The 56,338-nt window shown below is 68.1% G+C and carries 52 protein-coding genes and 1 pseudogene (1 of these 53 cut by a window edge); 24 read left to right on the top strand and 29 right to left on the bottom strand.

The window, feature by feature from the left end; translation table 11 throughout:
* A protein-coding gene (locus tag ASF32_RS10020; protein ID WP_244477998.1) for a rhamnan synthesis F family protein crosses the window boundary here: on the top strand, positions 1-151 show its final stretch. 509 nt of this gene lie to the left of the window's left edge; the window shows 151 of its 660 coding nt (coding positions 510-660); its start codon lies off the left edge, out of view; it ends in the stop codon at positions 149-151.
* Between the two features lie 93 nt (positions 152-244).
* Here the strand turns inward: ASF32_RS10020 and ASF32_RS10015 are convergent, their stop codons facing one another.
* Positions 245-1,201, bottom strand: a complete 957-nt coding sequence (locus tag ASF32_RS10015) for a glycosyltransferase family 2 protein (RefSeq protein WP_056427247.1) — start codon at positions 1,199-1,201, stop codon at positions 245-247.
* A gap of 273 nt (positions 1,202-1,474) precedes the next feature.
* Here ASF32_RS10015 and ASF32_RS10010 point away from each other — a divergent pair, with 273 nt between their 5' ends.
* Together ASF32_RS10010 and ASF32_RS10005 are read left to right on the top strand one after the other, a co-directional pair.
* A complete protein-coding gene (locus ASF32_RS10010) occupies positions 1,475-1,672 on the top strand; it encodes a hypothetical protein (protein WP_056427242.1) in 198 nt (65 codons plus the stop codon).
* Positions 1,673-1,789: 117 nt separating this feature from the next.
* Positions 1,790-2,122, top strand: coding sequence for a hypothetical protein (locus ASF32_RS10005; protein ID WP_056427239.1), 333 nt, complete (start codon positions 1,790-1,792; stop codon positions 2,120-2,122).
* Positions 2,123-2,261: 139 nt separating this feature from the next.
* Here the strand turns inward: ASF32_RS10005 and ASF32_RS10000 are convergent, their stop codons facing one another.
* The 6 genes from ASF32_RS10000 to ASF32_RS09975 all read right to left on the bottom strand — a co-directional run bounded on the left by ASF32_RS10000 (position 2,262) and on the right by ASF32_RS09975 (position 10,850).
* Positions 2,262-5,240: a response regulator gene (locus tag ASF32_RS10000; RefSeq protein WP_056427236.1), complete on the bottom strand. Its 2,979-nt coding sequence runs from the start codon at positions 5,238-5,240 to the stop codon at positions 2,262-2,264.
* 68 nt (positions 5,241-5,308) lie between these two features.
* A complete protein-coding gene (locus ASF32_RS09995) occupies positions 5,309-6,697 on the bottom strand; it encodes a pentapeptide repeat-containing protein (protein ID WP_056427349.1) in 1,389 nt (462 codons plus the stop codon).
* Between the two features lie 4 nt (positions 6,698-6,701).
* Complete coding sequence (locus ASF32_RS09990) at positions 6,702-8,612, bottom strand: AI-2E family transporter (protein WP_056427234.1); 1,911 nt, start codon at positions 8,610-8,612, stop codon at positions 6,702-6,704.
* Positions 8,613-8,696: 84 nt separating this feature from the next.
* Positions 8,697-9,077 carry a response regulator gene (locus tag ASF32_RS09985; RefSeq protein WP_056427231.1) on the bottom strand — a complete coding sequence of 127 codons (381 nt, stop codon included), beginning with the start codon at positions 9,075-9,077 and terminating at the stop codon, positions 8,697-8,699.
* A gap of 419 nt (positions 9,078-9,496) precedes the next feature.
* Complete coding sequence (locus tag ASF32_RS09980; RefSeq protein ID WP_056427229.1) at positions 9,497-9,958, bottom strand: DUF4126 family protein; 462 nt, start codon at positions 9,956-9,958, stop codon at positions 9,497-9,499.
* Between the two features lie 154 nt (positions 9,959-10,112).
* The gene (locus ASF32_RS09975; RefSeq protein ID WP_244478007.1) at positions 10,113-10,850 is read right to left on the bottom strand and encodes a lytic transglycosylase domain-containing protein; all 738 of its coding nucleotides are present in this window, start codon (positions 10,848-10,850) and stop codon (positions 10,113-10,115) included.
* Positions 10,851-11,385: 535 nt separating this feature from the next.
* Here ASF32_RS09975 and ASF32_RS09970 point away from each other — a divergent pair.
* Entirely contained in the window at positions 11,386-13,602 is a 2,217-nt protein-coding gene (locus ASF32_RS09970) for a TonB-dependent siderophore receptor (protein ID WP_244483620.1), read from the top strand.
* A gap of 79 nt (positions 13,603-13,681) precedes the next feature.
* Here the strand turns inward: ASF32_RS09970 and ASF32_RS09965 are convergent, their stop codons facing one another.
* From ASF32_RS09965 to ASF32_RS09940, 6 genes are all read right to left on the bottom strand, one after another.
* Positions 13,682-16,003, bottom strand: coding sequence for a TonB-dependent receptor (locus tag ASF32_RS09965; protein ID WP_056427341.1), 2,322 nt, complete (start codon positions 16,001-16,003; stop codon positions 13,682-13,684).
* 62 nt (positions 16,004-16,065) lie between these two features.
* Positions 16,066-16,476 carry a hypothetical protein gene (locus ASF32_RS09960; RefSeq protein WP_056427223.1) on the bottom strand — a complete coding sequence of 137 codons (411 nt, stop codon included), beginning with the start codon at positions 16,474-16,476 and terminating at the stop codon, positions 16,066-16,068.
* A gap of 25 nt (positions 16,477-16,501) precedes the next feature.
* Positions 16,502-17,890 (bottom strand): PepSY domain-containing protein, encoded by a 1,389-nt coding sequence (locus tag ASF32_RS09955; RefSeq protein ID WP_056427220.1) that lies wholly within the window; start codon positions 17,888-17,890, stop codon positions 16,502-16,504.
* A gap of 42 nt (positions 17,891-17,932) precedes the next feature.
* A complete protein-coding gene (locus ASF32_RS09950; protein ID WP_056427217.1) occupies positions 17,933-18,295 on the bottom strand; it encodes a hypothetical protein in 363 nt (120 codons plus the stop codon).
* A gap of 152 nt (positions 18,296-18,447) precedes the next feature.
* Complete coding sequence (locus ASF32_RS09945) at positions 18,448-19,380, bottom strand: S41 family peptidase (RefSeq protein ID WP_244477996.1); 933 nt, start codon at positions 19,378-19,380, stop codon at positions 18,448-18,450.
* Between the two features lie 225 nt (positions 19,381-19,605).
* Positions 19,606-20,274 carry a GntR family transcriptional regulator gene (locus ASF32_RS09940; protein WP_056251031.1) on the bottom strand — a complete coding sequence of 223 codons (669 nt, stop codon included), beginning with the start codon at positions 20,272-20,274 and terminating at the stop codon, positions 19,606-19,608.
* Positions 20,275-20,573: 299 nt separating this feature from the next.
* On the opposite strand from ASF32_RS09940, the gene mdcA reads away from it, so the two are divergent.
* From mdcA to ASF32_RS09895, 9 genes are all read left to right on the top strand, one after another.
* A complete protein-coding gene (gene mdcA, locus ASF32_RS09935) occupies positions 20,574-22,220 on the top strand; it encodes a malonate decarboxylase subunit alpha (protein ID WP_056427207.1) in 1,647 nt (548 codons plus the stop codon).
* Positions 22,221-22,232: 12 nt separating this feature from the next.
* Positions 22,233-22,544, top strand: coding sequence for a malonate decarboxylase acyl carrier protein (mdcC, locus tag ASF32_RS09930; RefSeq protein ID WP_056427204.1), 312 nt, complete (start codon positions 22,233-22,235; stop codon positions 22,542-22,544).
* A complete protein-coding gene (locus tag ASF32_RS09925; protein WP_056427203.1) occupies positions 22,544-23,476 on the top strand; it encodes a biotin-independent malonate decarboxylase subunit beta in 933 nt (310 codons plus the stop codon). Before mdcC ends, ASF32_RS09925 begins: the two co-directional genes overlap by 1 nt.
* A complete protein-coding gene (gene mdcE / locus ASF32_RS09920) occupies positions 23,463-24,194 on the top strand; it encodes a biotin-independent malonate decarboxylase subunit gamma (RefSeq protein ID WP_056427200.1) in 732 nt (243 codons plus the stop codon). The genes ASF32_RS09925 and mdcE overlap by 14 nt, the downstream gene beginning before the upstream one ends.
* Entirely contained in the window at positions 24,187-24,858 is a 672-nt protein-coding gene (gene mdcG, locus ASF32_RS09915) for a malonate decarboxylase holo-[acyl-carrier-protein] synthase (protein WP_056427198.1), read from the top strand. Before mdcE ends, mdcG begins: the two co-directional genes overlap by 8 nt.
* Complete coding sequence (gene mdcB, locus ASF32_RS09910) at positions 24,855-25,718, top strand: triphosphoribosyl-dephospho-CoA synthase MdcB (protein ID WP_056427188.1); 864 nt, start codon at positions 24,855-24,857, stop codon at positions 25,716-25,718. The genes mdcG and mdcB overlap by 4 nt, the downstream gene beginning before the upstream one ends.
* Complete coding sequence (locus tag ASF32_RS09905; RefSeq protein WP_056427185.1) at positions 25,715-26,656, top strand: acyltransferase domain-containing protein; 942 nt, start codon at positions 25,715-25,717, stop codon at positions 26,654-26,656. The genes mdcB and ASF32_RS09905 overlap by 4 nt, the downstream gene beginning before the upstream one ends.
* Positions 26,657-27,235: 579 nt before the next feature.
* Positions 27,236-27,685 (top strand): GNAT family N-acetyltransferase, encoded by a 450-nt coding sequence (locus ASF32_RS09900; RefSeq protein ID WP_056427182.1) that lies wholly within the window; start codon positions 27,236-27,238, stop codon positions 27,683-27,685.
* Between the two features lie 79 nt (positions 27,686-27,764).
* Positions 27,765-28,058 (top strand): hypothetical protein, encoded by a 294-nt coding sequence (locus ASF32_RS09895; protein ID WP_056427179.1) that lies wholly within the window; start codon positions 27,765-27,767, stop codon positions 28,056-28,058.
* A gap of 18 nt (positions 28,059-28,076) precedes the next feature.
* Here ASF32_RS09895 and ASF32_RS09890 read toward each other — a convergent pair whose 3' ends face one another.
* The gene (locus ASF32_RS09890; RefSeq protein WP_056427177.1) at positions 28,077-29,273 is read right to left on the bottom strand and encodes a phosphatase domain-containing protein; all 1,197 of its coding nucleotides are present in this window, start codon (positions 29,271-29,273) and stop codon (positions 28,077-28,079) included.
* 87 nt (positions 29,274-29,360) lie between these two features.
* Entirely contained in the window at positions 29,361-30,350 is a 990-nt protein-coding gene (locus ASF32_RS09885; protein WP_056427174.1) for an Ldh family oxidoreductase, read from the bottom strand.
* A 259-nt stretch (positions 30,351-30,609) separates the two neighbouring features.
* On the opposite strand from ASF32_RS09885, the gene ASF32_RS09880 reads away from it, so the two are divergent.
* Entirely contained in the window at positions 30,610-30,909 is a 300-nt protein-coding gene (locus tag ASF32_RS09880; protein ID WP_056427171.1) for a hypothetical protein, read from the top strand.
* Positions 30,910-31,234: 325 nt separating this feature from the next.
* Complete coding sequence (locus ASF32_RS09875; RefSeq protein WP_056427167.1) at positions 31,235-32,323, top strand: tlde1 domain-containing protein; 1,089 nt, start codon at positions 31,235-31,237, stop codon at positions 32,321-32,323.
* A 17-nt stretch (positions 32,324-32,340) separates the two neighbouring features.
* On the opposite strand, the gene ASF32_RS09870 is transcribed toward ASF32_RS09875, so the two are convergent.
* On the bottom strand, positions 32,341-32,667 hold the full coding sequence (locus tag ASF32_RS09870) for a four-helix bundle copper-binding protein (protein ID WP_056427163.1): 327 nt from the start codon (positions 32,665-32,667) through the stop codon (positions 32,341-32,343).
* 439 nt (positions 32,668-33,106) lie between these two features.
* Between ASF32_RS09870 and ASF32_RS09865 the strand changes: the two genes are divergently transcribed.
* The gene (locus tag ASF32_RS09865) at positions 33,107-34,279 is read left to right on the top strand and encodes a zinc-dependent alcohol dehydrogenase (protein WP_056427160.1); all 1,173 of its coding nucleotides are present in this window, start codon (positions 33,107-33,109) and stop codon (positions 34,277-34,279) included.
* A gap of 64 nt (positions 34,280-34,343) precedes the next feature.
* On the opposite strand, the gene ASF32_RS09860 is transcribed toward ASF32_RS09865, so the two are convergent.
* Both ASF32_RS09860 and ASF32_RS09855 read right to left on the bottom strand, forming a co-directional pair.
* Complete coding sequence (locus tag ASF32_RS09860) at positions 34,344-35,624, bottom strand: D-serine ammonia-lyase (protein WP_056427157.1); 1,281 nt, start codon at positions 35,622-35,624, stop codon at positions 34,344-34,346.
* Between the two features lie 58 nt (positions 35,625-35,682).
* Positions 35,683-36,147: an Lrp/AsnC ligand binding domain-containing protein gene (locus ASF32_RS09855; RefSeq protein ID WP_056146793.1), complete on the bottom strand. Its 465-nt coding sequence runs from the start codon at positions 36,145-36,147 to the stop codon at positions 35,683-35,685.
* 160 nt (positions 36,148-36,307) lie between these two features.
* Between ASF32_RS09855 and ASF32_RS09850 the strand changes: the two genes are divergently transcribed.
* A complete protein-coding gene (locus ASF32_RS09850; RefSeq protein WP_056427154.1) occupies positions 36,308-37,318 on the top strand; it encodes a 1-aminocyclopropane-1-carboxylate deaminase in 1,011 nt (336 codons plus the stop codon).
* Between the two features lie 10 nt (positions 37,319-37,328).
* Here the strand turns inward: ASF32_RS09850 and ASF32_RS09845 are convergent, their stop codons facing one another.
* Positions 37,329-38,237 (bottom strand): LysR family transcriptional regulator, encoded by a 909-nt coding sequence (locus tag ASF32_RS09845; RefSeq protein ID WP_056427151.1) that lies wholly within the window; start codon positions 38,235-38,237, stop codon positions 37,329-37,331.
* 143 nt (positions 38,238-38,380) lie between these two features.
* Here ASF32_RS09845 and ASF32_RS09840 point away from each other — a divergent pair, with 143 nt between their 5' ends.
* From ASF32_RS09840 to ASF32_RS09820, 5 genes are all read left to right on the top strand, one after another.
* Positions 38,381-39,916 carry an ABC transporter substrate-binding protein gene (locus ASF32_RS09840; RefSeq protein WP_056427148.1) on the top strand — a complete coding sequence of 512 codons (1,536 nt, stop codon included), beginning with the start codon at positions 38,381-38,383 and terminating at the stop codon, positions 39,914-39,916.
* Positions 39,917-40,108: 192 nt separating this feature from the next.
* Entirely contained in the window at positions 40,109-41,023 is a 915-nt protein-coding gene (locus ASF32_RS09835) for an ABC transporter permease (protein ID WP_056427145.1), read from the top strand.
* Complete coding sequence (locus ASF32_RS09830; RefSeq protein ID WP_200919087.1) at positions 41,020-41,985, top strand: ABC transporter permease; 966 nt, start codon at positions 41,020-41,022, stop codon at positions 41,983-41,985. The genes ASF32_RS09835 and ASF32_RS09830 overlap by 4 nt, the downstream gene beginning before the upstream one ends.
* 100 nt (positions 41,986-42,085) lie before the next feature.
* Positions 42,086-43,507: a M20 family metallopeptidase gene (locus ASF32_RS09825; RefSeq protein WP_056427142.1), complete on the top strand. Its 1,422-nt coding sequence runs from the start codon at positions 42,086-42,088 to the stop codon at positions 43,505-43,507.
* Between the two features lie 2 nt (positions 43,508-43,509).
* Positions 43,510-45,120: an ABC transporter ATP-binding protein gene (locus tag ASF32_RS09820; protein WP_056427139.1), complete on the top strand. Its 1,611-nt coding sequence runs from the start codon at positions 43,510-43,512 to the stop codon at positions 45,118-45,120.
* 13 nt (positions 45,121-45,133) lie between these two features.
* Here the strand turns inward: ASF32_RS09820 and ASF32_RS09815 are convergent, their stop codons facing one another.
* Positions 45,134-45,508 carry a hypothetical protein gene (locus tag ASF32_RS09815; RefSeq protein ID WP_056427136.1) on the bottom strand — a complete coding sequence of 125 codons (375 nt, stop codon included), beginning with the start codon at positions 45,506-45,508 and terminating at the stop codon, positions 45,134-45,136.
* A gap of 58 nt (positions 45,509-45,566) precedes the next feature.
* On the bottom strand, positions 45,567-45,746 hold the full coding sequence (locus ASF32_RS09810; protein ID WP_056427336.1) for a hypothetical protein: 180 nt from the start codon (positions 45,744-45,746) through the stop codon (positions 45,567-45,569).
* 274 nt (positions 45,747-46,020) lie between these two features.
* Here ASF32_RS09810 and ASF32_RS09805 point away from each other — a divergent pair, with 274 nt between their 5' ends.
* On the top strand, positions 46,021-46,326 hold the full coding sequence (locus ASF32_RS09805; RefSeq protein ID WP_056427333.1) for a hypothetical protein: 306 nt from the start codon (positions 46,021-46,023) through the stop codon (positions 46,324-46,326).
* Positions 46,327-46,360: 34 nt separating this feature from the next.
* On the opposite strand, the gene ASF32_RS09800 is transcribed toward ASF32_RS09805, so the two are convergent.
* The 8 genes from ASF32_RS09800 to ASF32_RS09765 all read right to left on the bottom strand — a co-directional run bounded on the left by ASF32_RS09800 (position 46,361) and on the right by ASF32_RS09765 (position 55,363).
* Positions 46,361-47,002 (bottom strand): biliverdin-producing heme oxygenase, encoded by a 642-nt coding sequence (locus tag ASF32_RS09800; protein ID WP_082470170.1) that lies wholly within the window; start codon positions 47,000-47,002, stop codon positions 46,361-46,363.
* A complete protein-coding gene (locus ASF32_RS09795; protein ID WP_056427328.1) occupies positions 46,999-49,197 on the bottom strand; it encodes a histidine kinase dimerization/phosphoacceptor domain -containing protein in 2,199 nt (732 codons plus the stop codon). The genes ASF32_RS09800 and ASF32_RS09795 overlap by 4 nt, the downstream gene beginning before the upstream one ends.
* Before the next feature lie 402 nt (positions 49,198-49,599).
* A complete protein-coding gene (locus tag ASF32_RS09790) occupies positions 49,600-50,526 on the bottom strand; it encodes a histone deacetylase family protein (RefSeq protein ID WP_056427133.1) in 927 nt (308 codons plus the stop codon).
* Positions 50,527-50,593: 67 nt separating this feature from the next.
* Positions 50,594-51,394 carry a histidinol-phosphatase gene (gene hisN, locus ASF32_RS09785; RefSeq protein WP_056427130.1) on the bottom strand — a complete coding sequence of 267 codons (801 nt, stop codon included), beginning with the start codon at positions 51,392-51,394 and terminating at the stop codon, positions 50,594-50,596.
* Complete coding sequence (locus ASF32_RS09780; RefSeq protein ID WP_056427125.1) at positions 51,394-52,332, bottom strand: choline kinase family protein; 939 nt, start codon at positions 52,330-52,332, stop codon at positions 51,394-51,396. Before ASF32_RS09780 ends, hisN begins: the two co-directional genes overlap by 1 nt.
* Before the next feature lie 34 nt (positions 52,333-52,366).
* A complete protein-coding gene (locus ASF32_RS09775) occupies positions 52,367-53,317 on the bottom strand; it encodes a phosphotransferase (protein ID WP_056427123.1) in 951 nt (316 codons plus the stop codon).
* Positions 53,314-54,636 (bottom strand): Zn-dependent hydrolase, encoded by a 1,323-nt coding sequence (locus tag ASF32_RS09770; RefSeq protein ID WP_056427122.1) that lies wholly within the window; start codon positions 54,634-54,636, stop codon positions 53,314-53,316. The genes ASF32_RS09775 and ASF32_RS09770 overlap by 4 nt, the downstream gene beginning before the upstream one ends.
* Positions 54,611-55,363: a DeoR/GlpR family DNA-binding transcription regulator gene (locus ASF32_RS09765; RefSeq protein WP_056427119.1), complete on the bottom strand. Its 753-nt coding sequence runs from the start codon at positions 55,361-55,363 to the stop codon at positions 54,611-54,613. Before ASF32_RS09765 ends, ASF32_RS09770 begins: the two co-directional genes overlap by 26 nt.
* Before the next feature lie 709 nt (positions 55,364-56,072).
* Here ASF32_RS09765 and ASF32_RS25925 point away from each other — a divergent pair.
* Positions 56,073-56,338 (top strand): annotated as a pseudogene (locus ASF32_RS25925) (porin); the annotation flags it as partial.

The following is a 56,338-nucleotide window of genomic DNA, read 5'->3' as shown; positions in this document are numbered from 1 at the left end:
GCGGCATCTCCAGCTGCGCCCCGAGGATTTCGAGCCGGAGGAACGCCAACTCGACGCAACCCTCCACCATGCAATCGAGCGGTGCTTCACCATCTCCGCCTGGGCCGATGGCTTCAGCGTTCGTGGTCTCGACGGGCGAATTCTGAAATGATGCAGCGGCCGGAGTACGGTCCGATGCTTCCGGCGCTGGACACAGCCGGACATGCGGTGGCGAAACGCCCGTCGTCATGGCGGCCCGGAGGCCTTATTCGAGCCGTTTGAAAGCCTTCGCGCTGTTGTCCTGCCGAAGTGCCGACCTCGCGAGCGCGGCCTCCGGCGGCCCGAGTTTGGCACAGGCACCGTCGATCAGGCCGCGCCAGAGAGCTGTCCGAACCTCGCTGGAGAAGCGGTTTCGCCCGAGATACACCACGATGCGCAGGGGTAGGAGCAGCAGCGTCCTGGCCTTGTGGGCGGGAGGGACGTGGCTCATGCGCAGCATGGCCAGTTGGTTGCGCAGGAAGGTGTAGAGCCGTCGCGGCGGCTGGTCCGTCGGCGTGAGACCGAAAGGGAGCCGAATTCGTCCGCGGCCGAGTTCGTGGGCCATCGGAACATCGTCCGCGATCCAAATGGAGTAGCCGCGGTGGTTAGCCCGCATGCACCATTCCACATCGATGGCATCGATGAAGAAATCCGCTCGGAACGAACCGACGGCCCGCGCCACCTCGCAATTCACGAGGGAACCTGACGAAATCACGAATTGGACACGGGTCGCCTTCGTCTCGTCTCTGCCGCCCTCCTGTTCGGGCGGGGATCGCAACGGCTTGCCGCTCCAATCCGTCGGGCGAGGCCCGACGATGGCGGGCTTTTTTCCGGCCGTCGCCAGCCGTGCGTGCAGTGCGGCAAGCCGTGGGATCGCACCTGGCGGTGGCAGGCTGTCCTGATCGAGAAGCAGGAGGAAGGGTGCGCCTCGCTTGGTGGCGTGGTCGAGGAGTACGTTATACGCGACACCGAGGCCGAGATTGCTGCCGGGGCGCATCACCGACAGATCCGTCCCGTGTGCCGCCGCGCGGAGGGTTTCCTCGTCCTGCTGGGAGAATGCGGAATTCGCATAGATCACGATTTCCCGAACGTCGGGCGCGAGCACGCCGACGAGACGGAGAAGGTTCGCCTGGTCGGGATGATAGATGACGATCCCGGCTATCGTCTGCGTTTGCGCGGACAAGGTGGCTTCCCGTTGCGGTACGTAGAGGCGGGACTGCCATTCCGGTGAGCGCCGCGCAAGCTGCGGACGTCGCGTCGCGGGAAACGGTTCGTCCGGGCGAATGACGGAACCTGCCGCGAGCGAGCCCGTTATGGTTCAGCTAAGAGACTCTCCCTTCACCCGCCCGGCTCACGCCGCGGCGGGTTTTTCGTCGCAGGGTGACGGCGCAATCGATCCTCACCGCCGCTGCCGCGTTTCCCTGGTTCCAGCAACATCCGGGATGGGACACGAACCATGAGCGACGGTGCCACCGCAAGCGACAGCCCTTTCATCAAGGGGCGGAACGCCCGCCTCTACGGCAGGACACGCGAAAGCTGCCCCTATTCCGAGGGAAGCGACGATCACGCAGCTTGGATGCAGGCCTTCGACGAAGCCCCCGGCGGCGAAACCGAGACCGAAGCGGGAACCATCGATCCGCAGAACCCGACCTGACCGCTCGCCGTCCGGCCGGAAATGTCCGGCCGGCCTTCCCGTTTCGCTGTCGTCGTGCCCAGGTCTCGACGGGACAGCGATCGTGCGGTCTCGACCCTCCAAGCGCCGGAGTTCCGCATGAACGGACGAAGCCCGAAGGGCGGGTACGGCACCCGCGCCCTCTCTCGGCACATCCTGCCCGCTGCGGGAACGATGATCGGGGTCTGCACGACGCTGGTGGGATTGGTGAAGATCGCCGAGGCCCGGATCGGCCCGAGCCATGTGGACGAGGCCGTTTCGCTGACGGCGATCCTGTTTCTCGCCAGTGCGGCGGCTTCGTATCTCTCGATGCGCCTCGACGATGGCCGTCCCTTCGCTCTCCGGTTGGAGCGGATCGCCGATATCTGCTTCGTCATCGGCCTCATCGGCCTGTCCACGATCACGCTCCTCTTCGCCTACGAGTCGATCTGAACCGACGCGAACCGTCTCCCCGCCTGAGGATGACCGCCGATGTTCGACGGGGACCTCTGCCCGCGGATCGAGGCGTCGCCCGCTGCTTCAGAGCCGACGCCGAGGCCGGCCGCGGCGTCGGAGTTGAGCTCCACCCTTTTTATGAGGCCACGAGGGATCGCAGGGCGTCGGAGAGGTCGGACAGGCTGAGCTGGCCCTTCTGCAGCACTCGGTCGGCCTGGCCGGCGAGACGCCGGCGGTCGTCGGCGGTGACGTCCTTGGCGGTCAGCACCACGACGGGGATGTCGCGCCATTCCGGTTTCGCCCGCAGCGCGCGCAGGAAGCCGAACCCGTCCATCTCCGGCATCATCAGGTCGAGAAGGATCAGGCAGGGTTTCTTCACGGCCACCGCTTCCAGCCCGGCCCGGCCATGCTCGGCCGAGGCCACGCGCCAGCCCTCGCGGGTGAGCATCGCGGTCATCCGCTCGCGCACGTCTGCATCGTCGTCGACGACGAGCACAGGCCCATCGGATGCCCCTGCCTTGAAACGCTCCATCGCCTCCTTCAGGTGCCCCCATTCGATGGGCTTGTGCAGGTAGTCAGTGGCGCCGAGGGAAAAGGCGAGGCTCTGTTCGTCGAGAACCGTCACCATGATCACCGGCGTCGCCCCGAGATCGGGGTCGGCGCGCAGGGCCCGCAGCACCGACCAGCCGTCCATGCGCGGCATGGTTACGTCGAGGAGGATCACGCGGGGCCGCAGGCTGCGCGCCAGCTCCAGCCCCTCGCGGCCGTCGGCCGCGCTCGCGACCCGGAAGCCCTCCTTCTCGAGGAAGCGGGTGAGCAGGTCCCGCGTGGCGGGGTCGTCGTCGATGATCAGGACCCGGTCGCCAGTCTTCGGCGTGGCTGCCGGCTGCGCCGGGGAACCGTCGGGGGCCTCTTCCCGAGTCTCGGTGGCGGTCTCCCGGTATTGTGCGGGGATCCGGATGGTGAAGGTGGTTCCCTCCCCTTCCCGGCTCGCCACGTCGATCTGTCCGCCGAGCATGGTGGCGAAGGCCCGCGTGATGGCAAGGCCGAGGCCTGTCCCGCCGAAGCGGCGCGTCGTCGAGGCATCCGCCTGGGTGAAGCGCTCGAACAGCTTGGCTTGCTGCTCCGGGCTCATGCCGATGCCGGTATCCGTCACACGGAAGACCAGTGAGGTGGACCCGGCGATGCCTTCCTGCACGGCCGAGAGGGTGATCTGCCCGTTCTCGGTGAATTTCGCCGCGTTGCTGAGAAGGTTGATCAAGCACTGGCGCAGCTTGGTCTGGTCGGTATGGGCGATGCCGAGATCGTCCGCGAGATCGAGGACGAGGGTATTGCCCTTCTTGGCCACGAGGGCGTCCACGGTGGAGGCCACTTCCCGCACCATCTCGCCCACGGGAAAGGCTTCGGCATAGATCTCCATCCGCTCGGCTTCGATCTTCGAGAGGTCGAGGACGTCGTTGATCAGGCCGAGGAGATGACGGGCATTCGACTCGATCTTGCGCATGTCTGCGAGCAGGCTCTCCTGGCCGAGATCCTCCATCTCCTCCTGCAGCATCTCGGAATAGCCGATCACCGCCGAGAGCGGCGTGCGCAGTTCGTGGCTCATATTGGCCAGGAACTGGCTTTTCGCGCGGTTGGCTTCTTCCGCCGCTTCCTTGGCGGCTTCCAGCGCCTGCTCGGCCTCCTTGCGCGCAGTGATGTCAGTATGGGCGCCGACCCATTCGCGGACCGTCCCCGCCTCGTCGAGGATGGGGACGCCGCGCACGGCCATGTAGCGCCACACGCCGTCATGGCGGCGCAGGCGGTGCTCGATCTCGTAGAGGGTGACGTGGGTGACCGCATGATCCCAGGCGAGCTGCGTCTTCTCGCGGTCATCGGGGTGGATTGCCGCGAGGAAGCCGTGGCCGGCGGCCTCCTTTGGCGTCTGGCCGGTGAAGCGGGTCCATTCGGACGGCGCGACCGTGAAGCCGCCATCCGGCGGAGTCGCCCAGACGATGGAAGAGGTAGCCTCGGTGAGAGAGCGGAAGCGCTGCTCGCTCTGGCGCGTGCGCTCCTCCGTGAGCTTGCGCAGGGTCTCGTCGGTGACGACGAAACCGACGCCGTCCACCGTCCCGTCGGAGAGGCCCGCCGCGCCCGGCAGCGGATAGACGCTGATCTGGAGATGGCGGACGCCGCCCGGCGCACTCGGGGTCGGCACCGCGACGTCGATATCGGGCGTGATCAGGCCGTTGTCGCGCGCCGCCTCGAATTTCGGACGGAGCAAGTCTTCGAGTTCCGGGAGGGCGGCCCAGATCGGGCCGCCGAGGGACGCCTGGAATCCGCGCGCGTTCATCGTTTCCAAAGCGCGGTTCATGTGGCGGATCGACAGGGTGTGGTCGAGGAAGCCGAGGCCCACGGGGGCGTTGGCCAGAACTCCGTCGAGCAAAGCCGTCATGCGCTGGCTGTCACGGCGGCGCAGCAGGGCGATGCGGCCGAGGAGCGCCATCGCAGCCAGGGCCGAGGCCGCGCAGACGAGGGACAGGATCAGCCCGCGCCAGAATTCCGTCGTCTCGGAGCGGGCGAGGCTGTCGCGGGCATGGTCCTGGCCGACCCGGGTGGCTTCGCGGATGCCGTCCATCATGCGCTTGCCCTCCCCGGTCCGGACGAGGGTCACGGCCGCTTCGAAGCCGCTGGCATCCCGCGCTTCCACCACCCGGCGGGCGAAATCCCGTTCACCCGTGATGAGGGTCCGCAATTCCTGGCGCCGGGCGGTTCCGGGGTCGGCGGATTCCGATTCCAGCCGGTCGAGCTCGCCGATCTGTCCGTCGAGGGTGTCGAGCGCCCGTTTGTAGGGCGTGAGGTAGTTCGGCAGCCCCGTCAGGGTGTAGCCGCGCATGCCCGTCTCGAGGTCCTTCATGGTCGAGAGCAGGCGCTCGTTCAGCGTGATGATGTCGTGCTGGCGGGTGGCCTCCGTTCGGCTGCGCTCGGCGAACACGTAGTTGGCGAGGCCCGCGATGAGGGCGACCGCGAACAGGGCGAAGGCGACGGGTGAGCCGGGGATCCCCTTCAGGGCGGTGGGAACCGTCTTGGGGCTGCGCCAGCGCCAGAGGCGACGGGAGGAGGTCGGGGTGCTCATCGGGGCGGCTCGCGGTGATGTCGATGACGGATCGGTGGTGTGCGGGGGACGGCGCGTCCGGCGAATGCCTATCGTCGCAGCCGGTTGCCCAGCACGAAGCCGAACAGGCCCATCAGGATGATCCCGGCGGCGCCTTCGATCCCGACGAGGAGGTTGGTGAACCTCCCGACCGGCTTGACGCCGATCTCGGGAGGGTTCGCCGTCATCATGTTGAGGGCGCTGTAGCTGAGGAGGTCGAGGGGATTGTAGGTGGCGGCCCCGCTGCCGCCCTCGGGGATCAGCCCGCCGGCGATGCCGAACAGGGCGCCGAAGACGAAGATCAGGATCACGAAGGCACGGGCGATGCGCGAGAGGCTCTCCCCGTAATCACAGAGCCATTCCACGAACCGGTCGGCGACCCAGCGATAGCCCGATTGCAGGACGGGCTTCCAGGTTTGGGGCGCCCGGGTCCGTCGGGCCCAGGCCGCCCGCGCCTCGGCACCGGCATGGAGCCGGCCCATGCGCCGGCCGCGCTTGTAGGCCCAGCTCGCCTCGTCATGGCTGCCGATGCTCTTCATGTTGTGCTCGATGGCGAGATAGCTCGCTTGCGCGGCCTCGTATTCGCCCGCGATCTCCTCACCGACCGCGCCGCCGAGCTGATCCACCCGAAAGCGGACACCGGTAAGGAGCGCACCCGAGAACCGCGCATGGCGCAGACGGCACGACATCAAGTTGAGGCGCACGAGGTTGGTGTCGGACAGATCGGCCCCCGACAGGTCGGCCCCGTCGAGGGCGACGCCGGCGAGGCTTGCGCCGCGCAGGCGCGAGCCGGTGAGACGCGCCTTCTTGAGGCTCGCCCCGTCGAAATTGGCGAAGGTCAGGTTCATGTCGGAGAGGTTCGCCTCATCGAGGCGGCCGCCATCGAACCGGCTGTAATCGGCATCCGCTCCGGTGAAGTCGGCTCCCCAGAGGTCGGCGCGGGCGAAGGTCGCGCCGTCCAGCAGAGCACGCTGCATCCGGGCGAAGCGCATCGTCGCGCCCGTGAAGTTGGCGTCCTCCAGCATGGCGTCGGAGAAATGCGCTTCGCCGCCGACGATGCCGGTGAAATCCGCGCCGCTGCAATCGGCCTCGCTGAAATTCGCTTCCTCCAAGATGGCGCCCTCGAACCGGGCCGAGCGCGCCAGTGCCCCGACGAGGGAGGCGCCGGACAGGTTGGCGCCGGACAGGTCGGCCTCGACGAGATCGGCTCCGTCGAGATGCGCGCGGGACAGGCCGAGGCCGCGATGCCTGCCGTCCCACCATGGGGGAGCCGCTTCGCCGGTCGGGATGCGCGCCAGCAGATCCTCGCGCCCGGCCCGGAGGCCGGACAAGGCGAGCCGGTCCTCATCCGCGCGGAAAGGACACCCATCCGCCTCCGTGATACCGGCCAGAAGCCCATCGGTGGCGGCATGAGATTGGGCGGGGTCGCGAGCGGTCATGGCCTCAGCCGCGTCCCGCCCGCTCCGGCGCGGCATAGCGCAGGGCCGCGTCGAGGGCATCGTTGAGGGAGGTCACCAGCACGTCGGCGGAGGTGGTCCGGCGAAGGCGGTCGAGGGTCGAGGGATCGCGCTCGCGCCAGAACCCGACGAGCACCTTCACACCGGGAAGCTCCTTGCGGGCCTGGCGGACGGTGAGGCGGATCTGCGAGAGGCTGACCGGTTCGAGATAGGAGAAGCAGATCATCGCAATCTCGTCGGTGCGCTCCGGCCGCTTGTCGGCGCGCAGGTCGGCCAGCGAGGTCATCTGGGCGGCCAGACCATGGCGGCCGAGGATCTGGCTCAGCATCAGGGTCGCCGCCTCGTCGAAGGGACCGCGGCTCGAGACGCAGAGGATCGGGGTGGTGCCGCGCCAGTTCGCAGCGAGATCGTCCCGCGCCAGGACGATGCCGGCGCTGCTGCGATCCGGTCCGGCGGCGGCGATGGCCGCCGCCGCTTCGGCATTCGCGGCGGAGCCCGACCGCTTGATCGGCGCGAGCTTGAGCCGGTCGACCACGGTGCGGATCGCCGCGCCGACCTCGCTCTGGCGCGACCGGTCGAGGGCCCCGCGGGCGAGGTCGTCCTGCGCGAGGCGAAGGCCCGCCAGCACGACCTCGTCGTAATAGGTTACCAGCGCCCGCGCCTTCAGCACCTGCCGGCCCTGCTCGATCGCCTCGGCCGGGTCTCCGGCGAGCATGCGCTGGTAGAAGATTTCGGGCGGCGCCAAAGCGGGCTGGTCGCCGAGGATGACGTCGAGGAACCAGAGCCGGTCCACGTGGCGGCCGAGGACGACGAGACAGACCGTAATCGGCGTCGCGAGGACGAGGCCGATCGGTCCCCAAAGGAAGGTCCACACCGTGGCCGCCAGGATGACCGCCAGCGGCGAGAGGCCGGTGGAATGGCCGTAGAGCAGCGGTTCGACCACATGGCCGGCGATGGGCTCGACGATGAGGAACAGGAGCGCCGTGGCGATGACCATCGACCAGCCGGGATCCACCGCCGCCGCCAGGATCAGGGGCAGCAGGGCGCTGATGGCGCCACCGATATAGGGCACGAAGCGCAGGATCGCCGCCAGCACGCCGAACAGGATCGGACTCGGCACCCCGATGAACCAGAGGCCGGTGCCGATGACCGCGCCGAAGGCGATGTTGAGGGCGAGCTGCGCCAGGAAGAACCGGCTCAGCCGGCTGGTGGCGTCGTCGATGGCCGCCGTGGTGCGGCGCAGGTCGCCCGAGCCGGCGAGCCGGATGGCGCGGTTCCGCAGGTCTTCCCGCTGCAGCAGGATGAAGATCGTGAAAAGGAGGATCAGGCCTGCTGTGGCGAGGGGGTGCAGGATGGGCCCGACGAAGGCGCCGAGCGTCGTGGCGAGGGCGGCCTGCGGGGTCGCGACCACCACGTGGAGCGGGTTGGCGCGGCTGCCCGATCGGCCCGGAAGGTCTTCGTCCTTCGGGGCCGCGGGCTGCAGTTCCTCGCCGAGGTCCTGCACCATGTCGACGATGCGAGACAGGGTTCCGCTGCCCGAGGTCGCCTCCTTCACCGAGGCGATCTTCTCGCGGATGGTGATCTGGTAGCGCGGCAGGTCGGAGGCGAGCTGGCCCGCCTCGGTGGTGATGAGCAGCCCGACCCCGATGATCGCCGCGAAAGCCGCCACCACCACGAGGGGCGCCGCCGCGGCGCGCGGCACCATCGCCCGCCTCAGCACGCGCACGGCGGGCACCAGGACGAAGCTGAGGAGGATCGCCAGGACCACGGGTACGATGATGTCGCGGCCGAAATACAGCATCGACGCGATGGTGACGACCAGCAGGCACGAGGCCAGGATCGTGAACACCGGCATCGCCTGCCGCATCAGGCGCGCGGTGATGGGATCGTCACTCATGGAGGATGGGTCTTCTCGTCTCGACGCGTGTCAGTGGAAGCCCCGTCCCGACGGGACGCGCGAAGTCCTGGATCGTACCGTCGGTCAGGCCGGCGTTTCCGTGCCGCCCAAAGCCGCGCCGATCTGGGTGAGGAGCTTGGAGAAGTCGATGGGCTTGGGATGGTAATCGTCGCAGCCGGCCTGGATCGCCTTGTCTCGGTCGCCCAGCATGGCGTGGGCGGTGAGCGCGATGATCGGGATGTCCCGGGTGTCGCCGCTGGATTTCAGGGCGCGGGCCGCCGACCAGCCGTCGAGGATGGGCAGGTTCATATCGAGAAGGATCACGTCCGGCCGTCCGGCGCGGGCCTGCTGCACGCCGGCCTCGCCGTCATGGGCCAGGATGACGTCGTAGCCACGTCGCTTGAGACGGCGGGACAGGAAGTCCCAGATCTCTTCATGATCTTCCACCAGCAGGATCTTGGCCATCAACGGAACTCCGGCATCATCTCGACCCGACTCTTCGGGCCTGCGCTTGCGTGATCGTTCGTTCGGGAGGCCTGGATCCCTCTCGCACGACCACTCGTGTTGAAGACATCGGTCTCCGTGCCTGCCGGCCCGGCCACGACGTCCCTGCCCCCTTCGCCGCCGGCTGGAGCCGGATATGTCCGGCCGTGCGGCGGAGGGGTGCAAAGGCCATCGCCCTCTCCTCGCCCGGCCCCGGATGGTCGCTCCCCACGGCGGAGCGTCCTGGTGTCAGGCGTGACGATGAACTGCAACGCACCAATCGCGCTTCCGGTCCTCGATGCCGACAATTCTATCGTCCGTCACGGACGAGATACGAAGCGGCAAGGCGGGAAGAGATCGAATCCGTCGGCGGGGCCGGGAGGCGAAGCCCGGACGCGGTGCTAAATTGCGCTCGTGACGAGGATCGCGGCGATGACGGCGACGGCATCCTCGATGAAGGCGGCCGGCCGGTCCGAACCGAAGGAGGCGGCCATCCACGCCCTCGCCCGGGAGCCGACCAGTGTTCCGATGACGGCGCCCGCCGCGCCCGCCAGGGCTCCGGCGACGGGCTGTCCGAGACCCGTCCCGATCGCACCGCCGCAAAGGGCGCCGCTCGCGATCCGCGCGGCGAACTGCACGGGCACGGTGCGGCTCGGCGTGGCGGGAAGCGTGTCCGTGACGAACTCGGCGAGCGCGAGAAGGGTGAGGATGACGGCCGTCGAGCGGTAGCCGAGAAAGGCGAGCCAGTTCCCGTCGAGGGAGATCCAGCCGAGATGCGCCGCCCAGGCGACGGCCGCCGGCGCGGTCAAGGTCCGCAGACCCGCCACCATCCCGATCAATCCCGCGAGAACGATCCCGGCCATGGAGTTTTCCTGCTGCGACGCCATCGTCGAAGCCGGAAGATCGACCGGGCACGGGCCAAGTCAAGGTGGGCTTAGGGAAGCGGCGCCGCGCGTGTCCCCGATACGAGCGGCTGGACCGAACGAAAACGGGGCCCCGCAGGGCCCCGAATTTCCGTCACTCGCCGTCGATCTGGCGTCCGAGCTGGGCAATCGCCTTCTGGTAGACGGTGGCGGCGTTCCATCCCTGGATGGCCGCGAAGTTCGGCTCGCCCGGCTGGTAACCGGCTCCGGCCCTCCAGCCGTGGCCCTTGAGGAAGTTCGCGGTGGCGTTGAGCGCGTTGGGGGCGCTGTCGAGGCTTCCGCCGGTGCTGTAGGTCAGCACGTTCTTGGGCAGGAACTGGGTGTGACCGACCTCGCCATGGGCGGCGCCACGGGTCGAGGCGTTGAGGATGCCACGATCGACGAGGGTGAGGGCCGCGTAGAGCTGGTCGGTAAAGAAGTCCGAACGGCGGCAATCGTAGGCGAGGGTCGCCACGGCGGAGAGCGTATTGATATTGCCGCGAACGGCGCCGAAGCCCGTCTCCATGCCCCAGATCGCCAGGAGCGGGCCGGCCGGCACGCCGTAGCGCTGCTCGATCGAGGCGAACAACGCCGCGTTGGTCTGTTTCAGCTTGCGGCCGCGCGCGACGATGGTGGGGCCGCCGCGCTTGGCCAGGAACTGGTCGAGGGTCAGGCGGAAGCTCTTCTGGCCCCGGTCGGCAGAAATGGTGGCGCCGGAATAGGAGGTCTCCATCAGGGCGGCGAGGCTCGCGGCGCTGGCGCGTCCCTTCGCTTCCTGCGCGAACTGGGTCTTCCACGCCTCGAAACCGCTGGCCGTGTTGCCGCATTGGGCCGCCTGCGCCGTGCCGGCCATGCAGGCCAGGGCACCGAGGCCGGCGGCGATGATGGCTCCCTTGTAGCCGCGTCTGGTCATCCGAAACTCCTTCGTCGCGGCAGCTCTCAGGAGACCGCCAGCTTTGCCGATCGCCCTAAGCCGTTCCGCATGGGAAGGCTACAACCTTGCTGAGGTGTCGGGGCGCCCGGTCCCAGTTCCCGACAAGATGTGATCTTACGGTTACCACCCTGACCGTCCGCGAGTGCCCTGCCTGAGCTCGATCCGGCAGCGTTGCACAATCCGCCGACTCCGCGATGCGCTCGATTCCGCTCGCCTCCGAGGGGGATGCGATCGGACGCATATCGCCTTGCGCCGTCGATAAGCAGGCTATTATGCATGCAAGGCAAAGCAGTGGAAATTTACTGACGCATGAAATATCGGTTACTATGAAAAATATCACCTATTGATTCATCAATAAATTGCATAATTAGAAGAATTACAATGTTTCTACTGGATATTGTCAGAATATATCATTAGTAATACTTGTGATACCGGAGTGTTTCCGGAGCCGACAATGCAAGACCAAACAGGATGCCTGACAAACGCGGTGGGGCTCGACCGCCGAGCCGCCAACCGCTTGCAGTGGTTGCTGGCGGGCGGAGCCGCCCTCGTCCTCGCGGACACGGCCTGGGCCCAGAACGGCCCCGTGGTGCAGGCCGCGTCCCCGATGGCCGTGTCCCTCGATCAGATCACCGTCGACGGCGATGGCCGGAGGACCATCGGGTATCAGCCCCGGCGCACCAGTTTCGGGGCCGGGTCGGACACCTCGCTCCTCGACACGCCCGCCAACATCGCCGTGGTGCCCGCCACGGTCCTGCGCGACCAGGCCGTCCTCTCCCTCGACGAGGCCCTGCGGAATGTCAGCGGCACCGCCCAGGCCAACAGCCTCGGGGGCACGCAGGAAGGCGTGATCCGGCGCGGATTCGGGACCACGCGGGACAGCTCGATCCTGCGGGATGGCCGCCGTACGGTCCTGCAGCAGAACTTCAATTACGCCATCGAGCAGGTGGAGGTGCTGAAAGGGCCCGCCTCCCTGCTTTACGGCATCTCGGAGCCCGGAGGTCTCATCAACCTCGTCTCGAAGCGTCCCGAATTCACCCCGCACGGCGCCCTCGGCATCACCGGGACGAGCTTCGGCGGCGGTCTCGTCCAGGCCGACGTGACCGGGCCGATCGAAGGCACCAACCTGGCCTATCGGGTGGTCGGCGATTTCCAGGATTATCAATACTGGCGCAATTTCGGAGCGATCGAACGACAGGTCGTGGCACCATCACTCACCTGGAAGGGCGACGACACCAAGGTGACGGTGGCCTACGAGTTCTCGCATTATAATATTCCATTCGACCGCGGCACCATCTTCGATCCGCGCACCGGCCGTCCCCTGAAGGTCCCGCGCGACCGCCGCTTCGACGAACGCTTCAGCAGCGTCGACGCCACGAGCCATCTCGCCAGCCTCGACATCGAGCATCGCTTCAACGACGATTGGCGGCTGCATTTCGGCTATAGCTTCAGCCATCTCGGCTACGACGACAATCAGGTCCGCGCGGTCTCGTACAATGCCGAGAGGGGCATGCTGACCCGAAGGGCCGACTCGACCCAGGGCGGCGACTTCAACGCGCATGTGGCCCGCCTCGACCTGACCGGACGCGTCGACACGTTCGGCCTGCGGCACGACATCCTGGCCGGCGCGATGTACGAGCGGGTGGATTACTTCCGCAAGACTACCATTCGCGGAGCGAACCAGGGCGGCTTCAACGTCTTCGACCCGATCTATGATCGCCTCGGCCCGTCGAGCCAGGTTTCGCTCACGGGGAGTGACGTCCGCGACCGGCTCAACAACACCAGCCTCTATCTCCAGGACTCGTTCCACCTCACCGACCAGCTCATCCTGGTGGCCGGAATCAGCGCGCAGATCTACGATCAGCTCGCCTATGCCGGACGACCGTCCGTGGTCACCACCGACATCAACGGCGTGCAGCCGGTCCCGCGTGCCGGGATCGTCTACAAGCTGACGCCCGATCTCTCGCTCTATGGCAGCTTCAGCCGCTCGTTCCGACCCAACGTCACGGATCTGGAGACCAACGGCTCCCTCGCCCCCGAGGAAGGCGAGGCCTACGAGGTCGGTGTGAAGGCGGATCTCGGCCCCGGCCTCACCGTGACGGGAGCCATGTTCGACGTCGAGAAGGCCAATGTGCTGGTCACCCAGGTGGTGGACGGGGCACGGCTCGCCACCACCGCCGGTAAGGCCCGTTCGCGCGGGTTCGAACTCGACTTCGCAGGTCAGATCCTGCCCGATTGGGCGGTGATCGGCAGCTACGGCTTCACCCAGGCCCTCGTGACCGAGGATCCCATCCTCGCGGGCAAGGAGCTTCAGAACACGCCGCGCGTGACGGCCTCCGCCTTCCTCACCCACCAGTTCGGCGCGGTGACGCGGGAGGGCGAGCTCGGCTCCATGCGCCTCGGCCCCGGTTTCCTCGAGGCCGGCTTCGGTACCCGCTATATCGGCGAGCGGCCGGGCGATGCCGCCAACACCTTCACCATGCCCCACTACCTCAAATGCGATGCCTTCCTCGCCTATCGCACGGCGGTGAACGGTCGGGCGACAACGATCCAGCTCAACCTCAAGAACCTGTTCGACGAGACCTATTATACGTCATCGGCGGCCAGCAACCTGCTGGTGGCGGTGGGCGAGCCGTTCCAGGCCCTGGTGACGGCGCGCGTGACGTGGTGACAAGGGTCCGCTGAGGCGCTGACCCCGCGATCGTCCTGACAATGACGGGCCGGATGCCCTATCCGGCCCGTCGGCGTTTTCAGAAGGACAGCCTCATCCCGGCGACCACGTTGCGCGGCGCCCCGGCGAAGACCGAGCCCGTGGTGGCGGCGAGCACGCCCGCACCGTTCTGCAGGCCGCTCGTGGCGCTGAGGGAGTTCGCGAGGTTCTGGGCCGAGGAGACGTAGGTCTCGTCGAAGACGTTGCGGACTTCCGCATAGAGGCTGATGCGCTTGGCGTATCCGCCGGTGAGATCGGCCGCGTAATGCACGTTGGCGTTGACGAGGGTGTAGCCCGGCGCCTTCAACTGGTTGGCGTTGTCGAGGAAGAAGCCGTCCTGGACCACCGCTTCCACATAGGCACCGAGGCCGGCGAGCGGCCCTGTCGGCTGGTCGTAGCCGATACGGGCGAGGAGCTGGTGGGCGGGCACGCCCGGGATGGCGTTGCCGGCGCGGTCGAACCTTTCGGTGAAGGCTCCGGCGCTGAGTTGCTCGGTGTATGTCGTATAGATCTGGTCGTCGAACGTGTAGGCGGCGACCGCGCGCCATCCGGGTGAGAAGGCCCAGTCGGCCGCGAACTCGATGCCGCGATGCTCCGAGGCCGGGGCGTTGAACGTGTAGCTCAGGAGCCCGGCGCCGGGGGATTGCGAGACGAGCTCGTTGCGGAACAACTCGTAGAAACCGGTCAGGCTGAGGCGCAGATTCTCCGTCGGAGTCCAGTCGGCGCCGAGATCGAAGCCGAGATTCTCCTGGGTCTGGAGCTGGGTGTTGCTGCCCGGAAGGCCGGCGGGGGTGATGAACAGGTTGCTCGCCGCCGGCGTGGTGTATCCCGTGGCGGCCCGCCCCCGGAACGCCCAGGCGGCGTTCGGCCGGTAGACCAGGGCGAGTTCGGGCGCGACGTTGAGGAAGCTGCGGTCGGTCGTGGCCACCGTCGTCGTCCGTCCCGCCGCCGAATAGCCGTAGGCGAGGTTGCGCCCGGTGATGGTGGTGTTCTCCGCCGCGATGCCGAGGACACCCGTCCACTGATCCGAGAGCGCGACCTCCGTCCTTGCACGGCCACCGAGATTCGATTGCACCGCCTCCTGGTCGCCGATCAGCGCGCCGAGCGTCGGTCCGCCATAGGGGGCGCGGTTAAAGGTCGTAATGTGGTTGTCGATGGTGTTGTAGGCGAGCGCCACGTAGCCCACCGCCGGCAGGCCGAAGAGGTCGCCGCGCCGGGTCAGGTCGGTGAGGAAGTTCCAGGACGGATAGGAGCCCCGCGACGAGGTCGTGTAGAAGGGCTGGTTGAAGTTGCGCTCGTCGAAGCCGAGCTGTGTGCGCCACGTGGTCTGCGCGTCGATATCGTGTTCCCAGCGCGCCGCCACGATGGTGCGGCGGTCCTTGCGCCCGAAGGCGCCCTCGTCCGCCGTCACCGGCACGGTGGCGCCGAAGGCCCCGTTGATGCGCAGGTTCGTGAGCGTGCAGCCCGGGGCCGCGGTGGCCGCCACCGCGCAGCCGCGCTGGTAGGGGTTGATGCCGAACTGGTCGAGGGAGGAGCGGGCGGGCAGATCCGCGTTCACCTGGTTGTTGATCACCTTCAGGGTGAAGCGGTTGTCCGGGGTGGGCGTGTAGCTCGCCAGCAGGTTGATGGTCTGGGTGTCGTAGGAGGAATGGCCCTGGTAGCCATTGCCGCGCGCGTCGCTGGCGAACAGGCTGATCTCCACCGGACCACTGGCGCCGCCAACGGTGAAGTAATTGCTCAGATAGCCGAAGCTGCCCGCCTCGGTGCCGATCTCGTAGCCGTTGATCTCGCGGCCGGTGCGCGTCCGGAAGGCCAGCGCGCCGCCGGTGGCGTAATTGCCGAACAGGGCCGATTGCGGACCGCGGAACACGTCGATGCGGGAATAGGCGCGCGGATCGACGAGATCGAAGCGGGAGGCCCCGTCCGGCTGCGTCAGGATGAACCCGTCCTCCAGGACCACCATGTTCTTGGTGACGCCGGTGGAGCGGGCGTTGTTGCCCCGGATCGAGATGACGACGTCGCGCGCGCCGTTGCCCTGGCGCACGGTGACGCCCGGGCTGTTGACGAGGACCGAGCCGATATCGGTGGCGGGGCGATTGTCGATCGTCCCGCTGCGCCCGACCTGCGTCACCACCTGCCCCACGGGCTGTTCGATGACGCTGGGGGCCGAGCCCTGGGGCGAGGCGACGCCGAAGCCGCTCCGGCCTGGCTCTCCGACGACGGAGAGTTCCGGCAGCGTGACGCCGTCCTCGGCGGCTTGCGCCAGGGCGTCGGCATTCGCGAGCGGCAGGGCGGCGAGGGCGAGGAGGGCATGCCGGGCGCCGATGCGGCGGGCGGCATGAGGAAAACGGGAGGATGACATCGAGGGGAGCATTCCGGATCGCGGCAGAGGGGATGCGCCGTGGGGAGACGGCGCGCGCTGGATCAGGACGCGGTCGGCGGTGCGCGCGGCTGGCCGGCCGGGCGATGCGGACGGGCCGGCTCGGATGGCGGCGGGATCGGCCAGGCCAGCGCGTGCCATCCCTGGCGCCGCGCCACCGATGGCGCTTGGGGAACGAGTGGGCTCGACAGCCCGACCGCGCAGAGCGGGCAGGCCTTGCAGGCCGGCGCGGCGGGAGCCTGATCCCCGATGGCGGGGGAGCCCTCCGCATGACCGCAGATCGCCGAGAGCACGAGCGGGTCGACCGAGGTTCCCGCTACGGCGTGGTCCGCCATCATCCGCAAGCCGGCCAGCGGTGCGATCGCCTGTCCCCACAGGGCGAGCAGGATCAACCCGCTGCCGAGGCAGAGGCGCATGGCGCGCAGGGCGCGAAATTGGCGGATGAGGTCGGTCACGGGCGCGGTCCCCGCGTCGCTCGGATCAGGCCGCCGCCGGTCGCCGCGCTTGGCGCCGGAGGGCCTGGATGCCGAAGTCGAGCCCGATCATGGCGAGGATGGCGAGGCCGGTCAGTGGAAACAGCGCGCCCAGCCCGAGGACCAGGGCGGTGACCGTGGCGGCGATCCGGCGGTCGCGCGGCCAGGGCGGGACGCCGAGACCGCCCGCCGGCCGCCGCTTCCACCACATGGTTCCGGCTGTGACGCTGAGCAGCATCGTGGCGAGGCAGAAGGCGAGCATCGCCAACTGGTTCAGGCGGCCCCAATACTCGCCCTTGTGCAGGCCGATTCCGTACTGGATCGCCTGCCCGACGCTGCCGAGATCGGCGAAGGCCACGTCCACCAGAGGGGCGCCGGTATATTGGTCGAGGGAGATCAGCCGCTGGCGGTCGACGTCGCGCGGGTAGATCGCGGCGGCATAGATGCCGGTGGGTCCCTCGGGCAGCGCGACCTCGTAGCCGCGTGGCATGCCGAGGCCGTCGAGGATGGCCAGGGCCCGGTCGAGGCCGATGGCGGGCGCGTCCGCCGGTTGCGAGACCGGCATCGGCGCGTCCTCCATGGTCCAGCCCGCCTGGGTCAGCCGGTCCTTCATCGGCACGGCGGACACCGCCTTCCCCGCCCACAGGGCGCGCGGCTGGCCGAGCCCCGCCTCGTTCGACAGGGCGCGGACCTGTTGGCCCCACCAGACCGACCAGGGCAGGCCGGTGATCGCGAGGAAGAACAGGCCGGCGCCGGCCACGAGCCCGGTCACCGCGTGGAGGTCCCGCCACCAGACGCGCTTGGACGGCCTCGCCCGGACTGTCACGACACCACCCCCCTGCCCGCGCGGCCACCACAGATAGGTGCCGGTGACGACGAGGATGATCGCGAAGCCTGCCACCACCTCCACGATCCCGTTGGCGACCGTGCCGAAATAGCTGAGGCTGTGCAGGCGCCTCACCACCATCATCGGGTCGTTCTCGGTGTTCACGACGTCGAGGACATCGGCGTTGTAGGGGTTGAGGTAGACCTGAATCCGGCTGCCGCCCTCCCTCATGGTCACGAGGGTGGAGGCGGTCGCGGAGGCCGGGCCGGTGAAGGAGACCGGCACACCGCCCGGAACCGCTTCGGAGGCGGTGTAGACGAGGCGGCTCGCGCTCACGGGCGCCCGGTTCTGCGCCGCCACCTCGGTCCGGTGGGCGAAGAGCGTGGCGTTGATCTCGTCCTTGAACAGGTAGATCGCGCCGGTCGTCGAGAGCAGGACGAGGAAGGGCAGGCACAGCAGGCCGGCGTAAAAGTGCCAGCGCCAGACGGCGCGATAGATGCCGTCGCGGGATACGCGCATGGCGTCGGCCCCGCGAAATGCGTGGGTGCCGCCCTGGGACGATGGGGTCATCGGGAACAATCCGGGTCTGAGCGATCGAAACGGTCTGATCTCTCAGGCGGAAGGCGGACCTCGCGATCCGATGGATTGGTCGGGCGGTGCCCGCGCGGCGGGGACCACCACATCCGGACGTGGCGGAAGCGGGGTGGGGCGAGCCTGCCAGACCACCGTCGCGAAGGCCGTGTCCGGTCCCGGCGCCTGCGGTCCCGCATGGGCCGCCGTGCAGCACGCATGCGCGCAGGCCGGGCTCGCATCGGCGGGATCGCCCGGCGCGTCATGCCCGCAGAGGGCGCTTCCCCATCCCGCCGGGGCCGGTGGCGTCATCGTGCCGAGGAAGGCCTGGAGGCACAGGCCGTAGAGCGCGATCATGGCGATGATCGCGCGCAGGTCGACCGTCCCTGGCGAGAGCTTCCGCATGATGAGGCCTTACGGCACGGGTTCGCGCGCCGTCAACGTGGCGCGCGGATCGGTGGTGTCTCGGTGTGCGGTATGGCTGTGGGCGACGGAGCGGGTGATGTCTTTCCTTTCTGCTTTCCCGAAAGGACGAGCTGAAAGTGCACGTGCCGGCCCTACAACTTGCTGTCGCGCGTCGCCAAAGCCAGCGCCGCTTCTTGCGTGACCTCGGAGGTGGCCGCCACATTCGGGCTCACGCCGACACCGCCCCAGTTGCCGCCCGTTATCGGATTCGCTGCCCTGCCGGTCGGCACGACGACGAAGAAATCCGAGCCGAGCTCGTTGAGGCCACCCGGATTGGCGCCCCCGCGCGTTTTCTCACCGACGATGGTCGCGCGCTTCAGGGCCTGTAGATCGTAAGCGAACTCCTCGCCTGCCGAATATGTCTTGGGACCGACCAACACGTAGACCGGCTTGCCGAGGTAGCTCACGCGGGTGGGCGAACTCCAGAACGACTCCGTTCGGAAACTCGTCGTCCCGCGATTGCGCCAGATCAGATCATTGATGTGAACGCGCTGGCTTGGATCGAGAAAGAAGCTGACGAGGTAGGCGACGGAAGCCGGATGGCCGCCGCCATTGTCGCGCATGTCGACGATGAGCGCAGCGGTGTCCGATAGGTCCTGCATCGCCTTGTCGGCGGCCGGCTTGAAATCCCCGGGCGGAATGAAGCTGGCGAGGTGGATGTATCCGACATTGCCAGCCAACCGCTTCACCTGAAAGCCGGTCCCTCGCATGTCCAAAGGCTTGGGCCGGTTCGCGAAGGGATCGCCATGGATCACCCTCACGTGGTTGTCGCTGGTAAGCGACCGCAGGCGTTCGGTGAGTTGCGTGGCGAACTCGCCGGGATCGCTCGCCTTCGCATAGGCATGGGCATCCAGATCACGTTGGATTGCATCCGCGGCCTGCTTTCCCAGATCGGGGAATACGTATCCTTCTCTCAGCTCGGCGGCGATGCCGTTCACGACTTTCCTGACCGTGTCCTGGGCGAGGGGCGCACGCTTCAAGCTTTCCGTTGAGATATCGGCTTTGGAAATGGAGGGTGCCGCCATGTTCGCCAGTACAGTTGTGCAAAATACTGCTGCGACAACGGATCGACGACGGCGCATGGCTAAACCTCCAACTACTCCCGGCAACCATATTGTCCGCCTTGGACAATGGCCAGCGAGGTCGCCCGACTTCTCGTAAGGGTCGAAGGCCGCCGCTGGCCCGGAGCAAATTCCAAACCAAAGCACGACCGGCGGAACCTATCCCGTCCGCCGTCGCGATTGATCGCCTCACGCGCCGGCATGTTCGGCGATGTAATGGCCGATGGCGCTGGCGGCGTTGAGCATGTGGGCGCGCATCCGCCTCGCGGCGGCGTCGCCGTCGCCCTCGGCGATGGCGGCCAGGATCTCGCCGTGCTCGGCGCGGGAGGTCCTGATCCGCTCGCCATGGCGCAGCTGCGTGCGGCGAAACCCCGATAGGCGGGTGCGCAAGGCGAGCGCCTGTTCCAGCAGGAAGCCGTTATGGGTGGCGCCGTAGAGGGCCTCGTGGAAGCCGCGGTTCAGCGTGTCGTAGGCGTCCACATCGCCCACCTCCACCATCGCCTCCGACTGGGCATGCAGGTCCATGAGGTGGCTGCGCTCGAGCGGTGTCATCCGGTAGGTGGCGAGACGCACGCACATCGCCTCGAACTCGGCGGTGGCCTCGAACATGTCCATGATTCGCTCCGGCGTCATCCGGGTGACGACGACGCCCCGGCGCGGGCGCAACTCCACGAGCCCGTTGAAGGCGAGCTGGCGCAACGCCTCCCGCACCGGCGTCCGGGAGGCGCCGAAGCGGTCGGCGAGGTCCTGTTCGTCGAGGGCCGTGCCCGCGCTCAGGGTGCCGGCGGCGATCTCGTCGGTCAGGGCGTTGCGGATCAGGTCGGAGAGAAGCCCCCGCTCCTCGGCGATGCCGTCCATGATCGTCGTCCCCTCCCCGCTTGCGTTGCCGGACCGCCTTACGATGTCCCTCATCCCAGATGGGGCGGATCGTCAAGCGGGAGAGGGAGGATCCTAGCACGCCCGGAATGCCGAGGCCTCGTCTTATCGCCATCTCGTATTCTTTACCTCGCCGATAACCCATATCGGTATACCCAGAATTGACTTGGTCGCCAGACGGGGTACGCATGGCGCGATACGGGACGGTCCGCGACCTGTCGCTGGCCGCGCGTTCCCACGGTCTCCGCCGATGCGGGGCCGGATGACGAGAGGCGGATCGGATGGCCGATTGGCGGGTGCAGCGGAAGGCGAGGGACGCGCGGATCGAGCGCGGCCGCGCCCATGCCGAGGGCAAGGTCGTGTCCGCTTCGGCGGTGGTCGACCTGCTGGAGGCGGTGCTGCTGCCCGGCGACCGGGTCTGCCTCGAAGGCGACAACCAGAAACAGGCGGATTGTCTCGCAAGGGGCTTGAGCGCCTGCGACCCGGCGCGGGTCCACGACCTGCACATGGTCCAGTCCGGCATCGTGCTGCCCGAGCATCTCGACATTTTCGAGCAGGGCATCGCCCGGCGCCTGGACTATTCCTATTCCGGGCCGCAGGGCGCGCGCATCGCCCGGATGCTCTATGGCGGGCAGATCGCGCTCGGCGCGGTGCACACCTATCTCGAGCTTTTCGCACGCTACTTCATCGATCTCACACCCAACGTCGCCCTCATCGCGGGCGTCTCGGCGGATCGTGACGGCAACCTCTATACCGGCCCCAACACCGAGGACACGCCGACGGTGGTGGAGGCCACCGCCTTCAAGAACGGCGTCGTGATCGCGCAGGTGAACGCGATCGTCGACCGGGTGCCCCGTGTCGACATCCCCGGCGACCGGGTGGATTTCGTGGTCGAGGCCGACAGGCCGTTCTACGTGGAGCCGCTCTTCACCCGCGATCCGGCGGCGGTCACCGAAACGCAGATCCTGATGGCCATGATGGCGATCAAGGGGATCTACGCCGAATACGGCATCCGCCGCCTCAACCACGGCATCGGCTTCGGCACCGCCGCCATCGAATTGCTGCTGCCGACCTTCGCCGAGCGGCTCGGTCTCAAGGGCAAGATCGCCACCCACTGGGCACTCAACCCGCATCCGAGCCTGATCCCGGCGATCGAATCGGGCTGGGTCGAGCAGATCCACTGTTTCGGCTCGGAAGTCGGGATGGACCGCTACATCCGCGAGCGGCCGGACGTGTTCTTCACCGGCTCGGACGGAAGCCTGCGCTCCAACCGCGCCTTCTGCCAGACGGCGGGGCTCTATGCCTGCGATCTTTTCATCGGCTCGACCCTGCAGATCGACCTCCAGGGCAATTCCTCCACCGTCACCACCAACCGGGTGGCGGGGTTCGGCGGCGCGCCGAACATGGGTTCCGATCCCCATGGCAGGCGGCACCCCTCGGACCCCTGGATGAAGGCGGGCGAGGAGGCCGGCGGCACCGGCGATCCGGCGCTACGCCGGGGCCGCAAGCTCGTGGTGCAGCTGGTCGAGACCTTTGGCGACAAGCTGGTCCCGGCCTTCGTGGAGCGGCTCGACGCCCTCGAATTGGCGCGCAAGCTCGATCTCGAACTCGCTCCCGTCATGGTCTACGCCGACGACGTGACCCACATCGTCACGGAAGAGGGTATCGCCAACCTGCTCCTGTGCCGGACGCTCGACGAGCGCGAGCAGGCGATCCGCGGGGTCGCCGGCTACACCGATGTCGGGCGCGGCCGCGACAACGCCACGGTCGAGTCCCTGCGGGCGCGAAAAATCATCCGCCGGCCGGAGGATCTCGGCATCGATCCCCTGGACGCCGACCGCTCGCTCCTGGCGGCGCGGTCGATCAAGGACCTCGTGCACTGGTCGGGCGGCCTCTACGAGCCGCCGGCCAAGTTCCGGAACTGGTGAGGGAGCGCCCCCATGGAAAAGCTGACCTTCCGGCATCGGACGGCAAAGCCCCTGCCCGGCACCAAGGCCCAGGCGATCACCGGCGTGGTCGCCTCGGGCAACCTCGAAGTGCTGATGGAGCGCAGTCTCGCGCCCGACGAATGCACCGTCGAGATCGATACCGCGATCAACGGCTACGGACCGGTCTGGGAGGCGGTGGTCTCCGATTTCGTGGCGCGCCGACAGCCCGGCGGCCTGCGCATCACCATCAACGATGGCGGGGCACGGCCCGACACCGTGACCCTGCGCTTGCTCCAGGGCGCCCGGCTGATGGAGGCCGTGTGATGGCGATGAGCCCCGTCTCCCTCTCCGCCGATCCCCTCGACCAGAGCTGGTACGAGGCCAGCGCCCGCGCCCGCCTCGACGCCCTCGTCGATCCCGGCACGTTCGAGGAATTCCTCGGCCCCGAACAGCGGGTGATGAGCCCGCACCTGCCCGCCTTCGACCTGCCGCGCGCCTTCGACGACGGCATCGTGGTGGGACGCGGGAGGTTCGACGGTTCGCTCGTCCTCCTGGCCGCGCAGGAGGGCCGGTTCATGGGCGGGGCCTTCGGCGAGATCCATGGCGCGAAGCTCGTCGGCCTGCTGCGGGCGGCCCTCCAGGTGAAGCCGGCGGCGGTGTTGATCCTGTTCGATACCGGCGGCGTCCGGCTGCAGGAGGCCAATGCCGGCGAGACCGCCATCGCCGAGATCATGCGCGCCATCGCCGATCTGCGCCGGGCCGGCGTGCCAGTGATCGGGCTGATCGGCGGGCGCGCCGGCTGCTACGGCGGCGGCGGCCTCATCGCCGGCACCTGCTCGCGCCTCGTGGTCTCGGAGGGCGGGCGCATCAGCGTCTCCGGCCCGGAGGTGATCGAGACCAACAGGGGAGCCGAGGAGTTCGATTCCCGCGACCGGGCGCTGGTCTGGCGTACCATGGGCGGAAAGCACCGCCGCCTCATCGGCGGAGCGGACGCTTTCGCGGACGATACGATCCGAGCGTTTCGCGATGTGGCCCGCGAACAGATCGGCAAGGCGCCGGCCTTCGATCTCGCCACCCTGGAGGCCGAACAGGCTCGCCTCGAAGCCCGCCTCGACCGGTTCGGCGATGCGCGGGACGCCACCGAGATCTGGGGCCGCCTCGGGGTGAACGATCCGGCCGCCGTGCCGGGCTTGGACACGGACCGGTTCGACGCCCTTCTCGCCCGCCTGCCGGAGGCGCCCCATGACGCTCGCTGAAATCCTGGCCTCGCTGTTTCCCGAGGGGCATGGTGTCGAGGTCGTGGACGGCCTCATCGGCGGCGACGGGCCTTTCGGGGCAGGTCGTCTCGCGGTCGTCGGGATCGACGGCAACACCCCGCTCGGGATCGAGGGTGCCTGCATCCTCGCCGGGCGCGTCCTCGACGTGGTGCGCCGGGGCGGCGAGACGCCGATCCTCGTGGCCGTGGATTCCGACAGCCAGCGCATGAGCCGGCGCGACGAGCTGCTCGGCCTCAACGAATATCTCGCCCATCTGGCGAAGGCGCTGCTCCTCGCCGATGCCCGCGGCCACCCCACCATCGGCCTCGTCTATGGGCACACGGCGGCCGGGGCCTTCATCGCCACCGCCCTGGCGACACGGGTGCTCGCCGCCCTGCCCGGCGCCCATCCGAGCGTGATGGATCTGGCCTCGGTGGCCCGCGTCACGAAGCTTCCTCTCGACCGGCTGGAAGAGATGGCGACATCCACCTCCGTCTTCGCGCCCGGCCTCGACAACATGGTGAAGGCGGGGGCGGTCCATGCCGTGCTCGACCCCACGGCACCGCTCGGTCCCCAGATCGAATCCCTCATCGCCGGGAGTTCCACAACGGATGGCCGCGACGCCCTCGGCGCGGTGCGCGGCGGGCGGCTCATGGCCCGCGACATCGCCGGGCGGGTGGTGCGGGCGGCGACGGGCGACGCGGCCCCCCGTGACTGAGGACGAGGCGTCGGGTCTGGCCCGCCACGACCTCCTGCGCGTCGACCCGGAATCCTGGGCTCGCCTCCTCGCCGGGCGCGGGGATCTCGACGGCGTTCCCCATCTCGCCGAATGGGCCCGTCGCGGCTGGCCGGTCATCACCCGCCGCCGCGATCCCGGCGAGCCTGCGGATCACATCCCCGCCGGCCTGCCGCTGCCGCCTTCCGCCGGCAAGCGCCGGATCGGCCTCGCCTTGCCGATTGCCGCCGCGAGCCGGCTTGCACCGGTCACCCTGGATCGGGCGCGCGAGACCGCACCGCCGGCCTGGAGATCAGTCATCGACGATCTGGCCAACCTCGCCCGTAGATACGGCCTCGTGCCGACCGTGTTCGGAAGCCTGTCGTGGCAGGTGCTGACCGGTCTTCCCTATCTCGGGCCGGGCTCCGATCTCGACCTACTCTGGCCGGTCTCTGGCCGGGTCGATCCTCGCTTTCTGCAGGGCCTCGCACGGATCGAGGCGGCCGCGCCGATGCGCCTCGACGGCGAGATCGTCCTGCCCGACCGGGCCGGCATCAACTGGCGCGAACTGCTCGATGCTCCCATCGGCGGAACCGTCCTGTGCAAGGGGCGGGAAAGCCTGGCCCTGCGCCCCGCCGCGTCGTTCCTCCGGGAGGCGGCGTCATGATCGCCCGCGCCCGCTCTCCGGTCAGGGACGCCCGGATTCCGCTCAGCCCCGGCGACATCGCGGAACGCGCGGTCGAGTCCCTGCGCCTCGAAGTCGAGACCTATCCGAAGCCCGGCCTCGTCAGCCATATGGATCGCGGCAGCCATGCCGACATGGATGCCGGCACCTTTCGCGCCAGTGCCACGGCCCTCCTGCCCTACTTCGCCGAGTTGGCGGATGCCGGAGCCGTAGGGGCCGGCATGCCCACCCTGCGCCGGATCGGCATCGAGGCCGAAACCGCCATGCGGGAGGCGACGGGCGGGGTGAATACCCATCGTGGCGCCATCTTCGGCCTCGGCCTGCTTACCGCTGCCGCGGGCGCCCTCGCCCACACGGCCTGCCGCTTGCCGCCGGGAGCGCTCGGGCGCCACGTGAGCGAGCGCTACGGCGACGCGATCCTGGCCGGACCCGTCCTACTCCATGCGCCGGGAGCGGCGGCGCGGCGGCGCTACGGAATCGGCGGCGCGCCCGGCGAAGCTGCGGCCGGATTTCCGACCCTCTACGCCATTGGGCTGCCCGCCCTGCGCCGGGCGCGGCATCTCCGCCTCGGCGATGAGGAGGCGGCTCGCGTCGAGACCTGCTTCGCCCTGATCGCCCATCTCGAGGATACCAACCTGCTCCATCGCGGCGGCGAGGTGGGCTATGCCTTCGCTCGCGCCTCGGCCAGCGCCTTCCTCGCCGGGGGAGGCGTCGCGCGGGACGATTGGCGGGCACAAGCGGAGGCCGTCCACCGGGCCTTCGTCGCCCGAAACCTAAGCCCCGGCGGCAGCGCCGACCTCCTCGCCATGACCCTGTTCGTCGATGGACTGGAGGCGGCATGAGTCTCGCGGTCCTGCTCTCGGGCCAGGGCGGGCAGAATCCCGCCATGTTCGATCTCGTGGCCGATCATCCCGCCGCTCAGGACATCTTCGCGGCAGCGACGCCCCTCCTCGGCGCCGACCCGCGCGACCTCGCCCGGACGGGCGGCCCGGCCCTGCACGGTAACCGCACCGGTCAGATCCTGTGCTGCGTCGCCGCCCTCGCCGCCTGGAGCGTCCTACGGGAGAGGTATCCCGGTCGTGTGGTCCTCGCCGGCTACAGCATCGGCGATCTCGCTGCCTGGGGCTGCGCGGGGCGGTTCTCCCCCGCTTCGATCCTGCATCTGGCCGCCGCGCGCGCCGAGGCGATGGATGAGGCCAGCGGGCCGGGCTATGGGCTCGCGGGCCTTCGCGGACTGTCGCGCGCGCGGGTCACCGCCCTGGTCGAGGAGCATAGCTGCCATCTCGCCATCCTCAACGCCGCCGACAGCGTCGTCGCCGGCGGGGCGGTGGCCGATCTCGAATCGCTCTGTGCTCGGGCTCTCGCCTCGGGGGCGGCGCGGGCGGTGGTTCTGCCGGTCCATACACCCTCGCACACGCCGCTCCTGGCGGCGGCCAGCGCGCGGTTTCGCGCGGAGCTGGCGCGGGCCGAGATGCTGCCGCCGTCTCGTCTCGGCCCGTCGCTTCGCCTCCTCAGCGGTCTCGACGGTGCCCCGGTCTTCGACGCCGCCAAGGGCCTCGACAAGCTCGCTTCTGCGATCTCGCGGACCATCGACTGGGCGGCCTGTCTCGACGGCATCCGCGAGGCCGGGGCGCGGGCCGTCCTCGAGCTCGGCCCCGGCCATGCCCTGGCGACCATGGCGCGGGACGCCATGCCGGACGCGGCCGTCCATGCCGTCGCCGATTTCCGCTCCCTGTCCGGGCTCACGGACTGGCTCGCGGCGCAAGAAGGCGCGGGCTGACCCGCCCGGCTCTTTTTCGCATCGTTGCGCCATCATCCGTATGAACCTCAGGGCCCGCCGCTGCGTTGACGGTGGTCGGGGAGGCTTGGCCATGTCGAGATGGATCTACGGAGCCGGTATCCTGGGGGCCGCGCTCGCATCGGCGGGCCCCTGTGCCGCTCAGAACATGGCACTCACACCGCCCGCGCCGCCGCCGAACGCCAGCCCGAGTGAGCCCGTCCGACATCCCGAGCCTCCTGCGCGACCACAGCTCCATGCTTTCAGCGGCGAGCTTCCGAACCAGAGGACCGGCCCGATGCGCAACCGTGTGGTCCGCGACATCTGCATCGGCTGCGACCGCTGAATCGGCGGGGCAGGCAAGGGCCGGACATCATCCAGAAACAGAGCGGCGCGAAACGGATCTGCTGCGCTCCGACTGCCCCCAAGCGAGGCGTGGCGGATGGATGGAGCGGTGCGCCGATGGTGCGCCGCTCCGTCCGTCGTCATGACCGCGCGGACGGGTCGCGCGACGAGACGGGATGTCCCGAGTTTTCCGCCGGTGGTCTATGGATGTCCGAGTGACATCCACCGGAGACGCGTTTGGCTAGCCGCTATGGGCTCGAGATCCGGGCTGCAACCGCTGCCGACGCGGCTGGCCTTGCTGCTCTGTTCCAGGCATCGGGACAGTCCATTGCCGCAAGCGATCTGGCCGAGCGGCTGGATTCCCTGCGCCTCGGGAGCGGAACGGCCCTGATCGCCGTCGAATGGGGGCCGCCGAGCGGTCTCGTCGTCCTGCACTGGTATCGCTCGCTGACGGCGGCTCAGCCCGTCGCCCAGATCACTGGCCTCCTGGTCGGACCGGACGAGCGCCGGCGCGGGATCGGCCGCCTGCTGCTGAAGGCCGCGTCGCAGGCCGCCCGGATGGCGGGATGCGCGACCCTGGAACTCGCCGCCTCGGCCGATGAGGAAAGCCTGCGGGCATTCTGCGCCAGGACGGGGTTCGAGCCGGCCGGATCGCTCTTCACCCGGCCGCTGCGCAAGAAGGGCTGATGCCGGTTGCTCCGGGAACCGTGGGATTCACCGCGTCGTTGCTTCCAGTGATCACTTTGACCCGATCAAGGAGACCGGCATGACTCGGACTCTCATTCGCGCGGCGCTCGCCTCGGCATTGATCCTCGGCCTCACCGATGCCGCCCTGGCGCGCGGCGGCACCGGCGGTGGTGGCGATGGGCTCTCGCCTTATTCGGCATTGAGCGGCAACGACCGCTCGGCCGGCGTGAACAACGGCAATTACCGCGATCCCCGGCTCGATCCCTATCTGCAGACCTATGGCCGGCGCTACGTCGCCCCCCGCCCCTATGGCGGCGCGGGCGAATACGGCTATCGCCCGTCGCGCCGGGGCTATGACGGATACGGGTACTGACGGGGCGCGACCCCGCTCTCAGGCCGGAGCCTTACGGGCGGCGGCGGCGTCGTCGCCCGGCTCGATGACGATCGGCTCCACCGTCTCCGGCATGACCTGTGACCGGCATTCCGCCAGGATCGCATCCGCTCCCTCCTTGCCGATCAGGCCGAGCGAGAGGGCATGCTCGGCCATGATGGTGGTGTCCCCAGCCAGCACCAGGCTGCTGCCGGCCTCGAGGATCGCCTGTGACAGGCGCTCGATCTGCTCGGCCCGGGACGGATCGCGCGAGACGTTGCGGATGTAGACGGCGAGCACGCGACCGGGATTCTCCGAGACGATCTTGGCATAGACTTCCGGGTCGTGCTGGCCACTATCGCCGATGAGGACGAAGGGCAGGTCGCCGTAGAGCGCCAGCATGTGGCGGATCAGGTCGCGCTTGTGGTCCTCGGCGCGGCGCGGCAGCGGATGGCGCCAGGACAGGCCCCATTCCCGCAGGAACAGCACCGGCCCCGCCGGAATCCCGTGTTGGCGGAAGAACTCGCTCAGCATGTCGTAGATGCCCCAGGGGGCGCGAGAGACGTAGAGCATCGGGTTCGACTGGTCGCCGGTGGCGCCCGCATGCAGCGCCCGGCTCAGGGACGCCGCTCCCGGGAAGGCGACGCGGTCTTCCGCATCGGCCACGAACAGCCGCCACAGCATCTTCAGCTTGTTGGCCACGCCCGTATGCATGATCGTGTCGTCGATATCGCTGATGACGACGAAGCGGCACTTCTCCGGTGGAATGAACACCCGCCCCTGCGCCCGCACCGGCGGATCGGCCGCGAGTTCGAGATCCACGATATGCCAATGGCCCTCGCCGGTGGGCACGTTCGGGGGTTTGAGGCTCACCCGGAAATAGCCGTCGCGGTCGGTCACGGCGGTCGTCTCGGCTCCGCCGAAACGCGCGACGACGGACGCATCGGCGACCTTGCGCCTGCGGATGCGCCGGGCGATGTCACGCAGGTCGGCTGCGATGTCGTCGACCTTGAGGTCCGGGTCGCGGCGCGCCTGCCGGAAGACCCGGCCGATCAGAAAGATTTCCTTGCTCGAGCCGTAGCCCCGATAGGCCTCGATTACCGTTCCACCCGTTCCCTGCGCCCGGCGTACCGGGCGGGCGACGAGGGCCAGCAGGCGCCCGCCCGCCTTGCGCCAGCGCGGCGTCGCCCGTTCGGGGGTCGGAGGGGGTGAGGTCATGAGTCGGCCTGACGCGATACGATCGTGTTCGCGGTCAAGCCGTCGTCAGGGCCGAAGGTTGCGCGGGACGGGCCGGATCGAGGGGCGTCACAGCCGCTCGATCTCCGCCAGCAACGTGTCGGAGAGGGTGATCCCCTCCTCGGCGGCGCGGGCGCGGGCGGCGAAGCGGCGGGTTCCGGGCAGCCGCGCGCCGTCCTGTTCCGCCACCGAGCGGGCCATCACGGGGAAGCGTTCCAGCGCGTTGCCGGCAAAGGCCGTGGCATCGATGGCGAGGATGAGCTGGCCGGTGGCGGGAGGCTCGCCCTCGGCATCGAGGAAGGACGTGGCTTCGCTGGCGAACCGCGCTCCGGTGAGGCCGGCTGCGAGAAGCTCCACCATCAGGGCGAGGGCCGTGCCCTTGGCGTCGCCCAACGGCACCATGGTGCCGGCGAGCGCCGCGACGGGGTCCGTGGTCGGGTTGCCCTCGGCATCGAGGGCCCAGCCCTCGGGGATCGTCTCGCCGCGCTGCTTGGCGGTGATGATGTTGCCCCGCGCCACCTTCGACAGGGAGAGATCGACGATGATCGGCTCCGCCCCCGGCAACGGGCAGGCGAAGGCGATCGGGTTGGTGCCGAAGACCGGCCGGGTTCCGCCCCAGGGCGCCATGGAGGCGGGGGCGTTGGCGAACAGGATGGCGACGAGGCCCTGCTCGGCCAAGGCTTCCACCGGCCGGCCCGCGGCCCCGCAATGATGCGAACGGCGGATGGCGGCGGCGGCGATCCCCTGTTCGCGGGCGATCTCGGGCAGGAGGGCGATGGCCGTGTCGAGGGCCGGATAGGCGAAGCCGTGGGCCGCATCGATGGCGAGCAGTCCCGGCTTCGGCCGCGCGGTGGTGACGACGGCATCGCCGACGACTTTGCCCGCCCGCACCTGTTCGCCATAGGCGAGGAGCCGCATGAGACCGTGGGTCTTCAGCCCGTCGGCCTCCGCGCCCACCAGGGCCCTGGCGACGCTCTCCGCCTGGATGAGCGCGGTCCCGCAGCGGACCAGGGTGTCCGTGGCGAGGCGATGGGCGGCGTCGAGGCGAAGGATCGGCATGGCGTGGCCTTAAGCCAGCTCTCCGTCACCTGTCGAGAGCGAAGTCCCCTCGCCGCGGGGCATGGCCAAGCCGTAATGGTTTGGATGGCGCAAGGACCATCGGACAAAGACGAGCGATCGCACGTACAAGCTGAGCCGTGGCTCTCGGCTCGCGGGAATCTTGTATTTATCCTCGATCAACGGCGAATGATTATTTTGTGAACCATGCTTGGCGTGGGACGTTGTTGAGCCAAGTCCGGACGACATGAGGAAATATACTATGCAGATCAAGACATTCGCAGTCGCGGCCGCCCTTGCTGTTTCTCTGAGCGGCGCAGCCTTCGCCCAGACTGCTGCTGGTGGCGCCAGCGCCGAGGGCAATATGAACAACCCCGGCAGCGTGAAGAGCAACAGCGAGAAGGGCATGGAGCGCATGGGTGGTGGCGCCAGCACCACCGGTTCCACTGCCGCACCCGGCATGACGCGCGACGTGCCCTCCAATGCGACGCCGGGCGCGCCGGCCGGCTCGAATGGCGGTAACGCCGCCACCGGCAGCGGAGCCGCTCCCAGCGGCAAGTAAAGCCCGGGGGTAAGGTTTCGAGGCGTGGGCCTCCGGAAGTGGATAGTCTGATCAGTGGAAGTCGCCCCGTCCGCCGAAAGGCAGGCGGGGCGATCTCATGTGGGGTGACCGGGAATGACCCGGGCAGCCAGTACATCCCTTCAAAAAATATGCGCGCGATTTATCGGTGATTAACCAACTTCGCGCTGAATGGGAGGCATCGAGGTTGATGGTTCCCTAAAACGACATGGCCGGTCGACGTGACCTTTGCGGAGCTCTTGCATGAGCTTGGTGAGGTCCTTCGAGGGGCGTGCGGGCAGGGTACGCGTATCCGAGTACAGCCCGCATGATCGACGACGCGTCCACCTATCGCCGCCGTCCCCGCCGTTCCCGGCCGCGCAGCCGTGTCCTTTTGAAGACGGCCGTCGTCGCGCTGTTCGTCGCGACGTTTCCCCGGCTGACCGGGTTGGACGCGCCTGTTCCCGCTGCGACGGCACCGCTCGCGAGCCGCCAGATTGTCCCCGAGGTACAGCCCGCCGCTGTCGCCCGCAGCTTCGCGTGGATGCTCGACCCCTCCCCCGCCCTGGGTGTCCGGACGCCGGACTGGCGCGCCTCGGAGCCGATGCAGGTGGGCGGGTTCGAGACGCCGAAGGCCTCCCCCGTCGAGATCGCACCCGGGATCGCGCTTGCCTCCGTGGCGCCGGTCCCAGCGGCACGGCCGCTCCAGCAGACCGCTCGCCTCGTCCAGCCGATGCCCGCGCCGGTTCCGCGCCCCATCGACCTGAAGCCCCTTTCCCGCGAGCCGCGCCTCGCCACGCGCCGTCCGTCCTCGCGGAGTGTCGTCGCGGCCCGGCAGGATGTGGAAGCCGAGCGGTCGTTCTTCGAGACGGTGTTCGGCCGGCGTGATCCCGAGCGCAGCCCCGCTCCCGCCCTCGCCTATGCCTCCGCCGATACGGGCGCCATCGATCTGAGCCAGCGCCGGGCCCTGGATCGCGTGCCCGCGACGGCGGGCGGCGGGACCGCGATCTACGACATCAGCACCAGCACGGTGACCCTGCCGAGCGGGGAGCAGCTGGAAGCCCATTCCGGCCTCGGCCAGCACATGGACAACCCGCGTCTCGTCCATGTCCGCATGCGTGGGGCGACGCCGCCCGGCACCTACGATCTGACCGAGCGCGAGGCCCTGTTCCACGGAGTGCGCGCCATCCGCCTCAACCCCGTGGGCGGCAGCGCCGCCATCCACGGCCGCGACGGCATCCTCGCCCATACCTACATGCTCGGACCGAGCGGCGCGTCCAATGGCTGCGTGGTGTTCAAGGATTACAACCGCTTCCTGCAGGCCTATCTCCGGGGCGACATCCGCCGCCTCGTGGTGGTGGCCGGCTATAAGGGCGATGCACCGGCCTCGCTCACGGCGAAGTTGTTCGGCCGCTGAAGCTTTCGCGGCTCCGGTCAGGCCGCCATCGCCCGGCAGGACTCGGCGCAGCGGCGGCATCCGGCGACACAGGTGTCCATGTCGCCGACCGCCTCGCAACTCGCCGCGCAGGCCTCGCAGATCTCGGCGCAGGCCCGACACGTCTGACGGTGCTCGGCGTCCCCGAGGAGCATCATGTGCGCGGACGTCCGGCATAGTTCCGCGCAGGCCAGCATAAGGCGGACATGCTCCGGCTCGACATGCTTGCCGCCGGCCGGAAGGCAATGCTCCGACACCATGCCGAGGCAAGTCCGGTAGCAGGTCAGGCATTCGTCGATACAGGCCTTCATGTCGTGGGACGTCATCGAGAGCTTCCTCCGTTGAGGTCATGCAAGACAGTGCATCCGGCCGAGGTACCGTCGGGCGATCGTGCCGCCGCTGCTCGTGGCCCAACCCGGATGATCGGAATGCCGATCCGATGTTGTCGATCCGGCGCGGCCTGGACATCAGCGACGACAACGCATTTTCTGGCGCATGGGTTCTGGCTTTGGAGGCCGGATTTAGAGATAACTTATGTTCGTCGCTCGCGTTATCCGATGTTAATAGCCTGATTTAATCGGCGGCGTTCGCTGAAGTGTAAGCTCAAGCTTGATTGTGCTTGAGATGACGCGCTCGGAACTCTGGAACTCATGGACTCGGGGGGTGTTTCCGATCGGAGCCCTCGCTTCGGGGTTCGACCCCGCTGCCCTGCTGCGCCACGCGCGTCCGGGGCTCGTCCTGACATTCCGGTTTCGAAAGAGCGCAATGAAAGCACTGTGTTGGCACGGCAAGGGTGACATCCGCTGCGATACGGTGCCCGATCCCCGGATCGAGGATTCGCGCGACGTCATCATCAAGGTGACGTCCTGCGCCATCTGCGGCTCGGACCTCCACCTGATGGACGGCCAGATGCCGACCATGGAGAGCGGCGACGTCCTCGGCCATGAATTCATGGGCGAGGTGGTCGAGGTCGGCCAGGGCTTCACCAAGTTCAAGAAGGGCGACCGCATCGTCGTGCCCTTCAACATCAATTGCGGCGAGTGCCGCCAGTGCAAGCTCGGCAACTGGTCGGTCTGTCAGCGCTCGAACCGCAACGCCGAGATGGCGGCCGCGCAGTTCGGCTACACCACCGCCGGCCTGTTCGGCTATTCGCATCTCACCGGAGGCTATGCCGGCGGCCAGGCGGAATATGTGCGCGTGCCCATGGCCGATGTGGGGCCGATGCTGGCGCCGGAAGGCGTCGACGACGAGTCGCTGCTGTTCCTCACCGATATCCTGCCCACCGGATGGCAGGGTGCCGAGCATTGCGAGATCAAGGGCGGCGAGATCATCGCGATCTGGGGTGCCGGCCCGGTGGGGTTGTTCGCGATCCAATCCGCCAAGATCATGGGTGCCGAGCGCATCATCGCCATCGAGACGGTGCCGGAGCGGATCGAACTCGCCCGGAAGTACGGTGCCACCGACATCATCGATTTCATGAAAGAGGATGTGTTCGAGCGGATCAAGGAGATCAGCAAGGGTGAGGGCGCCGACGGCGTGATCGATTGCGTCGGCATGGAAGCCACCGCCGGCCACGGCGTCGCGGGGATCATCAGCACCCTGCAGGAGAAACTGACCTCGACCGAGCGCCCCTACGTCCTCATGGAGGCGATCAAGGCCGTGCGCCCCTGCGGGATCGTCTCGATCCCCGGTGTCTATGGTGGGCCGCTTCCCATCAATATGGGCTCGATCGTGCAGAAGGGGCTGACCCTGAAGAGCGGCCAGACCCATGTGAAACGCTACCTGGAGACGCTGACGAAGCTGATCCAGGAGGGCAAGATCGATATGACCTCGATGATCACCCACCGCTCCACCAATCTCTCGGACGGCCCCGACCTCTACAAGACGTTCCGGGACAAGAAGGACGGGTGCGTGAAGGTGGTCTTCCACCCGAACTGACGGCATTGGCAGGGATATGGCCCGGAACGAGGCCATATCCCGTCATAGGCCTCGGCCTGCATCGCTATCCCCGTGCCAGGGCGTCCTGAAACTCCGCCTCCGGCAGAAGCGCCCCGCCCGTGGTCCAGACCACATGCGTCGCCTGCGCAGGTGCGGCGGCATCGAGATAGGGCCGGATTGCGGCGAACCCAGCCGCCGCCGAGGGTTCGAGCCGCAGGCCCGGATCGGACCAGAGGCGTTTCACCCAGGCGAACAACTCGGCATCGGCGACCGTGACCACCGCCTCGATGAGCGGACCGACCGTGCCGGCCACCAGCATCGAGGCGCCGGCTACCGCCAGCCCATCGGCGGCGGTGCGATTGTCGAGGCCGATCTCGTAGACGCTCACTGGGCGCGACAGGCCGGCGGCGAGTTGCACTAGCATGCAGGGCGAGGCCACCGGTTCCACGAAGATGCAGCGGATGGCGTCGCCGAACAGCAGCTTCAGGCCGAGCGTGACGCCGCCGGGCGCGCCGCCGACGCCGCAGGGGAGATAGACGCAGAGCGGGTGGGCCGCATCGACCCTTATCCCGGCCTCGTCCAGCTGGCGTCGCAGGTCGAAGGCCGCTGCCGCATAGCCGAGGAACAGGTCGACGGAGCTCTCGTCATCGACGAAATGGGCGTCGGCCCGCCCCTCGAAGGCCGAGCGTGCCGCCGCGACCGCGCTGCCGTAATCGCCCCGATGCTCGACCACCTGGGCGCCGATATCCCGCAGGCGCTGCTTCTTCCACGCCTTGGCATCGTGGGACATGTGGACCTCGACCGCGAAGCCCAGCGCCCGCGCCATGACGCCGACGCTGAAGCCGAGATTGCCGGTGCTACCGACCGCGACCGTATGCGCGCCAAACGCGTCGCAGGCTTGCGGATCCGCCAGCCGGGCATAGGAATCGCCCGGCCGCAGCAGGCCCTTCTCGAGCCCGAGCCGCTCGGCATAGACCAGGACCTCGTAGACTCCGCCCCGCGCCTTGATGCAGCCGGTGACCGGCAAATCATGGTCGGCCTTCACCCAGACCGCGCCGCCCGTCGGACCCGTGATGGCCTGCGCCACAGGGTCGGAGAGGGGCAACAGGGGCGAATCGATGCGCCCGGTGTCGAGATCCTCGAAGAGATGGCGCAGGAGCGGATCGAAGCGGCGCCAGCGTGCCTCCGCCGCCTCCACATCGGCCAGGGAGAAAGCTAGGCTCGGCAGGAATTCGGCGGCCGGCCGGAGATGGGGATTGAGCCAGGTGGTGGGCCGCGCCTCCCGCACGCTCGTCGGGATGGTATCGAGCGCCCGGGCGGGCGACGTGTCGGCATTCATGCTCATGCATTCCACTCTGCTGTGATCGCGATGGCGGCGAGAGGTCTTCGCGCAAGCCTCGTCGTCAGAGATCCATCGGCGCATTGTCCACCACCTCCTTCATGACGAAGAAGGTCCGCGTCTGCCGCACCCCCGGCAGCGCGATCAGGGTCTCGCTGTGCAGGCGGTTGAAATCCGCCATGTCGGAGACGCGGATCTTGAGGAAATAGTCGAAATCCCCGGCCACCAGATGGCAATCGAGCATGGTTGGCATCGCCTGGGCGGCTGCCTCGAACGCGGCGAAGCTCTCCGGCGTCGAGCGGTCGAGCACGACGCCGACGATGACGAGGGACCCCCGCCCGACCTTCTCCGGCGCGATCCGCGCATGGACGCCGCGGATGTAGCCCTCGTCGAACAGGCGCTGCGTGCGGCGGTGACAGGTGGCGGCGCTGGTATTCACCCGCTTGGCGATCTCGGCATTGTTCATGCGCCCATCGGCCTGGAGCAGGCGCAGGATCTTGAGATCGATCCGATCGAGCGATGGCGACATGGAAGAACCTTCCGTATTTCCAGCAGGAACGATGGTTCGTACTAAGCTTGACCGGGAAAAACCTGGAATTTCGTGCCACATCTCATCGTCATTCGAGAGCACCTTTCACGGGAGTTTTGCTAGCGTTCGGGTCTCACTGAAGCGAGGACGTTGCCAAGCCATGCTGTCGAAATTCGAGCGCTATCCCCTCACCTTCGGCCCGAGCCCGATTGAGAAGCTGTCGCGCCTCACCGACCATCTCGGCGGCGATGTCGAGATTTACGCCAAGCGCGAGGATTGCAATTCCGGCCTGGCTTACGGCGGCAACAAGCTGCGCAAGCTCGAATACATCGTGCCCGATGCCATCGCGAGCGGAGCCGATACGCTGGTCTCCATCGGCGGCGTGCAATCCAACCACACCCGCATGGTGGCGGCGGTGGCCGCCAAGATCGGGATGAAGTGTCGGCTGATCCAGGAAGCCTGGGTGCCGCACGAGGATGCGGTCTATGACCGGGTCGGCAACATCCTGCTCTCGCGCATCATGGGCGCGGAGACGCAACTCGTGGATGACGGGTTCGACATCGGCATCCGCGAGAGCTGGAAGGCGGCCCTGGAGGATGTGAAGGCCAAGGGCGGCAAGCCCTACGCCATCCCCGCCGGCGCCTCCGTGCACAAGTTCGGCGGCCTCGGCTATGTCGGCTTCGCCGAGGAGGTGCGCGCCCAGGAGGCCGAGATGGGCCTGCGCTTCGACTACATCGTCGTCTGCACCGTCACCGGCTCGACCCATGCCGGCATGGTGGTGGGCTTCGCCGCCGATGGACGTGCCCGCAACGTCATCGGCATCGACGCCTCCTGCACCCCGGCCCAGACCAAGGCGCAGGTGCTCGAGATCGCAAAGAATACCGCTGCGCTGATCGGCGCCCCCGACATCACCGAGGACGACGTGGTCCTCAACGAGGATTACGCCTACCCGGTCTACGGCGTGCCCTCGAAGGAGACGGTGGAGGCGATCCGCCTCTCGGCGCGGCTCGAAGCCATGATCACCGACCCGGTCTACGAGGGGAAGTCGATGCAGGGGATGATCGATCTGACCCGGAAGGGGTTCTTCCCCAAGGGCTCGAAGGTGCTCTACGCCCATCTCGGCGGCGCGCCGGCCCTGAACGGCTACAGCTACACGTTCCGGAACGGCTGATCGGGACGGTTCATGCTCCGCCGGCCTCCGCCGGCGGCAGGGCGGCCACGAGCTGGCGCAGGAACGCCTGCGCCGCATGCGGCAGCTTGCGGTCCCGCATCAGCTGGACCTGAATGCCGCGCCGCAGGCTCGCCTGCGACTGGATCGGGATGCAGACCAGCTCCCCGAGCCGCACCGGCGTCTGCACCGAAAGCGGCGACATCAGCGCGATCCCCCTCGTCCTTCGGACGAAGGGAAGCAGCGCCGTGAGGATATTGGAGGTCAGCGTCGGCTCGATGACGATGCCTTCCGCCCGGCAGGCCGCGTCGAAGACGAGGCGCGCCGTGGTGTCGAGGGGCGGCATCGCGATCGGATAGGCCTGGAGTTCGCCGATCCGGATCGACGCCCGGCCGGCGAGCGGATGATCGGGGGCGGCCAGCGCGACCATCTCCACCACGGCCTCGTAGAACACCGTGACGAGGTTCGTCGGCGCCAGTGCGAAGGTGATGCCGATATCGGCGTCGCCCGCCGCCACGACCTGCGTGACCTGTGCCGGGGGGAGAACCTGGATTTCGAAGCGGATGCCGGGATAGCGCGCATGGAACTCGGCGATGGCGTTCGGCAGCAGGTCGAGGGCGAATCCCTCTGCGGTGGCGACGCGGATGAAGCCCCGCGCCAGCCCGCGCAGTTCCTGGATCTCGGCGGCGACCTGCTCGGCCCGCGCCAGGGTCTGCCGCGCATGCTGGGCCAGCAACTCGCCGGACGGGCTCAGGACCATGCCGCGCGGCCGGCGCTCGAACAGAACGCAATCGAGTTCCGCTTCGAGATTGGCGATCTGGCGGCTGATCGCGGAGGCGGCGACGTTGAGTTGCGCCGACGCCGCCGCGATGGACCCGGTCCTGGCGACGGCGAGGAAGTAGCGCAGGCCCGACATCTGCATAGGCGTGTTCCATTGCCGAAACGGCACGGCAACCATCGATAAATTCTACTTGCTGCGATGTGGAATGCACAACACCATGGCACGAGGAAAAAAGCGGCAGTGCAGATCGGCCACGGGCCGCCGAGCAGCCGGTAGCGAAAGGAATGCGGATCATGGCCAGACATGTTCCCGCGGCAGGCGCCGCGCTCGCTCTCCTGCTGGGGACGTTCAGCGTTCCGGCGCTGGCCGGCAAGGCCAACGATACCCTGGTCTATGCCTCGGATACCGAGCCGGAAAACGTGAGCCCGTATCACAACAGCGCCCGCGAGGGCGTCGTGCTCGCCCGCAACGTCTGGGACACCCTGCTCTACCGCGATCCGAAGACCGGCGCGTATCAGCCGATGCTGGCCACCGCCTGGAAATGGGTCGACCCGACGACCCTCGAACTGACCCTGCGCGAGGGCGTGACCTTCCATAACGGCGATGTCTTCGGCCCCGAGGACGTGGCCTTCACCTTCAACTACGTGCTGACGCCCGAGGCGCGCACGGTGACGAAGCAGAATGTGGACTGGATGAAGTCGACGGAGGTGGTGGACGCCAAGACCGTCCGCATCCACCTCAAGACCGCCTTCCCGGCCGCTCTCGAATACCTCGCCGGACCGACCCCGATCTTCCCGGCCGCTTACTTCAAAAAGGTCGGCCTCGACGGTTTCGCCAAGGCCCCCATCGGCACCGGCCCCTATCGCATCACCAGCGTCGAGAACGGGCGCGGGGTGAAGATGGAGCGGAACGACAAATATTGGCCCGGCAGCCCGATCGGCACGCCAAAGATCGGCAAGCTCGAATTCCGAGTCATTCCCGATGCCGACAGCCGCATGGCCGAACTCGTCACCGGCGGCATCGACTGGATCTGGCGCGTGCCGAGCGACCAGGCGGACCAGCTCAAGGCCGCGCCCAACGTCACGGTCCTCAGCGCCGAGACCATGCGGGTCGGCTTCCTGCAATTCGACACGCTCGGCCGCGCGAAGGAAAACTCGCCGCTGAAGGATCCCCGCGTCCGCCAGGCGATCTCCTACGCCATCGACCGCAAGGCGATGGTCGACAACCTCGTCCGCGGCGGCAGCCGTGTCATGAACGCGGCCTGTTTCATCGACCAGTTCGGCTGTACCGACGAGGGCGTGCCGCGCTACGCCTACGATCCGGCCAAGGCCAAGGCGCTCCTGAAGGAGGCCGGCTATCCCGACGGGTTCGAGATCGATCTCGGCGCCTATCGTGAGCGCGACTACGCCGAGGCCGTCATCGGGTATCTCCGCGCCGTCGGCATCACGGCTCGGCTCAATTACCTGCGCTACGCGGCGCTGCGCGACATGATCCGGAGCGGCAAGGTCTCCATCGCCTTCCAGACCTGGGGCTCGTTCTCGGTCCTCGACGTCTCGGCCTTCACCGGCGTCTACCTCAAGGGCGGCGACGAGGACCTGACCAAGGATCCCGAGACCATCGCGGCGCTCCAGGCCGGCGACGGCGCCACCGATCCGGCTGCGCGCAAGGTGAAATACGCCGAGGCGCTCAAGCGCATCGCGGCCCAGGCCTACATCCTGCCGCTGTTCTCCTACTCGACCAACTACGCCTTCACCTCGGACCTCACCTTCACGGCGCAGCCCGACGAGCTGCCGCGCTTCTACGCGGCGAGTTGGAAGTAAGGGTTCCAAAGGCGCCGGCTCTGTCAGCAGAGCGCGTCCCTCTCCCCCTTGTGGGGAGAGGTTAGGAGTGGGGGTGGTTGGGCGACCCTCGCTCAGTTGAGGCTGGCGGAGCGACCCCCACCTCCAACTCCTCCCCACAAGGGGGAGGAGGACCGCGTCGCGACTGGCCCAACCGAACGAGGATGACGGCCCATGCTCAGGTTCATGTTGCAGCGCATTTTCGTCGCCATCGCGGTCGCCGTGACGGTGTCGGTGGCGAGCTTCATGCTGCTGCACCTCTCCGGCGACCTCGCCGCCGCCATTGCCGGTCCCGAGGCCACCTCCGCCCAGGTCGAGGCGATCCGCGTCCAGTACGGGCTGAACCAGCCGATGCTGGCACAATTCACCGCCTGGGCGTGGAAGGCGCTGCATTTCGATTTCGGCAATTCCTTCTACTTCCGGGAAAGCGTGGTCGACCTCCTCGCCTCCCGCATGCCGATCACCCTGTTCCTCGGCGTGGTGGCGCTGGCCGTCGCCCTGTTCGTGGCGATCCCGCTCGGCGTGCTGGCGGCGGTGAAGCGCGACACTTGGATCGACCGGCTCGCTTTGTCGGTCTCGGTGCTGGGTCAGGCGATGCCGAGCTTTTGGTTCGGCCTGACGCTGATCATGGTCTTCTCGGTGAACCTGCGCTGGCTGCCGGTCTCGGGCAACACGACCTGGAAGCACTTCGTGTTGCCGGCCATCGCGCTCGGCTACTACGCCATGCCCGCCGTGATGCGCCTCACCCGCAACGGCATGTTGGAGGTGCTGGCCTCGGACTATGTCCGCACCGCCCGGGCCAAGGGCCTGCCCCCGCGAAAGATTCTGATCCGGCATGCGCTCCGCAACGCCGTGATCCCGGTGATCGCGCTCGCCGCCGTGCAGTTCGGCTTCATGCTCGGCGGCTCCATCGTCATCGAGGCGGTGTTCTCGCTCCAGGGGCTTGGGCAGCTCGCCTGGGAATCCATCGCCCGTAACGACTTCCCCGTGGTGCAGGCGATCGTCCTCGTCCTGGCGATGATCTACATCGCCCTGACGCTGGCCGCCGACCTGCTCAACGCTTTCCTCGATCCCCGGCTGCGCCAATGACCCTTCAGCCGTCTTCCTCCCCGGTGGCTCCTGCCCTTCCCTCGGCCGATCTGCTGGTCCAGGCCGGTCCTGTGCCCGACGCGAACGCGCCGCTGCCGGCGTCGCGCTCGCCCACCGCGCTCGCCCTCCGGCGCGGCCTCCATCACGGCGGCTTCATGATCGGGGCCGTGATCCTCGGCGGGATCGTCCTCGCGGCCCTGGCCGCGCCCCTGATCGCCCCGCACGACCCCTATGCCCAGGATGTCTCGCGCCGCCTGATTCCGCCGATCTGGAACGCGAAGGGGACGTGGGACCATGTGCTCGGCACCGATAAGCTCGGGCGCGACTATCTCAGCCGCCTGATCTACGGCAGCCAGATCTCCCTTCTCATCGGGATCGCGGCGGCCTGCATCTCCGGCCTGATCGGCACCGTGCTCGGCATCTGCGCCGGCTATTTCGGCGGCAAGGTCGACGCGGTGGTGAGCTACATCGTCACCACGCGCCTCGCCATGCCGGTGGTGCTGGTGGCTTTGGCCATGGCCTCCCTGGTGGGCGGCTCGCTGAAGGTGGTGGTCTTGGTGCTGGGCCTGCTGCTGTGGGACCGCTTCGCCGTGGTGACGCGTGCCGCCACCCGCCAGATCCGCGACCAGGATTTCGTCGCGGCGGCCCGCGCCGCCGGCTTCTCGAACGCCCGGATCCTGTTCCAGGAAATCCTGCCCAACATCTTCAACGCGCTCATCGTCGTGGCGACCCTGGAGATGGCGCACGCGATCCTGCTGGAAGCGGCCCTGTCGTTCCTCGGCCTCGGCGTCCAACCGCCCTTGCCCTCCTGGGGGCTGATGATCGCCGAGGGCAAGCCGTACATGTTCTTCCAGCCCTGGGTCATCACCATCCCGGGCGTCGCCCTCCTCGTCCTCGTGCTCGCCATCAACCTCCTCGGCGACGGATTGCGCGACGTCACGGCACCCGAGGGGCGGCGCTGAGCGCTCCCCTCCCCTCGCATTCCCACCCAACTCCGCCCACCCAACTCCGCCCACCCAACTCCGCCCACCCAACTCCGCCCACCCGACACAGAGTGGATCCATGTCCCGACACGATGCGATCGCGCATGCCGCGCGCCACTACGACGGAGGCGGTTTCCGCGCCGTCCTGCAGGATGCCGTCGCCCGCCCCACCGAGAGCCAGACGACAGGGCAATTGCCGGCGCTCCATGCCTACCTGTCCGACTTCCTCATGCCCGCCATCGCGCCGCTGGGCTTCACCGGCCGCATCCTCGACAATCCCGACGGCGAGCACGGCCCCTTCCTCATCGCCGAGCGCCACGAGGGCGACGACCTGCCCACCGTGCTGATCTACGGCCACGGCGACACCGTGCGCGGCTACCCCGAACAATGGCGCGCCGGCCTCGACCCGTGGGCGATCGTCGTCGAGGGGGACCGCTGGTACGGCCGTGGCACCGCCGACAACAAGGGCCAGCACATCATCAATCTCGGCGCGCTCGAGGCGGTGATGGCGGCGAGAGGCGGGCGCCTCGGCTTCAACACCAAGCTCCTCATCGAAATGGGCGAGGAATCCGGCTCGCCGGGCCTGCGCGACCTGTGCCGGACCGAGGCGCGCGCCCTCGCCGCCGACGTACTCATCGCCTCCGACGGGCCACGGGTGAGCGCGGAGCGCCCCACCCTCTTCCTCGGTTCGCGCGGCGGTTACACGTTCGAACTCATCGTGAACCTGCGCGAGGGCAGCCACCATTCGGGCAATTGGGGCGGCCTGCTCCGCAATCCCGGCACGGTGCTGGCCAACGCCATCGCGACCCTGGTCGACGGGCGCGGCAAGATCCTCCTCGATGCCCTGCGGCCGCCCGCGATCCCCGAGGGCGTGCGGGCGGCGCTCGCCGACATCGTGGTGGGGACCGACCCCACCGCGCCGAGGATCGACGAGGAATGGGGCGAGCCCGGCCTCAATGCGGCCGAGCGCGTCTTCGGTTGGAACACCCTCGAAGTGCTCGCCTTCAAGACCGGCGACCCCGACGGCCCGCTCAATGCGGTGCCGCCCCACGCCAAGGCGACGCTGCAGCTGCGCTTCGTCGTCGGCACCGACTGGGAGGGCCTGATCCCGGCCGTGCGCGCCCATCTCGACGCCAACGGTTTCCCCATGGTCGAGGTGCGGGCGGCCCGTTCCGAAGTGTTCCGCGCCACCCGCCTTCCCGTGGAGGACCCTTGGGTCGGCTGGGCGCTGGCCTCCATCGAGGCCAGCACGGGCAAGCGCCCGGCATTGCTGCCCAATCTCGGTGGCTCGCTGCCCAACGACGCCTTTTCCGAGATCCTCGGCCTGCCGACCCTGTGGGTGCCGCATTCCTACCCGGCCTGCCTTCAGCACGGTCCGGACGAGCACCTGCTCGGGCCGATGAGCCGCGAGGCGCTGATGCTGATGGCGGGCCTGTTCTGGGATCTCGGGGAGACCGGACCCGGCATCCGGGCGAAGCGCGCCGCGAAACGGGAGACCTGACCATGAGCGAGCCTGTCGTCAGCATTCGCAACCTCACCCTGGCCCTGCCGAAGGGGGCGGACCGGCCGCATGCGGTGGAGGATCTCTCCCTCGATCTGATGCCGGGCAAGATCCTCTGCGTCGTCGGCGAATCGGGCTCGGGAAAATCCATGAGCGCCTATGCGCTCACCGGTCTGCTGCCGCGTGCCCTCACGCCCGTTGGCGGCAGCATCGTGTTCGAGGGGCGGGACCTGCTCACCCTCGGCGAGCGCGACTGGCGTGCTTTGCGCGGGCGCCGCATCGCCATGGTGTTCCAGGAGCCGATGACGGCGCTCAACCCGGTCATGCGGATCGGCGACCAGATCGCCGAGATGTTCGAGGCGCACAACCTTCTCACCAAGGCCGAGCGGCGGGCCAAGGCCATGGCGCTCGCCACCGAGGTCGGCCTGCCCGACCCGGCGCAGATCGTGCGCGCCTATCCGCATCAGCTGTCGGGCGGTCAGCGCCAGCGCGCGATGATCGCCATGGCCCTGGCGCTCGAACCCTCGATCCTCGTCGCCGACGAGCCGACCACGGCGCTGGACGTCACCACCCAGGCGCAGATCCTGAAGCTCGTCCGCGACCTGCAGCGGCGGCGGGGCATGAGCGTCCTGTTCATCACCCACGATTTCGGCGTCGTCGCCGATATCGCCGACCATGTGGCAGTGCTCCAGCGCGGCAAGCTGGTGGAATCGGGCTCCGCCGACGAGGTTTTGCGGAACCCCCACCATCCCTACACGAAGGCGCTGCTGGCGGCGGTGCCGAGCATCGTGCCGCCGGAGCGCGAATCACGGGAAGGCGCGCCCATCGCCCTGTCGGCCATCGGCTTGACGAAAACCTATACCTCGCGCCGGGGCCTGTTCGGGCCGCCGCGCATCGTCCACGCGGTCAAGGAGGTGGCATTCGACGTCCGGCGCGGCGAGACCCTGGGCCTCGTCGGTGAATCGGGCTCGGGCAAATCCACCACGGCGCGCCTCGCCATCCGACTCATCGACCCCGACCAGGGCACCGTCCGCCTCGGCGCGCTGGACTACACGGCTTTGGGGCCGCGGGCGCTTCGCGCCGAGCGCAAGCGTATCCAGATGATCTTCCAGGACCCCTTCGCTTCCCTCAACCCGCGCCGGACCGTGGAGCAGATCATCACCGCCGGGCCGATCGCCCATGGTGTTCCGGCCCGCGAGGCCAGGGCGCGGGCGCGCGACCTGCTCGATCTCGTCGGCCTGTCGCCCAGCGCCGCCGAGCGCTATCCGAACGCCTTCTCCGGCGGCCAGCGCCAGCGCATCGGCATCGCCCGGGCGCTCGCCATGGAGCCCGACGTGCTGGTCGCCGACGAGGCCGTCTCGGCCCTCGACGTGTCGGTCCAGGCACAGGTGCTCGACCTTCTCGAGGATCTGAAGCAGCGCCTGAACCTCGCGATGCTGTTCATCACCCACGACCTGCGCGTCGCGGCCAAGATCTGCGACCGGATCGCGGTGATGCATCGGGGGGAGATCGTGGAACAGCGGCCGACCGCCGACCTGTTCCGCCGGCCGGACCATCCCTACACGCGCGACCTGCTCTCGGCCGTGCCGGGATTGCAGATGGAGCGGGCCTGAGGCGCGAGAGGGGTTACTTGCGCCAGGCGTCGATCAAGGAGGTTACCGGCTCGACCACGTAGGACAGAAGCGAGGTGGCCCAGCCCCTCGCCCTCGCGCCGATCGATGGCTTGCCCTGCCGACGGGCCTCGGCCTCGGTCGCCTGGGCCACCAGCATCGCCGAGACGTAACTGTTCTCCAGGTGTTTGCACTCGGCCAGAGCCGCCTTCTGCGCGGCATGGGTCGGCAGGCCGGCGGGTTGCCCGGAAAAGGCCTGCCGCACGCATTTGTGCCAGCGCCGTTCGAGGAGATCGAGATCGGCTCCGGCGGTCGGCACGTCCTGCGCCGTCACTTCCTGAACCATGGCACCCGACGATGCCGCGATGCCCGCCATGATCGCAGCGGTCATCAGGGCATGAGGCCTCGTTCGGCGTCCTGATCGAGGATACGTCGTCGGCCCGGCTGGGCTAGCGGGCAAGCGCCCGCGTCTCGTCGAGGATGGCTTCCACCGCGGCGATCGCATTTTCCAGCTCCGCGATGCGGCGCAACGTGCTGTCGGCCGGCATCGTTTCGTGCTCCGCCGCTTCCATGATGAGGGCGCGCTGGCGGGCTTTGAGACGGTCCAGGAGAGATTCGAGCTTAGGCATGAGCCGCACTTAACCGGGCCTCACCCAATGGACAACATTTGTTTCCGGTAAAAACACCGATGTGTTGAACCTAGCCACCAGCGAGGAACACGATTGTACGGGAGTGTGGCGAAGATGAAATGCCGACTACGTATTTTCACTTGCCTGATTCGAGCCTGTACCTGACGCGAGCATGCACCCGACGCTGCGAATCGCGGCGGCTCCGAGGCGCCGCTGAACCTTTCCCCCGGTGGAGGGTTCACACAGCCTGAAGACCAACCCCGGAACCGTGATCATGTCGAAGACGATGTCCGCCGAGTTCAAGAGCCGCCGCGATGCCGAGACGGCGGTCGAGCATCTCGTCCAGGAACACGGGATCGACCGGAGCGCCGTCACCATCGCGCCAGCGGGGGACGAGAACAGCGCGGGGACCGAGGCGGCGCGGGCCGATATCGAGGATGGTCGCCTGAAGGAAGGCACGGAGGGCGAGCCTGCGCTTGAGGGGGCGATCCGCGTCACCGTCGAACTCGATGACGGGCTGACCGAGAAGGTGATGACCTCCTTCGAGACCTATGGCGGACGCGCCGTCGATGCCGGCTGAGCAGGTTGGCTGATTCGACAGGTCGGCCCGGCATTCAGCGCCGGGCGGCTTCGCCCAAAGCGGGTCGGGGTGGGTTGCTGGCGGTGAGCCATAGCCGCAGCGCGTCGAAGGTCCACCGCGCGCCTTCGATGACGCTCTCGGATCGGCCCTCTTCGCCCGACCGGTCCAGGAAGGTCCGGAACGAGGTCCACATCGCCGCGGTGTCCCGCTTCCCGTAGCCTTCGTAATAAGCGCAGCCGCCCGAGGCGATCGCATCTCCGAGGCTACGGCGGATGTGGTGGGCGATGACCTGTCCACCGAGCGTAGAGCCTTCGGTGACGTAGAGGGCGCCGAGGATCGCGGGGCGGTCGTCGAAACCCGTTCCGACGGTGAAACGGGGCAAGGCCTCGATGGCGTCGCGATTCATGCCGAAATGGACGAGGTCCCGCTCGATCAGGTGCAGTTTGCGGCGCGGCCATGCGACGTCGCGCCCGAAGGCTTGGCCGACGATGGGCTCGAACACACGATGAAAGCCCCACCAGCGGGCGAGCAGGGTCAGGTATCCGTCCCGCGTCGCCATCCGCTGGCGCCAATCGAGGCAGCGCTCCAGTTCCTCGTGCAGATCCTGCGTGCCTTCGCGCAGCCGTTCGGCCAGGGGCGCTTCCGGGCCGCCAATCGCGAGCGCAGTACGGGTCATGGCAGGGATGCCGGATCGGGCGCACCGATGGAGGCCGTCAGGATCACCCTCAATCCCGGCCGGTTGTTGGTGTTCTCGATCGTCCCGCCGAGGCGGTCGACCATGGCGTTGAGCATCCGCGTCCCGAATCCGCTCCGTGTACCCGACATGCCCTGTCCCTGATCGGCGACGATCAGGCGGAAGCGGTTGCGATGCTGTTCGAGGCTGAGGGCGATGGGACCGACCGCGCCGGAATAGGCGTATTTGTTGGCGTTGATGACGAGCTCGGTCAGGATCAGACCGATATTCACCGCAGCGTCGGTGGGTATGATGATCGGGGCGAAATCGGTGCTGAACTGCTCGGCCCATTCAGGGCCCATCGACGACTTCATTTCGGAGACGAGATCGTCGAGGTAGCGGGCCAGATCGATCATTTCGACGTTGTCGTCGCTGTAGAGCCGTCGGTGCACCAGGGCCACGGCGGCGAGCCGGCGCTGCGCCTCGCTCAATGCCTCGCTGAGCCCCGCATTGCCTTCCGCCCTCGCCTGCAGGGCGAGGAAAGCCGAGACCAGCTGCAGGCTGTTCTGGACGCGGTGATTCACTTCCTTGATCAGGTAATCCTTCTGGACCAGCAGGCTTTCCCTGTCCGCCACCGTGGCGGCGAGCTCGCGGTTGAGCTCACGGATGCGCCGGGTCTGACGAGCCTCGTAGAGCTCGCGCACGATGCGCTGCGCCGCCTCGATCTCGGGGAGCGACCAGGGTTTGGCATGGCCATGGACCTCCTCGGTCCAGGCTTCGAAGGAGGCGCGGGGGCTCAAGGTATCGCCGACGACGTTGGCGGCCTTGTGAGGGTTGCCGGCCCAGTTGACGAGTTCGACCCGCTCGGCCCGGAACCACATCAGGATGATCGGCTCCTCCCCCGACAGGACGACGGCGAGGAGCCCGCTCGCCAGCGCACGATAGGCGGCGGCGCGGGGGAAGCGCTTGCTGAGGCTGTGGGTGTGAAGCGCCTGTACCCCGCCCACCGTCCGGACCCAGGCCGCGATCTCGCGCAGGTCGGTTTCCTCGGCGCAGCGTCCGGTATGGTGGAGGTCCCTGCCCTGGAGCAGCGCGAAGCCGTCGGCGCCGAGCATGCGGCGCAGCTCCTCGCTCGTCTCGATCAGAATTTCGGCGAGGGGGGCTTCGCCCAGAACCTTTCCTGAGACCACGTCCTCGGCGCTGCGCAGCCGCAGCCGCTCACGGTAATTCTCGGCTTCCTCCCGCGAGCTGACCTGACGGGCGAGACTTCCCGCCAGGGCCTGACAGGCCATGCGCTGTCCGAAGGCGAGGGTGCGCGGCGTACGGTTGTGGCAGGCCACGAGCCCCCACAGAATGCCGTCCTTGACGATGGAGATCGAGGCGGAGGCCGCCACATCCATGTTGCGCAGATATTGAAGGTGGATCGGCGAGACGCTGCGCAGTTCGATGTCGCTCAGATCGAGCTGCGACAGGTGCCGGGGCCGAAGCGGCTGTGGCGTATAGGTGACGTCCGGGATCACGCGGACGCGGTTGCGGATGTAGAGGGCGCGCGCCTGTTTCGGGATGTCCGAGGCCGGGAAATGGTGGTGCAGGAAGCTGCCGAGCTCGGGAACGCGGCTTTCCGCGATGACGACGCCGGCATCGTCGTCGAGGAAGCGATAGATCATCACCCGGTCGAAACCGGTGAGCTCGCGGAACGACGTCGCCGCCCGGTCGCACAAGGCCTTGAGGTCGGTGGCCCGCTCCAGGGCGCTTCCGGCGCGGTCGAGCCAGCCGAGAAGGCTGGCCGCATCGGTCCACAGGGAGGCCTGCGGTTCGAGCTGGATCAGCCATTGGCCGTCCTGAAAGCGCGCGGTGGCATCCATTGCCGCGCGGAGCCCCATGACGTGACCGATCACGACGGTCTCGTCGCGGGGCGCGTCGAGCAGCAGGGAGGCCGGCGAGGCGCCGAGGAGCTCGGACAACGTCCGCCCGGTCCATTCCGCGGCGAGCATTCCTTCGATGTCGCCCGCGCCGCCGACCACCCTCTGGTCTTCCGCATTCGCGATCAGCAGGAGGCCGTGCGGCTGGATCGCTCCCGGAATATGGATCGGCTCACGGTCGCAGACGGTCAGGTCCGGACCGAGATCCGAGGGGTCGGCATCCTGGCGAGGATCCAGGGCAGGGTCGGCCGTCCGGGTGGCACTCAGTTGCGTCATGCGTTCATTCGGTAACGTGATGTGAGACTCGACAACGGCGATGCCGCTGGGCGATTCCCGCGAGTCGGTCGGCATCACGGAAGGACGTCCTTCCGCATCACCCGGCCCGCACCTCCTGAAAGAAATCACTTCCCCCGTCCATGGGAGAAGAAGGCGGCTCGCACTTACCCGCAATCCCTCGGGAGGGTTGCATGGAAAAAACCGATCCCCCCAGGAGGCGGGCTGAAGAGTTACTTAGGCACTATCGACGGCTTTGCCATATCGGCCGGGGCATAGTTTTTCAATGAACTGTGTATGTATTCATACACAGGAGGTCGTCTTATCGCATGGTACATTGATCGAGGATGAACAACTATCCGGAATGACTTGTCTAGTCTTTGCTGCCACCCTGCCCGATGCCGATCACGCCCCCATCAGGACCGATACGTGGGCGGCCACCGAGTCACCGAGGCCCTTCAGGTCGTAGCCGCCTTCCAGCAGCGACACGATCCTGCCGTCGCAGGTGCGGTCGGCGATTTCCATGACTTGGCTGGTCGCCCAGGCGAAATCCTCGGCCTCCAGCATGAGGTTGGCCAGCGGGTCGCGCCAATGGGCGTCGAACCCGGCGGAGATGACGATCAGGTCGGGCTTGAACGCCTCGAGACGGGTGAGGATGCGGCTTCGCATCGCCTCCTTGAAGGCGTCGCCATCGGCGAAGGGCTTGAGCGGCGCGTTGACGATGGTGCCGTGCTCGCCCTCCTCGGACACCGCTCCGCTGCCGGGATAGAGCGGCATCTGGTGGGTCGAGCAGAACAGCACGGATGGGTCGGACCAGACGATGTCCTGCGTGCCGTTGCCGTGATGCACGTCCCAATCGACGATGGCGACCCGCTCCGCCCCGTGGACCTTCCGGGCGTGAAGGGCGGCGATCGCCGCGTTGTTGAAGACGCAGAAGCCCATCGCCTTGGTACGTTCGGCATGATGCCCCGGTGGCCGCATGGCCGAGAAGGCGTTGCGGGCCGTGCCCGTCATCACGAGGTCGACGCCTTGCACGGCCGCACCGACACCGCGCAGGAGGCAATCCATCGTTCCCGGCGAGAGCACCGTATCGGAATCGAGATGGGCGAGCCCCTCGCTCGGCACCGAGCGGAGGATGGCGCGGACCCATTCCTCGGGATGGGCGAGGAAGACCGATTCGAGGGCGGCCGCCTCGGGTGCGCGACGGTCGAGGCCGGAGAAGTCCGCCGTCCCGAGGGCCTCCTGAACCGCCTTCATGCGCTCCGGCCGCTCGGGATGTCCGTGCGGCGTGCGATGCTCGAACGCGGCCGCATGATGGAACAGAACGGTCATCGATATCTCCCCTCGTGAATCTGGCATCGGGTATACCAGCTTGAACGAGGGATGACAGGAGCGGGGATCAGGCTCGCAAGTGCCGGAGGGCCTCGGCGTGGAGGCCGGCATTGGCCGCGGCCACGACCCGTCCGTCGAAAGCCGGGGTCAGGGGGCGACCGTCCCAATCGGTCATCACCCCGCCCGCCCCCTCCACCACCGGCACGAGGGCCATGACGTCGTAGACCTGGAGCCCCGCTTCCACCACGAGGTCGCAATGACCGCTGGCGAGGAGGCCGTAGGCGTAGCAATCGCCGCCGAAGCGGCGCAGGCCCACCGCTCCGCTCAGCCGTGCGAAGGCCTCCGCATCCGTGCCCTCGAAAATGTCCGGGGAGGTCGCGAACAGGCGGGCTTCGTGAAGGTGCCTGCCGCTCGTCCGGGCGGGCCGGCCGTCGAACCACGCCGCGTCGCCGGTTCCGCACCAGCGTTCGCCGAGCGCCGGCATGTCGATGACGCCGACGATCGGCCGTCCGCCGGAGACCAGGGCGATGAGCGTGCCGAAGAGCGGCATGCCGGTGATGAAGCTCTTGGTGCCGTCGATCGGGTCGATCACCCAGGTGAGCGGCCGCTCGAAATCACCGCCCTCCTCCTCGCCGAGGATGCCGTGGTCGGGATAGACGCTGCGGATCTCGGCGCGCAGCAGGGATTCGATGGCGCGGTCGGCGGCGGTGACCGGGCTCGCATCGGCCTTGGCTTCCACCGGTAGTTCGGTGCGGAAATAGTGCCGGGCGAGCGGCGCGGCGAAATCCGCGAGGCGATGGGCGAAGGCGAGGAAATCAGCCTTCGTCGCCTCGTCCCCGGACCGGATCGGCGATGCACCCACACCCATCACAGGCGCCTCAGCCAGAGTGGCCAGTCGGGATGGTGGAACAGGGTTCGGGCCCGCATGTGCTTCCAGGTTCCGTATTTGTAATAGTCGAAATCGAGGGTCGAGACGGCCTCCTGGATCATCGCCCAGGTCGCCCATTTGAGATCGCCGAGCGCCTTCAGGACCGCGATGCGCGCATGGATCTCGGGGGTCCAGCGGCCGAAATAGGCCTCGATCATCTCGCGTTCGATCGTGTCCGGGAACGCCATCTCGTCGAACCAGAGGGCGAGCTCGTAGGCGCGCTCGTTGTTGGAGGCGTATTCGAAGTCGACCAGCAGGACATTGTCGGCCTCGTCGATCATGAAATTGCCGGCGAGCGTATCGTTCATGCATGGCACGAGATCGAGGCCGGAAGCCGTCATCGCGGCCTTCGCCTCGGCCACGCAGCGCATCAGATAGGCCTGGTCGGCCGGAAGCCGGCCGCCCACCTCCGCGACCTGTTCGACATGCTCCTCGATCATTTCGAAGATCGTCTTCGTCAGCCCGAGCGGCGCGGAATCGTTGAAGGCCTTCAACGCCTTCACGGCGTTGTGGCGCACGGTGGGGCGCAGGAAGTCGAGATTCGAGGAGGCGCGGTAACCCTCGACGAAGGCGAAGATCTCGACGCCGGCATCGGGCAGGTAGTCGACGACCTGGACGCCGTAGCCACAGGCCTCCGCGCGCCGGCTGGCATCGTTGGCGCAGTCGCGGGTGATGAACATCTCGGTGCCACGGCCGGGCATCTTCACGAAATAATCCTGCGTGTCCCCGATGGCGACGCGCCAGTTGGTGTTGCTGATCCCGCCCGCCACCGGCCGGTAGCGCATCGGCCGGCCCCGCCAGGCAGCGATGCCGGCGAGCACGCCCTCCAGGGCGCGCTCGCCCTCGCTGATGCCGTCGCCCAAGCCTTTCCAGCTCATCGCCGTTCGCTGCCTCCCGTTTCGAATGCCCGTGTCATAGCCGGCGCAGCCAGCTTTCGAAGTCACGCGCGCCGACGGTCGTGCGCGCGTGCAGGAGCCGCCAGGTTCCGTATTTGTAGAACTCGATCCCGCTCCGCGCCGAGGTGACCGCACGGGTGACGCCCCAGAGGCCGCCCATCACGTCATCGACCGCGCCGTAGAGGCGGCAGCGGTTGTAGAGGCGCTCGTCGAACCGGCCGGCATAATGCTCCACCGCCTCGCGCCGCTCCGGCTCGAAGAGGCAGGTCTCGTTGAGGAGGGCGCCGAGATCGAACCAGGGGTCGTTGTCGCCGGCCAGGTCGAAATCGACGAGACGGATCTCGCCCTCCCCGATCATGACGTTCGAGGCGATGCCGTCGTTGTGGCAGAAGGCGAAGTCGATGCCCGAGGCATGGATCGCCTCGCGCACGAGCGCCATCGCCGCCACGAGCCGGTCGGTCCCGTCGGGAAGCGGAGCATCGGCGGCACGGGCCTCGGCGGCAAGGCGTTCGATCCGCGCGAAGGGGCAGAATCGATGGCCGAGTAGGCCGTCGCCATGGAGCCGCGCCTTGGCATCCAGCACCTCGGCCAGGATCGTCCTGTCCTGGAGGTCGCCGACCCGGCCATAGCGCCAGGGCTCGGGCAGGTAGGCGAGGCCGAGCGCCTCGTCCGCCTCGTGGACCACCTCCGGGGCGATGCCGAGGCGCGCGGCCTTGCGGGCCGCCTGCGCCGCCACGGGCGTCAGATCGTCCGCCATATCGGCGTGACGGAGCTTGAGGAAGACCGGCTCGCCCTCGCGGAACGCGACCTGGACACAGTCCGAGGCCACGGCCCGGTGGGTCGGGGATGCCACCGGTGCTGCGGCCAGCCCATAGCGAGGCTGGCGCGCGATCCAGTCCGGCCGCGTGGCGATGATGGCTTCGACGCGATGGTCGAAAGAAGTGCCGGCCTCACCGTATTGTATCATCGCTCCGCTCCGAACGCTTCGTTCGGCCGTTTGACGAGCAAGGCCCGTTCCGGAGATCCGCCGCTACGGCACAAGCGCCATGCGGCGCGTAAGGCCACCGCGAGCCCGGCTTCGAGATCGGCCGGCCGCGACAGTTCGGCCTCGTTATGCGCGATGCCGTCGACACTGGGGACGAAGACGATGCCGGTCGGGCATTGGCCGAGCAGGCTGATCGCGTCGTGGCCGGCCACCGTATCCATGCGCAGCGACCGCAAGGCCGCCTCCTCGGCGCAGGAGGAGACGAGATCGCACACCGCCTCGGGCAGATTGCGGATCGGCCGCAGCGTCCGGCCGGGAATTGCGGCCACGACGCCGGCGCGGCACGCCGCCTCGGTGATCGCCGCCTCCGCCATCAGGGTCGCATCGGTGAGCAGGCGATCGTCGGCCGAACGGAGCTCGACGCTGAGCTCCACCCGGGCGGGCACCACGTTGGGGGAGTTCGGCTCCACCATGATGCGTCCCACCGAGGTATGGAAGCGGCCGGGCCAGCGCTCGGCGATCTCCCTCACTTCGGCGATCAGATAGGCGGCGGCGAGCAGCGCATCGCGCCGGCGCGGCATCGGGGTCGGGCCGGTATGGGCCTGCTCGCCGGTGAAGACCACGTCGATCTTCGCCGCCCCCCAGTTGCGGGTGACGACGCCGATGGTCGCCTTCGCGTTCTCCAGGACGAGGCCCTGCTCCACGTGGAGTTCGAGGTAGCAGGCCGGGAGCGGCGGTGGCCGGTCCGTGCCGAGGAACCCGATCCCGCCCAGGGCCTCCCGCAGGGTGATCCCGGCATCGTCACGGCTGGACAAAGCCTCCTCGATCCGGCGCGCGCCCGCATAGGCGCCGCTGCCGAGGAGGCTCGGACGGAAGCGCGCGCCCTCCTCGCCGGTCCAGTTCACCGCGCAGAAATCCGCCGTGAAGGTCTCGCCGGCGCGCCGCGCCCGCATCAGGGCGGCGCCGATGCCGGCGGCCGCTGCCACGCCGTAGGTCCCGTCGAAGCGGCCGGCCTTCGGCTGGCTGTCGAGATGGGAGCCCATCATCACCAGCGGGGCACTGGGACCGTCGGTGAGAGGGAAGACGGCGAATTGGTTGCCCACCGCGTCGAGGAGGATCTCGGCGCCGGCCTCGCGGGCGGAATTGGCGAAAACGCGACGGGCCTGTCCGTCCTCGGCCGACGCACAGAGCCGGGTGATGCCGCCGCCGGGTGTCGCGCCGCAGGCGGAGATCTCTTCGAAGAGCGCGTGGAATGCGCTGGCCGCCGCAGCTGCGTCAGGAACTGATGAGATCGATGTCATGCTGGGTGAAATGATCCAGGAACGGCTGCGGCGGCGGCCGGTCGGTGACGAGGGTGAGCCGTTCCGAGAGCCCGAAGGTGCAGAGGTTCGCCTGACGGCCGAATTTGCGGGAATCGGCGAGAAGCACGCTCTGGCGTGCCTGGCCGCGAAGCACCTTCCGCAGGGCGGATTCGTGCTCCTCGTAATCCATCCAGCCATGGGTGAGGTCGCAGGCCGCGATGCCCATGAAGGCGATGTCGAAATAGAACCGCTGCGCGTAGGCCACCGTCTCGTAGCCCACGAGGGCGTTGTCCCGCGCCCGCAGCATTCCCGGCGTCAGGTTCACCCGGGCGGGGCCGTTGCCGAGATGGAGCGCCACGTCGATGGAATTCGTCGTCACCGTGAGGTTGCGGCCGCTGAGGCGGCGGGCGAAAGCGAGCGTCGTGGTGCCCGTGTCGATGAAGACCGACATCCCGTCGCGGATCAGCCCCTCGGCATTGGCCGCCACCTTCGCCTTCTCGCGCGGGTTGGTCTTGCCCCGCTCGTGCAGAGGCCGGTCCTGGTCCAGGCGCGGCGGCACCGCGCCGCCATGGATCCGGCGCAGGACGCCGCGCTCCTCCAGGACCTTCAGGTCGCGCCGGATGGTCTCCTCGGAAACCCTGAGATAGGCGGCGACGTCGGAGACGCCGACCCGACCCGTTCCGTTCAGACGGGACAGGATCTCCTGATAGCGGTGGTCGGTCAGCATCGGCCTCGGCGTCTCCCCATTTCGCTGAAGCGTAGCGATTTTGATGGGGCGAGGCCGCAGGAAAACGCGTGTCCCGCACGGTATTTCCCACAGAGATTGCAGACGCACCGGCCGTGCCCGCCAGGGCCGCCATCGATGCCGGCTCTGGACAACCGCCTCGAATGGCGAGCCGTGGAGAGGCAGGGTCGGGCAGATCCCACATGCCGGCATGTCCTGTCCGATTGATCATGACGCCTGGATCACGCTGCCTGAACCGGGATGACGAGGGATGACGCTGTGGCTTTCAGCGAAACGGGTGCTGGAACGAGGTTGGCGAAAAGTCCCCGGCATGGTGATTCTGTCAATCTGAAACTGACCGATTTGTGGGATTTATGGGGGATTGCCTGAATTTTCTGCCTTTTGCCGTCTACAGGATCACGACTGCCCGTTCCCGTGCCCTCTTCGTCCATCGAGATGCTGGGAGTTTACGCTAAAGGGCCTGTCAGGATGGCCTCTCCTGGTTGAATATCAGTCTTTCGACCGCATTGATTCAATCCCACGGTGTATTTCGAAGAATTTGGACGGGGAATGGAACTTTTATCGGTTTCGCTCTCCGCTGTGGCATTGGCCTTGCTGAACTCTCCCAATCTCACAATTCCCCGCTCTTGGGCTCCTTCGACGAGCACGTGATCGAGCGGTGCGGGGAACAGCAGAATGGGGACGCTCGACGATGCCGACAGACGCGACAGAGACACTCGGACGCGCGCCCTTCGCGCCTCCGGCTCGCCGACCCGGGCTTCCGGTGCTCCTCGGCGGCGCGTTCCTCGCGGCGGGCATGCTTTCCGCCGAGGCGCAGACGGCGTCCCCGGTGGGCGAGTTCAACGTCCAGACGCAGCCACGCACCACCCGCGAAGTGGCGGAGAAACCCGCCGATCCGGTGCGCGTCGGGCCGCTCGCACCCTGGGCCACCGATATGGCGGCGCGCGGGCTCACCTT

It is taken from the genome of Methylobacterium sp. Leaf91 (assembly GCF_001422815.1).
GTDB lineage: Bacteria > Pseudomonadota > Alphaproteobacteria > Rhizobiales > Beijerinckiaceae > Methylobacterium.
Note: the sequence above shows the minus strand (reverse complement) of the source record. Positions and strands in the feature narration are given on the sequence as shown.

Coding starts and splice junctions, on each gene's coding strand:
- ASF32_RS09985 (WP_056427231.1), bottom strand. CDS start 9,077: ATGGCCAAGATCCTGCTGGTGGAAGATCATGAAGAGATCTGGGACTTC.
- ASF32_RS09905 (WP_056427185.1), top strand. CDS start 25,715: ATGAGTCTCGCGGTCCTGCTCTCGGGCCAGGGCGGGCAGAATCCCGCC.
- ASF32_RS09940 (WP_056251031.1), bottom strand. CDS start 20,274: ATGGACGGCATCGCCGAGGAGCGGGGGCTTCTCTCCGACCTGATCCGC.
- mdcA (WP_056427207.1), top strand. CDS start 20,574: ATGGCCGATTGGCGGGTGCAGCGGAAGGCGAGGGACGCGCGGATCGAG.
- ASF32_RS09865 (WP_056427160.1), top strand. CDS start 33,107: ATGAAAGCACTGTGTTGGCACGGCAAGGGTGACATCCGCTGCGATACG.
- ASF32_RS09945 (WP_244477996.1), bottom strand. CDS start 19,380: ATGGCGGCACCCTCCATTTCCAAAGCCGATATCTCAACGGAAAGCTTG.
- ASF32_RS09895 (WP_056427179.1), top strand. CDS start 27,765: ATGACTCGGACTCTCATTCGCGCGGCGCTCGCCTCGGCATTGATCCTC.
- ASF32_RS09855 (WP_056146793.1), bottom strand. CDS start 36,147: ATGTCGCCATCGCTCGATCGGATCGATCTCAAGATCCTGCGCCTGCTC.
- ASF32_RS09885 (WP_056427174.1), bottom strand. CDS start 30,350: ATGCCGATCCTTCGCCTCGACGCCGCCCATCGCCTCGCCACGGACACC.
- ASF32_RS09875 (WP_056427167.1), top strand. CDS start 31,235: ATGATCGACGACGCGTCCACCTATCGCCGCCGTCCCCGCCGTTCCCGG.
- ASF32_RS09975 (WP_244478007.1), bottom strand. CDS start 10,850: ATGGCCGGCACGGCGCAGGCGGCCCAATGCGGCAACACGGCCAGCGGT.
- ASF32_RS09990 (WP_056427234.1), bottom strand. CDS start 8,612: ATGAGTGACGATCCCATCACCGCGCGCCTGATGCGGCAGGCGATGCCG.
- ASF32_RS09795 (WP_056427328.1), bottom strand. CDS start 49,197: ATGACGCAACTGAGTGCCACCCGGACGGCCGACCCTGCCCTGGATCCT.
- mdcB (WP_056427188.1), top strand. CDS start 24,855: ATGATCGCCCGCGCCCGCTCTCCGGTCAGGGACGCCCGGATTCCGCTC.
- ASF32_RS10005 (WP_056427239.1), top strand. CDS start 1,790: ATGAACGGACGAAGCCCGAAGGGCGGGTACGGCACCCGCGCCCTCTCT.
- ASF32_RS09830 (WP_200919087.1), top strand. CDS start 41,020: ATGACCCTTCAGCCGTCTTCCTCCCCGGTGGCTCCTGCCCTTCCCTCG.
- ASF32_RS09780 (WP_056427125.1), bottom strand. CDS start 52,332: ATGAGCTGGAAAGGCTTGGGCGACGGCATCAGCGAGGGCGAGCGCGCC.
- mdcE (WP_056427200.1), top strand. CDS start 23,463: ATGACGCTCGCTGAAATCCTGGCCTCGCTGTTTCCCGAGGGGCATGGT.
- ASF32_RS09840 (WP_056427148.1), top strand. CDS start 38,381: ATGCGGATCATGGCCAGACATGTTCCCGCGGCAGGCGCCGCGCTCGCT.
- ASF32_RS09925 (WP_056427203.1), top strand. CDS start 22,544: ATGGCGATGAGCCCCGTCTCCCTCTCCGCCGATCCCCTCGACCAGAGC.
- ASF32_RS09820 (WP_056427139.1), top strand. CDS start 43,510: ATGAGCGAGCCTGTCGTCAGCATTCGCAACCTCACCCTGGCCCTGCCG.
- ASF32_RS09805 (WP_056427333.1), top strand. CDS start 46,021: ATGTCGAAGACGATGTCCGCCGAGTTCAAGAGCCGCCGCGATGCCGAG.
- ASF32_RS09870 (WP_056427163.1), bottom strand. CDS start 32,667: ATGACGTCCCACGACATGAAGGCCTGTATCGACGAATGCCTGACCTGC.
- ASF32_RS09995 (WP_056427349.1), bottom strand. CDS start 6,697: ATGACCGCTCGCGACCCCGCCCAATCTCATGCCGCCACCGATGGGCTT.
- ASF32_RS09765 (WP_056427119.1), bottom strand. CDS start 55,363: ATGCTGACCGACCACCGCTATCAGGAGATCCTGTCCCGTCTGAACGGA.
- ASF32_RS09790 (WP_056427133.1), bottom strand. CDS start 50,526: ATGACCGTTCTGTTCCATCATGCGGCCGCGTTCGAGCATCGCACGCCG.
- ASF32_RS09965 (WP_056427341.1), bottom strand. CDS start 16,003: ATGTCATCCTCCCGTTTTCCTCATGCCGCCCGCCGCATCGGCGCCCGG.
- ASF32_RS09775 (WP_056427123.1), bottom strand. CDS start 53,317: ATGATACAATACGGTGAGGCCGGCACTTCTTTCGACCATCGCGTCGAA.
- ASF32_RS09825 (WP_056427142.1), top strand. CDS start 42,086: ATGTCCCGACACGATGCGATCGCGCATGCCGCGCGCCACTACGACGGA.
- ASF32_RS09815 (WP_056427136.1), bottom strand. CDS start 45,508: ATGACCGCTGCGATCATGGCGGGCATCGCGGCATCGTCGGGTGCCATG.
- ASF32_RS10010 (WP_056427242.1), top strand. CDS start 1,475: ATGAGCGACGGTGCCACCGCAAGCGACAGCCCTTTCATCAAGGGGCGG.
- mdcC (WP_056427204.1), top strand. CDS start 22,233: ATGGAAAAGCTGACCTTCCGGCATCGGACGGCAAAGCCCCTGCCCGGC.
- ASF32_RS09810 (WP_056427336.1), bottom strand. CDS start 45,746: ATGCCTAAGCTCGAATCTCTCCTGGACCGTCTCAAAGCCCGCCAGCGC.
- ASF32_RS09860 (WP_056427157.1), bottom strand. CDS start 35,624: ATGAGCATGAATGCCGACACGTCGCCCGCCCGGGCGCTCGATACCATC.
- ASF32_RS09880 (WP_056427171.1), top strand. CDS start 30,610: ATGCAGATCAAGACATTCGCAGTCGCGGCCGCCCTTGCTGTTTCTCTG.
- ASF32_RS09845 (WP_056427151.1), bottom strand. CDS start 38,237: ATGCAGATGTCGGGCCTGCGCTACTTCCTCGCCGTCGCCAGGACCGGG.
- ASF32_RS09850 (WP_056427154.1), top strand. CDS start 36,308: ATGCTGTCGAAATTCGAGCGCTATCCCCTCACCTTCGGCCCGAGCCCG.
- ASF32_RS09890 (WP_056427177.1), bottom strand. CDS start 29,273: ATGACCTCACCCCCTCCGACCCCCGAACGGGCGACGCCGCGCTGGCGC.
- ASF32_RS09955 (WP_056427220.1), bottom strand. CDS start 17,890: ATGACCCCATCGTCCCAGGGCGGCACCCACGCATTTCGCGGGGCCGAC.
- ASF32_RS09800 (WP_082470170.1), bottom strand. CDS start 47,002: ATGACCCGTACTGCGCTCGCGATTGGCGGCCCGGAAGCGCCCCTGGCC.
- hisN (WP_056427130.1), bottom strand. CDS start 51,394: ATGGGTGTGGGTGCATCGCCGATCCGGTCCGGGGACGAGGCGACGAAG.
- ASF32_RS09835 (WP_056427145.1), top strand. CDS start 40,109: ATGCTCAGGTTCATGTTGCAGCGCATTTTCGTCGCCATCGCGGTCGCC.
- ASF32_RS09950 (WP_056427217.1), bottom strand. CDS start 18,295: ATGCGGAAGCTCTCGCCAGGGACGGTCGACCTGCGCGCGATCATCGCC.
- ASF32_RS09980 (WP_056427229.1), bottom strand. CDS start 9,958: ATGGCCGGGATCGTTCTCGCGGGATTGATCGGGATGGTGGCGGGTCTG.
- ASF32_RS09770 (WP_056427122.1), bottom strand. CDS start 54,636: ATGACATCGATCTCATCAGTTCCTGACGCAGCTGCGGCGGCCAGCGCA.
- ASF32_RS10000 (WP_056427236.1), bottom strand. CDS start 5,240: ATGAGCACCCCGACCTCCTCCCGTCGCCTCTGGCGCTGGCGCAGCCCC.
- ASF32_RS09970 (WP_244483620.1), top strand. CDS start 11,386: ATGCAAGACCAAACAGGATGCCTGACAAACGCGGTGGGGCTCGACCGC.